We start from the raw sequence: 56,839 nt of genomic DNA, 5'->3' as shown, positions 1-56,839 counted from the left end.
GTTCGCGGCGAGGTCGACGGGCAGCGGGGCGCCGGTGAAGGCGCCGTCGTCCGAGGTGTAGCGGTAGGCGGTGCCGAACCGCTCACCGCCCACCGACTCCGAGAGCCCGCCGATGGACGCGTACCCGTGGTTCTGCACCAGCAGGATCTTGATCGCGATGCCCTCCTGCACGGCGGTCACGATCTCCGTCGGCATCATCAGATACGTACCGTCGCCGACCAGCGCCCACACGTTCCGCTCGGGCGCGGCGAGCTTCACGCCGAGCGCGGCCGGGATCTCGTAGCCCATGCAGGAGTAGCCGTACTCCAGGTGGTACTGGTCGTGCGACCGCGCCCGCCACAGCTTGTGCAGATCGCCGGGGAGCGAACCCGCCGCGTTGATGATGATGTCCGACTCGTCCACCAGGGCGTCCAGGGCGCCGACGACCTGCGGCTGGGTCGGCCGTACGTCGGCCTCCTCGGCCTCGAAGCAGGCGTCGACGCGCTGCTCCCAGCGCTCCTTGTCCTCCGTGTACTCGGCGACGTACGACTCCGCCGCCTCGTGCCCGTGCATCACCAGTGCCTCGGTCAGCTCGCCCAGGCCGCTGCGGGCGTCCGCGATCAGCGGGAGTCCGGCCAGCTTGTGGCCGTCGAAGGGCGCGATGTTGAGGTTGAGGAAGCGGACGTCCGGGTGCTCGAAGAGGGTGCCGGAGGCCGTGGTGAAGTCGGTGTACCGGGTGCCGACGCCGATCACCAGGTCGGCCGTGCGGGCCAGCTCGTCGGCGGTCGCGGTGCCGGTGTGGCCGATGCCGCCGACGTCCTGCGGGTGGTCGTACCGGAGCGAGCCCTTGCCGGCCTGGGTGGAGGCGACCGGGATGCGGGTGGCCGAGGCGAACTCGGCGAGGGCCGCCTCGGCGCGGCTGTGGTGGACCCCGCCGCCCGCGATGATCAGAGGCCTCTTCGAGGCGCGGATCGCCCGCACCGCCTCGGCCAGCTCGGTCGGGTCCGCGCCCGGACGTCGTACGGTCCACACACGCTCGGCGAAGAACTCCTCCGGCCAGTCGAAGGCCTCCGCCTGCACGTCCTGCGGCATCGCGAGCGTGACCGCGCCCGTCTCCACCGGGTCGGTCAGGACCCGCATCGCCTGGAGGGCCGACGGGATCAACGCCTCCGGCCGGGTGATGCGGTCGAAGTACTTCGAGACCGGGCGCAGGGTGTCGTTCACCGACACATCACCCGCGTACGGCAGCTCCAGCTGCTGCAGGACCGGGTCGGCGGGACGGGTGGCGAAGACGTCGCCGGGCAGGAGCAGCACCGGCAGATGGTTGATGGTGGCCAGGGCGGCGCCCGTGACCAGGTTGGTCGCACCCGGGCCGATCGACGTCGTCACCGCGTGCGTGGACAGGCGGTTCGACTGGCGGGCGTAGCCGACGGCCGCATGCACCATGGACTGCTCGTTGCGGCCCTGGTGGTACGGCATCACATCGGCGTACTCGATCAGCGCCTGGCCGATCCCCGCGACATTGCCGTGGCCGAAGATGCCCCAGGTGGCGCCGATCAGCCGCCGCCGCTCGCCGTCGCGTTCGGTGTACTGGGCGGCGAGGAAACGGACGAGTGCCTGGGCGACGGTCAGCCGGATCGTCATCGGTAGCCCCCTGTGGTTTCTACGTGGTCGGGGTGGAAGCAGATCCGCCACTCCCGGGTCTCGCCCGGACCCGCCATGACGTTCAGGTAGTACATGTCATGCCCGGGCTGGGCGACGGACGGGCCGTGCCATCCGTCGGGTACGAGGACGGCGTCGCCGGAGCGGACCTCCGCGAGGACGTCCGCGCCGCCCGCGCGCGAAGGGAACACGCGCTGGTAACCGAGACCGTTCGGGCCGTCGATCTCGAAGTAGTAGATCTCCTCCAGCTCGGACTCCTCGCCCGGCCGGTGCTCGTCGTGCTTGTGCGGCGGGTACGACGACCAGTTGCCGCCCGGCGTGATCACCTCCACGGCGATCAGCTTGTCGCACGCGAAGGAGTCGGCGGACGCGAAGTTGCGCACCCGGCGGGCGCAGCCGCCGCTGCCGCGCTCCTCGACGGGGACCTCCGGCGCGGGGCCGTAGCGGGCGGGGAGTCGTCGCTCGCACTTCGCTCCTGCCAGGGCGAAGCGGCCTCCCGCGCCGGAGGCGATCTGGACCCGGGTGTCCCGGGGTGCGTACGCGAAGTCGGAGACGTCCGCGAACACGCTGTCCCGTCCCAGGAGTTGGAACTCACTCAGCTCAGTTGATGCGGTCTCAATTTGTACGGTACATCCGCCTTGCAGCGGAAGCACGATCCACTCGCTGTCCCCAGTGGTGAACGTATGGCTGCCCCCGGGCGCCAATTCGACGACACGCAGGCTGCTGTGCGTCCAGCCGGCCGACTTGGGGCCGATGTCGACGGCGTACCGGGCGTTCGCGGTGGCACCCCGGGGCAGGTGCAGGTCGGTGCTGGTCATACGGCCCTCACAGCAGTCCTACGGCGGTGTCCACGGCGGCGGCCACGTCGCCGTCCGCCGGGTACAGCAGTGAGCGGCCGACCACCAGGCCGCGCACGGTGGGGAGTTGGAGCGCACTGCGCCACTTCTCGTACGCCTTCTCCTGCTCGTCCCCGACATCGCCGCCGAGGAGCACGGCCGGGAGGGTGGAGGTCTCCATCACGCGGGCCATGTCATCGGGATCGTCGGTGACGGGCACCTTCAGCCAGCTGTAGGCGGAGGATCCGCCGAGGCCGGAAGCGATGGCGATGGACTTGGTGACCGCGTCGGCGGACAGGTCGTTGCGGACCTTCCCGTCGGGCGTGCGGCGGCTGATGAACGGCTCGACGAAGACCGGCAGCCGGCGCGCGGCCATCTCGTCGATGGCGCGGGCGGTGGACTCCAGGGTGGTCAGGGAGCCGGGGTCGTCGTAGTCGATGCGCAGCAGCAGCTTGCCGGCGTCGAAGCCGAGGCGCTGGATGTCCTCGGGGCGGTGCCCGGTGAAGCGGTCGTCCAGCTCGAAGCTGGCTCCCTGCAGGCCGCCCCGGTTCATGGAGCCCATGACCACCTTGTGGTCGAGGGCACCGAGCAGCAACAGGTCGTCCAGGATGTCGGCGGTGGCGAGGACACCGTCGACGCCGGGGCGGCTCAGCGCCAGGCAGAGGCGTTCGAGCAGGTCGGCGCGGTTGGCCATGGCGAGCTTGCGGTCGCCGACGCCGAGCGCGCCGCGGGCCGGGTGGTCGGCGGCGACGATCATCAGCCGGCCGCTGTCGTTCAGCAGCGGGCGCCGGGCCCGGCGGACGGCGGCCTCGGCGATCGCCTCGGGGTGGTGGGTGCGGATGCGGACCAGTTCGGCCACGTCGACACGGGAACGCGGGGAGCCCGCGGCGCCCTCGCCCCGGAGAGTCACGGTGCCTTCGGGGGCGGTGCCCGCGGCGCCCTCATGGCGGGGAACCGCGGTGGCGTCGGTGCCCGCACCGCCCTCGGGGTGCGTGCCCGCGACCCGGCCGGCCCTCACAGCACCGCTCCGGCGTCGAGCGCGGCGGCCACCTCGTCCGGGGTGGGCATCGCGGAGGAGCACTCCAGGCGGGAGGCGACGATGGCGCCGGCCGCGTTGGCGTGCCGCATGATCGTCTCCAGGTCCCAGCCTTCGAGGAGGCCGTGGCAGAGGGAGCCGCCGAAGGCGTCTCCGGCGCCCAGGCCGTTGAGGACGTTGACGGGCAGCGGCGGGACCTCGGCCGAGTCGCCGTCGCGGCTGACGGCGAGCACGCCCTTCGGTCCCTGCTTGACGACGGCGATCTCGGCGCCGGCCTTGAGGAGCGCCCGGGCCGCCTCATGCGGGTCGCGCACGCCGGTGGCGACCTCCACCTCGTCCAGGTTTCCGACGGCGACGGTCGTGTGCTTCAGAGCCTCGGCGTAGAAGGGGCGGGCCTCGTCGGGGTGGGTCCAGAACATGGGCCGCCAGTCGAGGTCGAAGACCGTCGGGCCGGCCTTCGCCCGGTGGGCGAGCGCAGCGAGGGTGGCCGTACGACTGGGCTCCTCGCTCAGGCCGGTACCGGTGACCCAGAAGATGCGGGCCGCGCGGATGGCGTCGAGGTCCAGCTCATGGGCGTCGATCTCCAGGTCGGGCGCCTTGGGCTGCCGGTAGAAGTAGAGCGGGAAGTCGTCCGGCGGGAAGACCTCGCAGAAGGTGACCGGGGTCGGCAGCCCGGGGACCGGGGTGACCCAGCGGTCGTCGACGCCGAAGCCGCGCAGCGCCTCGTGCAGATAGGCACCGAACGGGTCGTCGCCCGTACGGGTGATCACGGCCGTGTGCCGGCCGAGCCGGGCCGCGGCGACCGCGACATTCGTTGCCGACCCGCCGAGGAACTTGCCGAAGGACGACACCTGGGCTAGCGGGACACCGGTCTGCAGCGGGTAGAGGTCCACTCCGATCCGCCCCATGGTGATCAGGTCGTAGGCCATCGGCTTCCCTTCGTCGTGGCTCTCCCCGGCTTTCTAGCCCCGCGCGCCGCGCCCTGTCAATGTTTTGTCCAGACATTCGGACCAGTACTCTCGCCGCCCTCCTCCTCACGGGTTTCTCGCACAGTTCCCCTCACTCCCGAGCACGCTGCGGTTACCGCTCGTAGCATGGTCGCGTGTGGGAAACCGTAACCGCGCGACCCCGTTCCGTGTTGCGGCCCGGAATCATCAGCTATCGCGGGATCCGGCTGAACCTCGGTCAGCCGCGGCGGCGGCTGGAAGTGCCCATCGGAGCCGTCACGCTGCTGCTCGGCTTTGAGCAGCCGGTACGCATCTCCCGGCCCGGACGGCCCGCGGTGAGCCTCGTCTCCGTGGTCAACGGGCTGAGCACCACGCCCGCCCTCGGTGAGCACGGCGGCCGGCTGTCCGGGATCGAGGTACTGCTGGAACCGTGGGCCGCGTTCGCCCTGCTCGGCACGGAGCAGTACGAACTCGCCAACCGATCGGCGGCCCCGGACGAGCTGGACACGCACCTCGGCCGGCTGGCGGGCACCCTCGCGGCGCTGCCCGGCTGGCCGGAGCGGTTCGCCCTGCTCGACCGGGTGCTGCTGGAGCGGCTGCGCTCGGGCGTGCCCGCGTCCGAGCGGGTCGTGCACGCCTGGTCACTGCTGCGGCGCAGTGCCGGTACGGTCCCGGTGCCCCGGCTGGCCCAGGAGGCGGGCTGGAGCGTACGGCACCTGGAGAACCGCTTCCGGGAACAGATCGGTCTGCCCCCGAAGGCGGCCGGCCGGGTGCTGCGGCTGCAAAGGGCGCGGCGGCTGCTGACCGAGGGGCACGGACAGGCGGAGACCGCGGCGATGTGCGGGTACTACGACCAGGCGCACTTCAGCGGCGACTTCAAGAACATGACGGGCTGCACCCCGGGGGAGTTCCTGGCGGCCCGGCGGCTGCCGGCTGCGGACACGGTGACCGACCGGCTGGCGGGCGAGGTGACCAGCCTGCTCCTCACCTCCGGCCGCGGTGCGCTTTTTTCCAAGACCCGCGCGGGCAGGTCCTGACACGCTGATCGTCCGGCTTCGGGATCCCGGAGAAAGCGGGGGCCTTCGGCGGCCGGGGGGATCCAGGAGACCCCCTCGGGGGAAGCGGCCGCCGGAGGATGCGGGGAAGCCGGCGGGCCGGGTCCGACGCAGCGGACCCGGCCCGTCATCGCGAAATCCGCACGACCCCGCCGTTGCCCCGGCGTACGCCTTTGCGGCGGCTGTGTCACAAACACCCGGCCTGTGTCACACATGTCTCATGTACGCCGGTTGTGCGTCACATCCTCTCGACAGGCACTGTCCTCCGGTCACTGTGTGTCGTTCACCGGACACAGGCTTGGTGATCGCCAGCGCAGTGCCCGGCTCCCCCGACGACCACCCCCGGTCGCCGCTGCGGCGCGCGCAGGGAGGTGCAACTCATGACCGACCAAAGGCTCTGGTCCTACAAGGAGATCGCGGCGCACATCGGAGTGCAGCCGGACACCGTACGGTCCTATCGCAAGCACGGGCTGCTGCCCCCGCCCGACCATGTGGAGGGCGGCAAGCCCTACTGGTACGCCGACACCGTCCGCGCCTGGGTCGCCTCCCGGCCCCGCAACCGCAGCCGCCGGCCGGACTGATCCGCACCGCAACCGGACTGATCCGCACGGTAATTCGACTGCGCCCCACTCGACGGGTGGGGCACAGTCACGCCATGAGCTTCTCCGTCAAACCCCGCCTGACCGGCCGGAAGACCGTCCTGCGGCCCTTCACCGAGTCCGATGCCGACATCATGTGGGAGATCATCGCCGACCCCGAGGTCGTCCGCTTCACCTACGAGCCGTCCACCGAACTCACCCTGGAACGGCTGCGGTCCTGGTACGGCTCCCGGGCCACCGCCCCCGACCGTCTCGACCTCGCCGTCACCGACCCCGGGACCGGCGAGGTCCTGGGCGAGGTCGTCCTGTACGACTACGACCCGGCCGCCCGGAGCTGCACCTTCCGCACACTCATCGGCCCCCGGGGCCGCGGCCGGGGCATCGGTACCGAGGCGACCCGGCTGATCGTCGGGCACGGCTTCGGGCAACTCGGCCTGCACCGCATCCAGCTGGAGGTGTACGGCCACAACGCGCGAGCCCGGCGGGTCTACGAGAAGGCCGGTTTCGTGGTCGAGGGCGTACGGCGGGAGGTCCGGCTTCAGGACGGCGCCTGGGCCGACGAGGTGATCATGTCGATCCTGGACCGGGAGTGGGCCGCTGTCGTCTCCACGGCTCGATGACCGTGACCCCGGCCCCCGGTGCCGTGCCCATCGCCGCGAGGGCCGCCGGTGTCGCGTCGAGCGTGATGGTGGACGTCACCAGGAGGTCGGGGCGCAGGACACCGGAGCGGACCAGGCCGAGCATGCCGGGGTAGGCGTGGGCGGCCATGCCGTGGCTGCCGAGGAGTTCCAGCTCCAGGGCGATGGCGCGGGCCAGCGGGACGGGAGTGGTGCCGTCGGCCGAGGGCAGCAGCCCCACCTGGACGTGCCGGCCGCGCCGGCGCAGACCGTTCACGGAGGCCGCGCAGGTGGCGGCCGAGCCGAGGGCGTCCAGGGAGAGATGGGCACCGCCGTCGGTGAGCTCGCGGACGGCGGCGGCCGGATCGGACACACCGCTTGCGTCCACGCACTCCGCGGCGCCGAACCGCCGCGCCAGGGCGAGAGCTTGCGGTGACACGTCGACGGCGACCACGCGTGCCCCCGACGCCGCCGCGATCATCACGGCCGACAGCCCGACTCCGCCGCAGCCGTACACCGCGACCCACTCCCCCGCCGCCACCCGGCCCTGCTGCACCACCGCACGGAATGCGGTGGCGAAGCGGCAGCCGAGGGCGGCGGCGGTGGAGTACGCCATGCCGTCCGGGATCGCCACCAGGTTGACGTCGGCGTGGTCGAGCGCGACGTACTCGGCGAAGGAACCCCAGTGGTGGAAGCCGGGCTGGGTCTGGCGTTCGCACACCTGCTGGTCGCCCGCGGCACAGGCCGGGCAGGTGCCGCAGGCGCAGACGAACGGCACGGTGACCCGGTCGCCGGGCCGCCATCCGCTCACCCCGGTGCCCACCGCCTCGACGACACCGGCGAGTTCGTGCCCGGGCACGTGCGGCAGCGTGATGTCGGGGTCGTGGCCCATCCAGCCGTGCCAGTCGCTTCGGCACAGGCCCGTCGCCTCGACCCGTACGACGACTCCGTGGTCGGCCGGCCGGGGGTCGGGCACCTCTCGCACCTCGGCGGGGGCGCCGTATCGTTCGAAGACGACGGCTCGCATGCGCGCTCCTTTCGGGAACCTCCACGAAGACCAGGGCCTTCGATGGTCACCCCTCGCTGACACCGAACCGTTCGTGGAAGCGCCGCAGCGGCGCCGGTGCCCACCAGGTGGCCCTTCCCGTGAGCCGCATGATCGCCGGGACCAGCAGGCTGCGTACCACCATCGCGTCCATCAGGACGGCCAGGGCGATGCCCAGGCCGAGCATCTTCGTGTTGGTCACCCGAGACGTGCCGATCGCGACCATCACCACCGCGAGGATGACCGCCGCCGCGGTGATGAGCCCGCCGGTGCGCTGCAGTCCGTGCCGTACCGCCGCGTCGTGGTCGCCCGTGCGGTCGTACTCCTCCTTGATGCGGGAGAGCAGGAACACGCCGTAGTCCATGGAGAGCCCGAAGGCCACACAGAACATCAGCACGGGCAGGGTGGTCTCGATGGAGCCGGAGCTGGTGAAGCCGAGCGCGCCGGACAGATGGCCGTCCTGGAAGACCCAGACCACGGCACCGAACATCGCGGTCAGGCTGAGCGCGTTGAGCACCACGGCCTGCACGGGTATCAGCACGCTTCCGGTGAGCAGGAAGACCAGCAGCAGGGTGACGACGGCGATGAACGCGGCCGCCCAGGGCAGGCGCTGGGCTATCGCGTGCTTGGTGTCGACGAGCACGGCGGCCGTACCGGTCACCTTGGCTGCGAAGGGGGTGTGCAGAGCACGCAGATCGCCGACCAGGCGCTGCGCCGCCTCGTCCACGGCCTCCCCCTTCGGCTGCACCGTGAAGTAGGCGGAGTCCCCCTTGACCAGCGGGCCGTCGACCCGGGCCACCTCGGGCAGGGCGGCCATCTGCTGCTTGTACGCGGCGTACTGGGACTCGGTGGCCCTGCCCTCGGCGAGGACCTCCAGACCGCCGCCGGGGCTGCCCGGGAAGCCTTCCCTGATGTGCTGCTGCACCGCGTGGGACTCGGCGGTGGAGGGCAGCTGGCGGTCGTCGGCGGTGCCGAACTTCACGCCCAGGAAGGGCAGTCCGAGGGTCACCAGCAGGACGGTGGTGCCGAGTGCGAAGAGCGGGGCGCGGCGCATCACCAGGCCGGCGGTCCGCGCCCAGGCCGTCCCTGCGGCGGGCTTCGGACCGCGGCGCCGGCGCAGCAGGCGGCGCAGATCCAGGGAGTTGACCCGGTGGCCGAGCAGGATCAGTGCGGCCGGGAGCAGAATCAGGGCGGCGGCAGCGGCGAGCAGGACCACGGCGATGCCGGCGTAGGCGAAGGACCGCAGGAAGTACTGCGGGAAGACCATCATGGCGGCCAGGGACACCGCCACCGTGAGGGCGGAGAAGAGCACCGTGCGCCCGGCCGTGCGCAGGGTCGCGCCGACCGCGGTCAACGGGTCGGCGCCCGTGGACAGTTCCTCGCGGTAGCGGCGGACGATGAACAGGGCGTAGTCGATGGCCAGGCCCAGGCCGAGGGCCGTGGTGAGGTTGAGCGCGAAGACGGAGACGTCGGTGAAGGCCGTCAGTCCGCGCAGGACCGCGTTGGTGCCGAGGATGGCGACGATGCCGATGCCGAGCGGCAGCAGGGCGGCGACGGCGCTGCCGAAGACCATCACGAGCAGGACGAGGGTGATCGGCAGGGCGATCAGCTCGGCACGGGTCAGGTCCTCCTTGATGATCGTCTGCATCTCGTGCCGGACGGCGACGATGCCGCCGAGCTTCACCTCGACCGGGCCGTGCGTGCCCCGGTAGTGGGGTGCGATGCGGTCGAGCGTCCTGCCCATCGCGGTCTCGTCGCCGGTGATGCGCGCGGCGATCAGCGCCTCGTGGCCGTCCTTGGCACGCAGTGCCGGTGACCTGCTCTGCCAGTAGGAGCCGACGCCGGTCACGCCCTTCTCCCGCGCCAGCCGGCCGGCCAGATCGCGGGCCTCGGCGGCGACCGCCGGATCGTCGACCGAGTCGCGGCCCGAGTCGAGAAGGAGCAGCAGATTGGGCTGGGAGTCGGGGAACTCGCGCTCCAGCGCCTTGGCCGCGTACGTCGACTCGGCGGCCGGATCCTCCCAGCCTCCGCTGCTCAGACGGTCCGCGACCCCGCTGCCGGCCAGCACGGCGAGCGCGGTGAGCAGCAGGGCCACCAGCAACGACAGGCGTGGCCGCGCGGTGACCAGCCGGGTGTAGCGGCCGGGGCGGGGCGGCGCCTCGTCCGGCGCCCTCTCCACGGTCCGCGGTGGTGTGTTGACTTCGGTCATCTTGCGGTGTCCCCTTCACCACGAACCGTGCGCGCACGGAGGGCGGCACGGAGGAGTCGTTGCCATAGACTGGCAAACACGAGACATCGCTCGCGTTTCTCAAGAATGCGAGCGACCACTCGCGTTTGTCAATGACCTTTGGAGAGCTGGGGATCACGCGTGTCCGACACCTCGGAGAAGGAGCAGCCACTGGAGGCGGGGCAGCCGCGGGAGAAGGAGCAGCCCCGCCGCCGGCAGGCCCGCGGGGAACGCCGCATCGCCCAGCTGCTCGAAGCGGCCGCCCGGGTCTTCTGCACCACCGGCTACACGGCCGCCAGCACCAACGCCATCGCCCGCGAGGCCGGCGTCTCGCCGGGCACGCTCTACCAGTTCTTCCCGAACAAGGAGGCGATCGCGATCGAGCTGGGCGACCGGCTCGTCCACGAGATGCGGGCGGCCTACGGCGAGGCGCTGGGCCCCGTCGACCCGGCCACCCCACTGGAACAGGCCATCGGGTCCGCCATCGACCGCTTCATCACCTTCAACACCGAGCACCCGGTGTTCTTCGCGCTGATGCACGGCCCCGACATCCCGGGCCGGATGGCCGAGCAGCACGACCAGCTGCACACGACCGTGCTCGGCCGGATCGAGGGCCTGCTCGCCTCGCTCATGCCCGGCGCCGCCCCGGCCGACGTCACCCGCACGGCGCATGTCTGCCTCGGCGTCTACAAGGCCGGCCTGGAGCTGGTCCTCGCCCATGAGGGCGCCGAGCAGGCGGCCTATGTCCAGGAGATCAAGGACGTCCTGATCCGCTATCTGGAACCACTGGTGGGTGACCGGCTCGGCCGCACATGACCCCGGATGCGGCGCCGCAGGGACGATCCCGGAGTGCCGTCCCGGAGGGGTGATCCCGGGAATCACCCGGACTGCGACTCCCGGCAGACCGGACTGCGACACCCGGAGCACCGGACTGCGACACCCGGCACATCTGCCTAGAGTGCGGATAAATCGCCCAGCAGCTGTCCGAGGGGGTCCCCGTGAGCCACTCCCCGCCTCCCGGCGCGCCCAAGGCCCGCATACCCGGCCCGCAGCAGCCGCCACCGCCGTACCCGCGCATTCCCGCCGGCCTGTGGCGGCGCTGTCTCGGCGGCGGGTTCGCGTTGTGGGCACTGGCCGCGTGGGTCACGTACGAGACACGGAACGGCACACTGCTGCCGACCCTGATCCTGCTCGGCGGCTTTCTCCTGCCGGTCGCCTTCGTGCTGTGGGCGTACGAGCGGCACGGCCGCGACCTGGGCGTCAGCGCGATCCTCGGCTGCTTCCTGGCCGGCGCGGCCCTCGGCGCGCCCGGGGCCTCGCTGACGGGGTCGTACCTGCTGCGCCCCTCCCTCGGGATGTTCCTCGGGGCCGGCCTGATCGAGGAGGCGGCCAAGCTCGCGGCACTGGTGTTCGTGCTGCGCCGGCAGCCGGGCATCCGCGGACTGCGCGCCGGGCTGGTGCTCGGCGCGGCCGTCGGCTTCGGCTTCGCGGCCCTGGAGAGCGTCGGGTACGCCTTCACCGCGGCCGTCTCCGCCGAAGGGATCGGACTGCGCGCGCTGCTGGAGACGGAGTTCCTGCGCGGGGTGCTCGCTCCCTTCGGGCACGGCCTGTGGACCGCGATCGCCGGGGGCGTGCTGCTGTCCCGGCGCCGCCTGACCGGACACTTCCGGTTCGCCACACCGATGGCCGGCACCGTCCTGGGCGTCTCCCTGCTGCACGCGCTGTGGGACTCCACGCAAGGCATCGCGATCTGGGTGGTCGCCCGGCTGACGGGCACCGGCATACAGGGACGGCTGTTCACCCAGGGGTACCTCGTCCGGCCGAGCCCCGGGCAGGAGCACCTCTTCACGCTGTTCTCGGTCGGCGGACTGCTCCTGGTGGCCCTGGCGGGCGTCGGGTGGGCGCGCTCGCTGGCTCGCCGGGACACTCCTTGGAGAAATACCCCCTAGGGGTATAGTGTGGAAAGCGTGGGGTCCCCTTCACGGACCCCACCGGCCCCACACGCCTCGACGAGGAGCAACCACATGACCGCCCACACCGACACCCCGGGATCCGTCACCGCCGTCTACAAGGTGACCGGCATGAGCTGCGGCCACTGCGAGGGCTCCGTCTCCGGTGAGATCTCCCAGATCCCAGGCGTCAGCTCGGTGAAGGCCGTCGCGTCGACCGGCGAGGTGACCGTCGTCTCCGACGCACCGCTGGACGACGAGGCCGTGCGCGCGGCCGTCGACGAGGCCGGCTTCGAGCTGGCAGGCAAGGCCTGAACACCCCTTTCCCCGACCAGGCCGTGCCGACCAGCTGATACTGGATCCGTACGGCCCGGTCCGATGTCTGGAGTCCGGACATGACCAGCACCACCGCAGAGACAGCCATAACCACGGGTACGACGTCCGAGGTCGAGCTGCTCATCGGCGGGATGACCTGCGCCTCCTGTGCCGCCCGGGTGGAGAGGAAGCTCAACCGGATGGAGGGCGTCAGCGCCACCGTCAACTTCGCCACCGAGAAGGCGAAGATCGCCTTCGGCGAGGGTGTCCGGGTGGCCGACCTGATCGCCACCGTGGAAAAGACGGGGTACACCGCCGAGGAGCCCGCGCCGCCGGAGCCCGAGCCCGAGGCGGCACCGGAAACCCCCGGCCAGGACCCCGAACTCGGCGCCCTGCGCCACCGCCTGCTCGTCTCCGCACTGCTCGCCGCGCCCGTGGTCCTGCTCGCGATGATCCCCGCGCTGCAGTTCGACAACTGGCAGTGGCTCTCCCTGACCCTCGCCGCGCCCGTCGTCGTCTGGGGCGGCGCACCCTTCCACCGGGCCGCCTGGACCAACGCCCGGCACGGCGCCGCCACCATGGACACCCTGGTCTCGGTCGGCACGCTGGCCGCGTTCGGCTGGTCGCTGTGGGCGCTGTTCTTCGGCGACGCGGGCATGCCCGGCATGCACGACGAGTTCCGCCTCACCCCCGGAGCGGTGGCGACCGATGTCGCAGCGCGGATGGACGGCGCCTCCACCATCTACCTGGAGGTCGCCGCCGGAGTCGTCGCGCTGATCCTGCTCGGCCGCTATCTGGAGGCCCGCTCCAAGCGGCGCGCCGGGGCGGCCCTGAAGGCACTGATGGAGCTGGGCGCCAAGGACGTGGCGGTGCTGCGGCAGGGCCGCGAGGTACGGATCCCCGTGTCGTCCCTGGCCGTGGGCGACCGGTTCGTCGTACGGCCCGGCGAGAAGATCGCCACCGACGGCACGGTGGTCGAGGGCGTCTCCGCCGTCGACGCGTCCATGCTGACCGGCGAGTCGGTGCCGGTGGACGTGGCACCCGGCGACCGGGTCACCGGCGCCACGGTCAACGCGGGCGGCCGGCTGGTCGTGGAGGCCACCCGGGTCGGCGCCGACACCCAGCTCGCCCGGATGGCGAAGCTGGTCGAGGACGCGCAGAACGGAAAGGCCGAGGTGCAGCGGCTCGCCGACCGGATCTCCGCCGTCTTCGTGCCCGTGGTCGTCCTCATCGCGCTCGGCACCTTCGGCGTCTGGCTGGGCGTCACCGGGGACACGGTCGCCGCGTTCACCGCAGCCGTCGCCGTACTGATCATCGCCTGCCCCTGCGCACTGGGGCTCGCCACGCCGACCGCGCTGATGGTCGGCACCGGCCGCGGCGCCCAGCTCGGCATCCTCATCAAGGGTCCCGAGGTCCTGGAGTCCACGCGCCGCGTGGACACGGTCGTCCTGGACAAGACCGGCACGGTCACCACCGGCCGGATGACCCTGCAGCAGGTGTACGCCGCGGACGGCGAGGACGAGAAGGAGCTGCTGCGGCTCGCGGGCGCCCTGGAGCACGCCTCCGAGCACCCGGTCGCCCGCGCGATCGCCGCGGGTGCCGAGGAGCGGGCCGGACGGCTCCCCGAGGCCGAACACTTCGAGAACGTCCCCGGGCGGGGCGTACGCGGGCGCGTGGACGGCCGCGAGGTGGCCGTGGGGCGCCTGTACGACGAGCTGCCGCAGGAGCTGGCCCGCGCGGCACGCGAGGTCGAGCAGGAGGGCTGTACGGCCGTCGTGGCCGGCTGGGACGGCCGGGCCCGCGGGGTGCTCGCCGTCGCGGACGCGGTCAAGGTGACCAGCGCCGAGGCGGTACGGGAACTGCGCGCACTGGGCCTGCGGCCGGTACTGCTCACCGGGGACAACCGTACGGTCGCCGAGGCGGTCGCGCGCACCGTCGGCATCGACCCGGGGGACGTGTTCGCCGAGGTGCTGCCCGAGGACAAGGTGGACGTCGTCCGGCGGCTGCAGCGCGAGGGGCGGGCCGTGGCCATGGTGGGCGACGGCGTCAACGACGCGGCCGCGCTCGCCACCGCCGACCTGGGCCTTGCCATGGGCACCGGCACGGACGCGGCGATCGAGGCCGGCGATCTGACGCTGGTGCGCGGGGACCTGCGGGTGGCCGCCGACGCCATCCGGCTGTCGCGGCGGACGCTGGCCACCATCAAGGGCAACCTGGTGTGGGCCTTCGGCTACAACGTGGCCGCGCTGCCGCTGGCCGCCGCCGGGCTGCTGAACCCGATGATCGCCGGCGCGGCGATGGCGTTCTCCTCGGTCTTCGTGGTGACCAACAGTCTGCGGCTGCGCCGGTTCCGTTGAAGTACGTCCGGGTTGCCGACGATTCACCGGCAGCCGAAGTAAGAGACCCCCTAGAGTCCGGCGCGAGCCTCACATAAGCTCTTCACAAGGCTCGCGCATCATCCTTACGCTTGAGCCTCGATCGCCGTATCGGGGCTCTTGCGCATCTAAAGGACATATGCAAGAGACGCAGATCACAGTGATGCGAACGTAACCATCGAAGGGGTTCGAAGGTCTAAGTTGGCGATGTCGGTTCGGCGTCTTGGGGGGCGTCAGTCGGCATCTGGGGATGTCTTGGGGGACTTCCTCAGAGATGCGTTGCCGGGGCACGCACACCGGGAAGCTTTGAGCGGCCGTCCCGGCGTGTGTTGTCCCGGCAGATCGCACCGCATCACTGGGGGCAGGACGAGTTTTGCTCATTCTGCTCACAGACAGCGATTCAGGCGCTGTCCTCTCCGAGCGCCCGGCCGGATCCCGTGGGGGGAATCCGCACCGGGACATGGGAAGGCGCCCTGATCGTCGGCCCGTGGGGGGACCGGCGGCAGGGCGCCTTCCGCTTCACCTGGTCAGCGGGCTCAGCCCGGTCAGCGAGGGTGACCGCACAAGCCCAAGGGGCGCGGGGAACTGCGCGACGAGCCACCACGGCCCCGCAGCCGCCCACGCACCCCCAGCGGCACCTCGTCGGGCGCACTCGGCCAAGGGCACGACTCCGGCGAGAGGCACCGACAGGCGCGGCGCCCCTCACCGGCAGGTGTCAGCGCTCCTCGACCGGCACGAAGTCGCGCAGCTCCACGCCCGTGTAGATCTGGCGCGGGCGGCCGATGCGGGAACCCGGCTCCTTGATCATCTCGGTCCACTGGGCGATCCAGCCCGGCAGGCGGCCGAGGGCGAACAGGACCGTGAACATCTCGGTCGGGAAGCCCATGGCCCGGTAGATCAGACCGGTGTAGAAGTCGACGTTCGGGTACAGCTTGCGCTCGACGAAGTAGTCGTCGGACAGCGCGTGCTCCTCCAGCTTCAGGGCGATGTCGAGGAGCTCGTCCTCCTTGCCCAGCGCGGAGAGCACATCGTGCGCGGCGGCCTTGATGATCTTGGCGCGGGGGTCGAAGTTCTTGTAGACCCGGTGGCCGAAGCCCATCAGACGGACGCCGTCCTCCTTGTTCTTCACCTTGCGGATGAAGGTGTCGACGTCGGAGCCGGAGTCGCGGATGCCCTCCAGCATCTCCAGCACGGACTGGTTGGCACCGCCGTGCAGCGGGCCCCACAGCGCGCTGATGCCGGCCGAGATCGACGCGAACATGTTGGCCTGCGAGGAACCCACCAGGCGGACCGTCGAGGTCGAACAGTTCTGCTCGTGGTCGGCGTGCAGGATCAGCAGCTTGTCCAGCGCCGCGACGACGACCGGGTCCAGCTCGAACTCCTGCGCCGGGACCGAGAAGGTCATCCGCAGGAAGTTCTCGACGTAACCGAGGTCGTTGCGCGGGTAGACGAACGGGTGGCCGATCGACTTCTTGTACGCGTACGCCGCGATCGTCGGAAGCTTCGCGAGCAGCCGGATCGTGGAGAGGTCGCGCTGCTTCTCGTCGAACGGGTTGTGGCTGTCCTGGTAGAAGGTGGACAGCGCCGAAACGACCGAGGACAGCATGGCCATCGGGTGGGCGTCGCGCGGGAAGCCCTTGTAGAAGTTCTTGACGTCCTCGTGCAGCAGCGTGTGCCGCGTGATGTCGTTCTTGAACGTCGTCAGCTCGTCGACGGTGGGCAGCTCGCCGTTGATCAGCAGGTACGCCACCTCCAGGAAGGTGGAGCGCTCGGCCAGCTGCTCGATCGGGTAGCCGCGGTAGCGGAGGATGCCCGCCTCGCCGTCGAGGTAGGTGACAGCGGATTTATAGGCGGCCGTGTTGCCGTACCCGCTGTCCAGAGTCACCAGACCGGTCTGGGCGCGGAGCTTCCCGATGTCGAAGCCCTTGTCGCCGACGGTGCTGTCGACCACCGGGTAGGTGTACTCGCCGTCGCCGTACCGCAGTACTACAGAGTTGTCGCTCACGTCTTCCCTCACCGACGTAGTGCCTCATCTTCGAGGTGCCCTGACTGTCTCTACCATCCCCCATTTGGCTCAGGAGAGTGCACTCGGGGTCGACCATTGGGCCTATTGGCGGCACTCAGTGCCGCCAACCTGCTCATCCTGCCCCCTCCGAACGGCATCTGGAAGTGCTCTGTGACCTTCACGACTCATTTGATCGATCATTTTTTGTGATGCCGTCCGCCGGCCCTACGAGCGGGTTACGCCAGCCTGAAGTCCAGGGCCGTGCAGCGCCGCCCGGCCGACACCGTGCGCACCGCCTGTCCGATCGCCTTGCGGGAACCGACGAGGACGACCAGCCGCTTGGCCCGGGTGACCGCCGTGTAGAGCAGATTCCGCTGGAGCATCATCCATGCTCCGGTCGTGACGGGAATCACCACTGCGGGATATTCACTCCCCTGCGAACGGTGGATGGTCACCGCGTACGCATGTGCCAGTTCGTCCAGTTCGTCGAATTCGTACGGAACCTCCTCGTCCTCGTCCGTCAGCACCGTCAGGCGCTGGTCGACCGGGTCGAGCGAGGTGACGACGCCGACGGTGCCGTTGAAGACACCGTTCTTCCCTTTCTCGTAATTGTTGCGAATCTGGGTCACCTTGTCGCCGACGCGGAACACCCGGCCCCCGAACCGCTTCTCCGGCACATCGGGCCGCCCGGGCGTAATGGCCTGCTGCAGCAGCCCGTTGAGCACGCCGGCCCCGGCCGGCCCCCGGTGCATCGGCGCGAGCACCTGCACATCCCGGCGCGGATCGAGCCCGAACCTGGCCGGAATCCGCCGTGCGGCCACGTCCACGGTGAGCCGCCCGGCCTCCTCGGTGTCGTCCTCGACGAAGAGGAAGAAGTCGTTCAGCCCGTCGGTGAGCGGATGCTGCCCGGCATTGATCCGGTGTGCGTTCGTGACGACGCCGGACTGCTGGGCCTGCCGGAAGACCCGGGTGAGCCGGACGGCGGGGAGGGGACTCGCGTCGGCGAGCAGATCCCGCAGGACTTCACCGGCGCCGACGCTGGGCAGCTGGTCCACATCCCCGACGAAGAGCAGATGAGCACCCGGGGGCACGGCCTTGACCAGCTTGTTGGCGAGCAGGAGGTCCAGCATGGAGGCCTCGTCCACCACGACGAGGTCGGCATCGAGCGGCCGGTCCCGGTCGTACGCCGCATCCCCTCCCGGCTTCAGCTCCAGCAGCCGGTGCACGGTCGAGGCCTCGGCTCCGGTCAGCTCGGCCAGCCGCTTGGCGGCACGCCCGGTCGGGGCGGCGAGCAGCACCTTGGCCCGCTTGGCCCGGGCCAGCTCCACGATCGAGCGAACCGTGAAGGACTTGCCGCAGCCCGGCCCGCCGGTGAGCACGGCGACCTTCTCACTGAGCGCGAGCTTGACGGCGGCTTCCTGCTCGGGGGCGAGATCGGCTCCGGTACGGCCCTTCAGCCAGCCCAGGGCCTTGTCCCAGTCCACGTCCCGGAAGGCGGGCATGCGGTCCTGGTCGGTCCGCAGCAGGCGCAGCAGCTGGGCGGAGAGGGACAGCTCGGCGCGGTGGAAAGGGACGAGGTAGACGGCGGTGACGGGCTCGTCGGCGGCACCGTCCGGGCCGGGCACCTTCTCCCGTACGACACCGGGATCGCCGCCGTCCTGCGGGGGTTCGGCCAGCTCGGCGAGGCACTCGATGACAAGCCCCGTGTCGACGGCGAGCAGCTTCACCGCATCCGAGATCAGCCGCTCCTCGGGAAGGAAACAGTGCCCCTGGTCGGCCGACTGGGACAAGGCGTACTGCAGCCCGGCCTTCACCCGCTCCGGGCTGTCGTGCGGGATGCCGACGGACTGGGCGATCTTGTCGGCGGTCAGGAAGCCGATGCCCCAGACGTCCGCGGCCAGGCGGTACGGCTGCTCCTTCACGACGTGGACGGACGCGTCGCCGTACTTCTTGTAGATCCGCACCGCGATGGACGTGGACACCTCGACGGTCTGGAGGAAGAGCATGACCTCCTTGATCGCCTTCTGCTCCTCCCAGGCGTCGGCGATCTTCTTGGTCCGCTTGGGCCCGAGGCCGGGCACTTCGATCAGCCGCTTGGGCTCCTCCTCGATGATCCGCAGCGTGTCCAGCCCGAAGTGCTGCGTGATCCGGTCGGCGAAGACCGGCCCGATGCCTTTGACCAGCCCGGACCCCAGGTAGCGCCGGATGCCCTGGACGGTGGCGGGCAGGACGGTCGTGTAGTTCTCCACATGGAACTGCTTTCCGTACTGAGGGTGCGACCCCCAGCGGCCCTCCATCCGCAGGGACTCCCCGACCTGGGCACCGAGCAGCGCGCCGACGACCGTGAGGAGATCGCCGCCGCCTCTTCCGGTGTCGACCCGGGCGACCGTGTAGCCGTTGTCCTCGTTGGCGTACGTGATCCTCTCCAGCACGCCTTCGACCACGGCAAACCGCCGCTCGCCGGTCTGGGTCCCCGCCTGCTGAGCCATGATCCGACAGTACCGGCGGGGTCTGACAAGGAGGGCCGAGCGCAAAGATGAGTGCAGCGACGACGGGCGGCCCCTGGAGCATCTCCGGCGGCGGTCCGCCCGACGTCATCTGTCCGGGGAGTCATGGGGAGTCAAGAGATGTACGACTACGACCTGCTGGTGGTGGGTTCGGCCAACGCCGACCTGGTGATCGGTGTCGAGCGGCGGCCGGCCGCCGGCGAGACGGTGCTCGGCGGCGACCTGACCGTCCACCCGGGCGGCAAGGGCGCCAACCAGGCGGTCGCCGCGGCCCGGCTCGGCGCGGGTACGGCCCTGCTGGCCCGGGTCGGTGATGATGCTTACGGCCGGCTGCTCCTCGACTCCCTGCGCGCGGCCGGCGTGGACACGGTCGGTGTACTGGTGGGCGGGGCGCCGACGGGCGTGGCGCTGATCACCGTGGATCCTTCCGGGGACAACAGCATCGTGGTGTCGCCGGGTGCCAACGCCCGGCTCGCCCCGGCGGACGTCCGGGCGGCGGTGAGCCTGTTCCTGGCCTCCCGGGTGGTGTCGGCACAGCTGGAGATCCCGCTGGAGACGGTCGTGGAGGTCGTACGGAACCTGTCCCCGGACAGCCGCTTCGTGCTGAACCCGTCCCCGCCCCGGCCGCTGCCCACGGAGGTGCTGGCGGCCTGCGATCCGCTGATCGTCAACGAGCACGAGGCGCGGGTGATCCTCGGCGAGGCGTGTGTGAGCGGGGACCCGGCGGACTGGGCGCGGCTGCTGCTGGCCAAGGGCCCGCGCTCGGTGGTGGTGACGCTGGGCGCGCAGGGGGCGCTGGTGTGCGACGGCTCCGGGGTGGCGCGGGTCGGGGCGGTGAAGGTGGACGCGGTGGACACCACGGGTGCCGGGGACGCGTTCACGGCCGCGCTGGCCTGGAGGCTGGGGTCGGGATCGGCTCTCGCCGAGGCGGCGGCCTACGCGGCCCGGGTGGGGGCGGCGGCCGTGACGAAGCGGGGCGCGCAGGAGTCGTATCCGACGGCGGAGGAGGTCGGCGCACTGTGAGACGGGGTGCGAAGGAGTTGTCGGCCTATTGCGTGTCCGGGCGGGGGGCGGGATCGTCCAGGACGATGCCCCAGGTGTCGCCCTCCGTGATCCGCACCGTGAGTTCCTGGGTGCGGCGCGGCCCGGAGAAGTGCAGGACCACCTCCTGGCGTACGGAACCCTCGTCGAGGAAGTCGGCGGTCACTTCGGCGCGGGCCGCCGTGCCGTAGGCCCTGACCCAGGCGCGGGCCGCCGGGCCCGCGTCGTCGCCCTCGGTGTTCAGTGCGGCCAGGCCGTCGGCGTCCCCGTCGGCGAGCCGCCAGACGACCTTCTGGACCGTCTCCAGGCTGCCTGTACTGGGATGGCCCGTCACCCGCAGCGGACGGTGGTTCGCGTAGTCCGTCTGGTAGTCCAGGCCGTCCTGTCCGCCGGAGCAGGCCGTCAGGGCGGCACCGAGGACGAGCGTGACCGCGGCGGCCCGCATCAGGTTCGGTTGCACGGCCGGCTCCTCGGCTCGGGGCGCGGGTGATCACGCGCTCGGTGTGGTTCCACTTGGACAGGACGATGTCGCCGGCCCCGGCGTTCCCCGGCCGAGCCGTGCGCCCCTGCTCTCCGCGACCGGTTTGACGTCCCGCAGGGATTCACCGAGCCTCCGGGCGAGACGGCGGAGCTCTTCCAAACCCGGTGCGCTGGGCCGCGGTCACAGGAAAGCCCGGTGGAAACGGTCCGCCGTCTCCGCCAGCACCTCCCGGCCGTCCCTGGCCCACAGCTCTTCGTTGAAGAGTTCGACCTCGATCGGGCCCGTGTAGCCGGCCGCCTCCACATGACCCCGCCACTCGCGCATGTCGATCGCGCCGTCGCCGATCTGGCCCCGGCCGGTCAGCACCCCCTCGGGCAGGGGTGTCGTCCAGTCGGCCAGCTGGAAGGCGTGGATACGGCCGCCCGCGCCCGCCCGGGCGATCTGCGCCGGCGCCTGGTCGTCCCACCAGATGTGGTACGTGTCCACCGCGACGCCCACCTGCTGGGCCGGGAAGCGTTCGGCGAGGTCGAGGGCCTGGGCCAGGGTGGAGACCACACAGCGGTCGGAGGCGTACATCGGGTGCAGCGCCTCCAGGGCGAGACGCACGCCGTGCTGCTCGGCGTAGGGGCCCAGTCGGGAGAGGGCGTCGGCGATCCGCTCGCGCGCCCCGCGCAGATCCCGGGAGCCCGCGGGCAGACCACCGGAGACCAGGAGGAGGGTGTCCGTGCCGAGGGCCGCCGCCTCCTCGATCGCGCGCCGGTTGTCCTCCAGGGCGCGGGACCGGTCCGCCGGGTCGATCGCCGTGAAGAAGCCGCCCCGGCACAGCGAGGTCACCGTCAGGCCCGCGTCCTGGACCAGCTCGGCGGTCTTCTCCAAGCCGTACTCGTGGACCGGTTCGCGCCACAGGCCCACCTGGCCGATGCCCAACCGGGCGCAGGCGGCGACCAGTTCCGGCAGCGACAGCTGCTTCACCGTCATCTGGTTGATGCTGAAACGCCCGAGACCGGTCATTGGTCCACCCCGTACAGGGACAGCAGGTTCTTCATCCGCTCCTCCGCGAGCCCGGGGTCCGGGAACAGGCCGAGGCCGTCGGCGAGTTCGTAGGCGCGGGCCAGGTGCGGCAGGGAGCGGGCCGACTGGAGGCCGCCGACCATGGTGAAGTGCGACTGGTGGCCCGCGAGCCAGGCCAGGAGGACCACGCCCGTCTTGTAGAAGCGGGTCGGGGTCTGGAAGAGGTGGCGGGACAGCTCCACCGTGGGGTCCAGCAGCCCCCGGAAGCCGGTCACATCCCCCGTGTCCAGGACCCGTACCGCCTCGGCCGCCAGCGGGCCCAGCGGGTCGAAGACGCCGAGCAGGGCGTGGCTGAAGCCCTGGTCGTCGCCCGCGATCAGCTCGGGGTAGTGGAAGTCGTCGCCGGTGTAGCAGCGGACCCCGCGGGGCAGACGGCGGCGGAGGCCGATCTCCCTCTGCGTGTCCAGCAACGACACCTTGATGCCGTCCACCTTGTCCGGATGAGCGGCGATGACCTCCAGGAACGTCTTCGTCGCCGCGTCCAGGTCGCCGGAGCCCCAGTAGCCCTCCAGCGCCGGGTCGAACATCGGTCCCAGCCAGTGCAGGATCACCGGCTCGGCCGCCTGGCGGAGCAGCCGGCCATAGATCTCCTGGTAGTCCTCGGGGCCGGAGGCGGCCGAGGCCAGCGCCCTGGAGGCCATCAGGATCGCCTGGGCGCCCGACTCCTCGACCACGGCCAGCTGTTCCTCGTAGGCCCCGCGGACCTCCGCCAGGGAACCGCCCGTGATCTGGTCGGTGCCGACCCCGCAGGCGATCCGGCCGCCCACGCTGTGAGCCTCCGCCGCCGACCGGCGGATCAGTTCGGCCGCGCCCGCCCAGTCCAGGCCCATGCCGCGCTGGGCGGTGTCCATCGCCTCGGCGACGCCGAGTCCGTGGGACCACAGGTGGCGGCGGAAGGCGAGGGTGGCGTCCCAGTCGACTGCGGCGGGCGAGTCGGGAGTCGTATCGGCGTACGGGTCGGCGACGACGTGGGCCGCCGAGAACACCGTACGGGAGGTGAAGGGGATGCCCGGTGTCACCGTCAGCGGTTCGGTGCGGGGCTCGTACGCCCGGAAACCCCCTTGGAGGTCCGGCAGCCGGATGGTCACAGGGCGATCTCCGGTACGTCGATACGGCGGCCCTCCGCCGAGGACCTCAGGGCCAGTTCGGCGAGTTGCACGCCGCGGGCGCCGGCCAGCAGGTCCCAGTGGTACGGCGCGTCGGCGCAGACGTGTTTGAGGAACAGCTCCCACTGGGCCTTGAAGCCGTTGCCGAAGTCCCCGTTGTCCGGTACCTCCTGCCACTGGTCGCGGAAGACCTCCGTGACGGGGAGGTCCGGGTTCCAGACCGGCTTGGGGGTCGCCGACCTGTGCTGCACCCGGCACTTCCTGAGTCCGGCCACCGCCGAGCCCTCGGTGCCGTCGACCTGGAACTCGACCAGTTCGTCGCGGTCGACCCGGACGGCCCAGGAGGAGTTGATCTGGGCCACGGCGCCGCCCTGCAACTCGAAGATGCCGTAGGCCGCGTCGTCCGCCGTCGCGTCGTAGGGCTTGCCGTCCTCGTCCCAGCGCTGCGGGATGTGGGTGGTGGCCAGGGCCTGGACGGAGGTCACCCGGCCGAACAGCTCGTGCAGGACGTATTCCCAGTGCGGGAACATGTCGACGACGATGCCACCGCCGTCCTCGGCGCGGTAGTTCCAGGAGGGGCGCTGGGCGGGCTGCCAGTCGCCCTCGAACACCCAGTAGCCGAACTCGCCGCGGACGGAGAGGATGCGGCCGAAGAAGCCGCCGTCGATCAGCCGCTTCAGCTTCAGCAGGCCCGGCAGGAAGATCTTGTCCTGGACGACACCGTGCTTGATGCCCTTCTCATGGGCGAGGCGGGCGAGTTCGAGGGCGTCCGCCAGTCCCGTCGCCGTCGGCTTCTCGGTGTAGATGTGCTTGCCCGCGGCGATCGCCTTCCTGATCGACTCCTCGCGGGCGGAGGTGACCTGGGCATCGAAGTAGATGTCGACGGCCGGGTCGGACAGGACGGCGTCGAGGTCGGTGGACACGTGCTCCAGGCCGTGCCGGCCGGCGATCTCGCGCAGGGCGTGCGCGCGGCGGCCGAGCAGGACCGGCTCCGGCCACAGCACGGTGCCGTCGCCGAGATCGAGGCCGCCCTGGTCGCGCAGGGCGAGGATCGACCGGACGAGGTGCTGGCGGTAGCCCATGCGCCCGGTCACGCCGTTCATGGCGATACGCACCGTCTTGCGTGTCACATCAGTTCCCTTCGCGCAGCACGGAGACCACCGCAGCAAGCGCTTTCTACATGGTGAGAAGCTAGCCCTTGGCCGGTGTCTGTACAAGTCCGTGTCCCCTTCGAGTTGTTCGAGGGGGCGAACAAAGAGGGTCCTTGGCTTTAAGGTCTGCTGGAAGTCCGCTCGGAACCAGGAGCAGGACCTGCCTGTCTACGAGGGCGTACGACACAATGCGCGACCGGAGGACGACGACATGACGGTGACCCTGGCGGATGTGGCGGCCCGCGCCCAGGTCTCCCCCGCGACGGTGTCGCGCGTACTGAACGGCAACTACCCGGTGGCCGCCTCCACGCGCGAACGGGTACTGCGGGCGGTGGACGAGCTGGACTACGTCCTCAACGGCCCGGCGAGCTCCCTCGCTGCGGCCACCTCCGATCTGGTCGGCATCCTCGTCAACGACATCGCCGACCCTTTCTTCGGCATCATGGCGAGCGCGATCCAGGCCGAGATCGGGGGCGTCGGGGGCGGCCGCGCGGGCGGTGAGCGGCTCGCGGTGGTCTGCAACACGGGCGGCTCACCGGAGCGTGAGCTGACGTATCTGACCCTGCTGCAGCGGCAGCGGGCGGCGGCCGTGGTGCTGACCGGCGGGGCCGTGGAGGACGCGCCGCACGCGGCGGCGGTCGCGGCGAAGCTGCGCAAGCTCACGGAGGCCGGGACCCGGGTGGTGCTGTGCGGGCGGCCGCCGGCGCCCGACACCGGCGCCGTCGCCCTCACCTTCGACAACCGGGGCGGTGCCCGCCGGCTCACCGAGCACCTCGTCGGCCTCGGCCACCGCCGCCTCGGCTACATCGCGGGCCCCGAGGAGCGTACGACCACCCGGCACCGCCTGGAGGGCCACCGGGCGGCGCTGGCCGCGGCGGGCATCGAGGAGGACCCGCGCTGGACGGTGCACGGGCGCTACGACCGCCAGTCCGGTTACGAGGCCACGGTGGAGCTGCTGCGCCGCGATCCGTCGCTGACGGCGGTCGTCGCCGCGAACGACTCCGTGGCGCTGGGAGCATGCGCGGCGTTGCGGGAGTCGGGGCTGAGGATTCCGGAGGACGTGTCGGTGGCCGGGTTCGACGACCTGCCGTTCAGCATCGACGCGGTGCCTTCCCTGACGACGGTGCGGTTGCCGCTGGCGGAGGCCGGGGCGCGGGCCGGGCGGGTCGCCATGGGGCGGGAGGAGCCGCCGCCCGGGGGTGTTGCGGCCGTGCAGGGGGAGTTGATGGTGCGGGGGTCTTCGGGTGTGCCCCGCGTCTGAGCTGCCGTGAGGCGTCCCGTTCACTGCCGACCGGGAAGTGTCCGGCCCAGCAGCGGCAGCGCGGCCTCGCCCCTGCGGCGGTCCCTGTACCAGCGCCTTCCGGTGTCGTAGGCCCGCCGGGCCCGGCGTACCGCGGCGATCTGGGTGGCGAGGTGGACCTGGTAGCGCCAGGGGTGCTGGCGGCCCTGGCGTACGGACATGGCGTAGGCGAAGGAGACCGGGTCACGGTCCAGGTAGTCGTCCAGCTGCTCGAACCAGGCCATGCTGGAGCGCGCTCCCGCCTGCACGGGGTGCAGTTCCGCACGGCGGTGCCGGTCGTACTCGCGCAGCGCCACCTGCGTATCGGGGTACCGCGCGAGGCTGTGGGCCAGCACGATCGCGTCGATCATCGCCAGCCGGGTCCCGGAGCCCAGCGTGAAGTGTGTGGTGTGCGCGGCGTCGCCGGCCAGGACGAGGTTGCCGTCGGCGTCGTCGTACCACGTCTTGTTGCTGATGTGCTGGAACCGCTGCCACTTCGCCGGTTCTCCGCGTGCGCTGCTGATCAGGGAGTGGCCGTCGAGGGCACGGTGGAAGATCTTCTCCAGCAGGGGCAGGGCGTCGTCCGGTTCGAGCGTGTCGAGGCCCAGACCCTGCCAGGTCTGCGGTGAGCACTCGACGATGCAGGTGCTGATGCCGCGGATCGACGGGTAGGCGTGGAACCAGATCCAGCCCGCGGGGGTCTCCTCGAAGTCGAACACGAAGCTGGCGAACTGCCGGTCCGTGCCGAGCCAGATGTAGGGGTTGCGGCCGGTCTCGATCCGGGTGCCGAAGTGGTCGGCACGGCTTTGCCGGATCCGGCTGCCCGCACCGTCGGCGGCCACGACCAGGTCGGCCTCCGGCAGGTCGGCGGGGTCCGTGAGGTTCTGTCCGTGCCGGACGTCGACGCCGAGCGCCCGCGCGCGCCGGGTCAGTACGTCCAGCAGGGCCGCGCGGCCCATGCTGTAGCCGTAGCCACCGAAGTACGCCGTGCCGTCGTGCCGGCTGCCGTGCAGGCGGATCTCCTGGTCCTGCCAGAGCACGGAACCGGCGCTCACGGCGCGGGCGCTCTCGGGGTCGTTGCGGTGCAGGATGTCCAGCAGGTCGTTCCAGTACACGACGCCCCAGCCGTAGGTGGCCTCCGGCGGGTCGCGCTCGATGACGATGATCTCGTGCCCGGCGTCCCTCAGCTTCGCGGAGATGGAGAAGTACAGCCCGGCCGGGCCTCCGCCCACGCAGACGATCCTCATCAGGTCCTCCCACCGCCGTCACGGCCAGGGGCCCGGAAGGCCCCCTCCGTCCCGCACCGCAGATGTCCGACAGGGATCCGGGCGCCCCATGGGTCGGGCACCCGGATCTCCTGTCGTGTCAGAGGGTGTCGATCGCGACGGGCGACTCAGTAGTCGTCGTCGTCATCGCCCCAGCCCCAGCCGCCGTGGTCGTCTCCTCCTCCCCAACCGCCGTCGCCGTGGTCGCCGTGGTCGCCCCAGCCGCCGCCGTGGTCGCCTCCGCCCCAGCCACCACCGTGGTCCGAGGCTGCGACGTGGTCGGGGGCGGCAGCAGTGGCCGCGCTGACGGCTCCGGCTCCGGCGGCGATGGCCAGGATCGGCGCCGAGCAGACCGCGATGGCCACTCTCTTGATGCGGGTGGTGTGCGCGCGCATGATGAGCCCCTCTCCGGAGGGTGTGATGGATTTCCGGCGGCCGTGACGGGCCGTCAGTCTGCGCTCCGTAGCCTGCGCGTAGCTCCGTGCGTGATCGCGCCGCCCGTGATGTGCTCCGGCGGCGGATCGTCACTCCCGATGCAGAACGGGCATATGTGACGTTTGTTCTTAAACTACGACGAGGTTGCGACGAAGTCAAAACGAGCGGGCCGGCGCGGAGAGGCAGCGGGAGCGAGGCCCAACTTCCCGTACGCGTATGCCGTTTCCCCGGCCGTGGACGCGGGCGGGCAGCGGGTTTACGCTCGGACGGGCGATATCTCTGACTGAGTCAAGCATCCGGGGGCCGATCATGACCGTGCAGGACGTCCGCGCCTTCAACCGCTTCTACACGGGCGTCATCGGCGCCCTCGACTACGGCCGCCATCTCTACGCCCCGTACACCCTCACCGAATCCCGCGTGCTGTACGAACTCGCCCAGGTCCCGCACCTGGACGCGGCCGACCTGCGCGCACTGCTCGGCCTGGACGCCGGGTATCTGAGCCGGATCCTGAACAAATTCGAGGACGCCGGGCTGATCGAGCGCGGACCCTCCGAGAACGATCCGCGCCGGCGGCGGGTGCGGCTCACCACGCGGGGTCACGAGGCCGCCGGGCTGCTGGACGAGCGGGCACGGGACACGGTCGGGGCCCTGCTCGACACCGTGGCCACGGCCGACCGGCCCCGCCTCGCGGAGGCCATGCGGACCATCCAGGACCTCCTCGGCGAGGGGCGCGCCCGGTCCGGCGAGGTGGTGCTGCGCGAGCCGCTTCCGGGGGACCTCGGCTGGATCGTACAGCGCAACGCCGCGCTGTACGCGGCCGAGTACGGCTGGAACGCCGACTACGAGGGGCTGGTCGCCCGGATCGTCGCCGACTTCGCCGGGGATCACGACCCGCATCTGGAGCGGGTGTGGATCGCCGAGCAGGGCGGGCGGCCGGTGGGCTGCGTGATGTGCGTACGGGACGACACGCCCGCCACCGCGCGGCTGCGGCTGCTGCTCGTCGAGCCCGAGGCCCGCGGGCACGGCATCGGGGACCGGCTGGTGCGGGCCGTGATCGACTTCGCGCGCGAGGTCGGCTACCGCGACCTGGTGCTGTGGACCAACGACGTGCTGAGCGGCGCCCGCCGCATCTACCAGCGCCACGGCTTCGTCCTCGCCGCCGAGAAACCGCACCGCTCGTTCGGCAAGGACCTGGTGGGTCAGGACTGGCGGCTGGAGCTGCGCGCGACGGGCGGATGACCGGCGCACCCCTCGTCCTCGGCACCGAGAACCCCAGCACTCCCTCGCTGAGAAGCTCACCGGCCGGAACCGGCGGCGAGCGACTGACGGCCGGGACTGGCGGCGGTACTGCGCGGATCGGGCGTGTGGCGAGTAGGGTCCGCCCCATGAAGCTGGCGTTCTCCACTCTCGGTGTCCCCGGCCTGCCCGTCCCGGAGGTCCTCGCGCTCGCGACCGCGCACGGCTATCACGGAGTCGAACTGCGCGCCCACCCGGAGGAGCCGGTGCACCCCGGCCTCTCCCCCGCCGAACGAGCCGAGACGGCCGCCCTGTTCAAGGCGGCCGGAGTCGAGGTGCTGGGCCTCGCCGGGTACGCACGTGTCGCCGCGCCCGGCGCGGACGCACCCGTACTGGCGGAGATCCGGGACCTCCTCCACCTCGCCCACGACCTGGGCGCGCCCTTCGTCCGGGTCTTCCCCGGCGCCGACCCCGAGCGTCCCGCCGAGGAGTCCGACGCGCTCGCCGCCCGGCGGCTCGGCACCGCCGCCGAGGACGCTGCCGCGCTGGGGGTGCGGATCCTGCTGGAGACGCATGACTCGCATCCCACCGGTGCCGACGCGATCCGCGTGCTGGGCCCGGTCGGCCATCGGCAGGTGGGTGCGCTGTGGGACGTGATGCACACCTGGCTGGGTGGCGAGCAGCCCTCCGACACCTATGCGGCGCTCGCTCCGCACCTCGGGTATGTGCAGGTCAAGGACATCGCGTCGGCCGACGACACGGCGCCGCTGCCGCTGGGCTCGGGGGTGCTGCCGCTCACCGAGTGCGTGGATGTGCTCTTGCGGCGCGGGTGGGACGGATGGCTGTGCTGGGAGTACGAGAAACGGTGGTACGAGGCTGCCGCCCCGCTCGCGGGGTTGCTGGATGCGGGTCGGGAGCACATGCTGCGCTTGCTGGACGAGGCGGCCTAGGCCGACGGGGCCCAGCCCGGCGCCCTCGCGGCGCAGCCGCATGTCGCACACAGCCCCGCGCCGCCACCGGCGCTGCCCCGCACCCCGGTTAATTCGCTGGCCGGAGCGCAGGCGCCCGGCTAGCCTCCCCCGGTGATTCGGGGCTCGCTCATCGACATACGGCCGCTGCGCACCTCGCCCGTCTTCCGGCGGCTGCTGATCGGGCGGACCGTGTCCACGCTGGGTGGGTTCATGACCGTGGTGACGGTCATGTACCAGGTGTGGGACGTGACCCGCAGCACGGCCTGGACCGGCGCGGTCGGGCTCGCGCAGGCGCTGCCGCTGGTGGTGTTCGGGCTCTTCGCGGGGGCCTGGGTGGACCGGGCGGACCGGCGGCGGATCTTTCTGACGGCGACCGTGGGCCAGGCGGCCTGTTCCCTGCTGCTGGCCGTGCAGGGTTTCACCGGGCATGTCCCGGTGGTGGCCGTCCTCGCGCTGGTCGCCGCGCGGTCGGCGTTCGGCGCGCTGGGTGCCCCGGCGGCCGGGGTCTTCGTGCCGCGGCTGCTGCCCCGGGACCAGGTGGCCGCCGGTCTGGCCCTCAACCAGATCACCGGCCAGGCGATGCTGCTCCTCGGTCCGGCGCTGGGCGGTGTGCTGCTGGGCTGGCTGGGTCTCGGCACCTGTTATCTGCTGGACGCCCTCAGCTTCGGCCTCGCCTTCTACGGCGCGTTCGGGCTGCCCGCGCTCCCTCCGCAGGGCGAGCCGTCGCGGGCGGGCGTGCACGGGGTGCTGGACGGGCTGCGGTTCCTGGCCGGGCACCGGGTGGTGCGCGGCGCGCTGATCACCGATCTCGCCGCGACCGTGCTGTCCTTCCCGGTCAGTCTGTTCCCGCTGGTCAACGCCGAACGGTTCGGCAACGACCCGCGCACCCTCGGTCTGTTCCTGTCGGCTGTGGCGGTGGGCGGGATCGCGGCGACGGCGCTGTCGGGGGCCGTGACCCGGCTCGGCCGGCCGGGCGCGGTCATGCTGGGCGCGGCGGCCGTGTGGGGCGCCGCCCTGGTCCTCTTCGGGCTGACGACGAACCCGTGGACCGGCCTCGCCCTGCTCGTCCTCGCGGGCGCCGGGGACACCCTCTCGGTCGTCTCCCGGTCCACGATCGTGCAGACCCGCACCCCGGACGCGCTGCTCGGCCGGGTCACGGCGGCCGAGCAGATCGTCGGCCAGGCGGGCCCCGACCTCGGCAATGTGCGCGGCGGCCTGGTCGCGGGCTGGACCTCCGGCGCGACCTCGCTGATCACCGGCGGTCTGCTGTGCCTGCTGGCGGTGGCGACGGTCGCCGCGACGACGCCCGAGCTGAGGGAGCAATCCGCGCCCTCCATGGAGCCGACAGCAGCTGACTGACCATCAGCGACGGCCCCGGAACACGCGTCTCCCGCCGTCTCGCGCAAATCCCCCTGGCGTGACACCAGTTGCTCCGATAGCTTCCGGCGCACATGTGTCTCACAACAGTCACCCAGGGGAGAGTGCGCATGCACAAGGTGCTCAGATGGCTGCTGGCGCTCGCGGTGTTCATAGGCACGCTGAGCAGCACAGCGGCCGGCGCGGCCACCGCCGCACAGTCCGGGCCCACCGACATCAAGGACCGGCTGCTGTCCATACCGGGCATGAGCCTGATCGAGGAGAAGCCGTACCCCGGCTACCGCTTCTTCGTCCTGAACTACACCCAGCCGATCGACCACCGGCACCCGGAACGCGGCACCTTCCAGCAGCGGATCACCGTGCTGCACAAGGACACCAGCCGCCCGACGGTCTTCTACACCAGCGGCTACAACGTCTCCACGGCCCCCTCGCGCCGCGAGCCCACCCAGATCGTGGACGGCAACCAGGTCTCCCTGGAGTACCGCTTCTTCACTCCGTCCCGCCCCGACCCCGCCGACTGGTCCAAGCTGGACATCTGGCAGGCGGCCAGCGACCAGCACCGGGTCTACCAGGCGCTGAAGCCGGTCTACGGCGGCAACTGGCTCGCCACCGGCGGCTCCAAGGGCGGCATGACGGCCACGTACTACGAGCGGTTCTACCCGCGTGACATGGACGGCGTGGTGGCCTATGTCGCCCCCAACGACGTCGTCAACGACGAGGACTCCGCCTACGACCGCTTCTTCGCGCACGTCGGCACCAAGGAGTGCCGGGACCGGCTGAACGCCGTCCAGCGGGAGGCGCTGGTGCGCCGCAAGCAGCTGGAGCAGCGGTACGCGCAGTACGCCGCCGGCAAGGGCTACACCTTCGACACCGTCGGCGGGCTGGACAAGGCGTACGAGGCGGTCGTCCTGGACTATGTGTGGGGCTTCTGGCAGTACAGCCTGCTGAAGGACTGCGACACCGTCCCGGCGAACGCGGCCACGGCGAGCGACGAGGAGATCTGGAACTCGGTCGACACCATCTCCGGTTTCTCCGCCTACACCGACCAGGGCCTCGCGCAGTACACGCCGTACTACTACCAGGCGGGGACCCAGCTCGGCGCTCCGACCATCCACTTCCCGCACATCGAGCGCACGTTGATCCGCTACGGCTACCAGCCGCCGCGCAACTACGTGCCCCGCTCCATCCCGATGCGCTTCCAGCCGTACGTGATGCGGGACGTGGACGCATGGGTCCGGCACCACGCCACGCACATGCTCTTCGTGTACGGCCAGAACGACCCCTGGGGTTCGGAGCGCTTCCGGCTCGGTTCGGGTGCGCGTGACGCGTACGTCTTCACGGCGCCCGGCATGAACCACGGCGCGAACGTGGCGGGCCTGGTGCCGGATCAGAAGGCTCTCGCCACGGAGCGCATCCTGGAGTGGGCCGGAGCCTCCTCCACCGCCGTGGCCCGGGCGAAGCCCCTGGCCGGCTTCGACGCCGGGCTGGACGTCCGGGATCCTGAGCGCGAGCCCGCGCTGAGGCCGTAGAGGACAGTCACACCCGCCCGGCGCAGCCCACCGGGTTCCGGCCGCCCAGCTGGACGTACAACGACGTCGACGCCGGGCAGTCCTCGCGGGCCGGCGCCGCCCTGGTGATCCGGTACTGGGGCCGGTGTCCGCCGGAGCCGTCGCAGGGCGTCTCGCGGACCTGGCCCTCGCCGGAGGTGTACACGCAGTCGCCGGGGATCGTGCGCGGGCCGCCCCCGCCGCCGGGGTCGCCGGGGTGCGGGGGCTCCAGGTTGCGCATGCAGGCGTAGCCCTGGGGGATGGCGCCGTCGCCGTCCTCGTCGCCGGCTGCGGCCTGGGCGCTGATGTGCAGCACGAAGTCGGTGGTCGTCGGGCACGAGGGGCCGTCGCTCGCCGCGCCGTCGTAGCGGGCGACGACCCTCGCCGCCGCCCGCTCGCTGGTGCAGGGCACCTCGGTGAAGCTGGTCGTGCCGAAGGAGCTGCACTCGCCGACCGCGAGGAACTCGGCGCCGTAGCCGCTGGTCGCGGCGGGGGTGGGGCGGGCGTCGCCGACGGGGGCGCCCGCCGGGGCCCGGCAGCCGGTCAGCAGGACGGCCAGCAGCAGGCACGCGAGTCCTGCGGCACCCTTCCCACGCATGGCAACCCCCCTGACACCCCGGTCCAGCGTGGCCCTTGGCAGTGCGGCCACGCCAGACATGCGGGCGGGTTTCCGCCCATTGGGGGTATTGCGCCCGGTGTGTGGCGTACGGCTAGTACGTCAGCCCGTGCCCGATCGGGTACAGCACCTGCGTGGGGTCGTCGGCCCGCTGCACCGGCACCGGCAGCCTGCCGCGCGGCGCCACGCGTCCGGCGATCACGCGTGCGGCGGCGCGCACCTCGACGTCCGTCCAGCCGTAGGACGCCAGGCAGGCCTTGACGGCGGGGAGTTGAGCCACGTCGTAGGGGTTGCGGACGGCGAGGGCGACCAGGGGGCTGCCGGTGTCCAGCAGGTGGTCCACCAGCGTCTGCTGGGCACTGCCTGCCGTCACGTTGTACGTCGCCACGATCACCGCGTCCGCGTCCTGCGCGGCCGTGACCGCCTTGGCGATGGTCGCGGCGGAGGGCGAGGTGCCGGTGGACAGGGCCGTGGCGGTGAAGCCCAGCTCGGTGAGGGCGGCCGCCAGCACGGCGGTGGGCGGGCCGGTGGTGCCGGAGGGGGAGGCCGGGTCCGCGCCGACGACGAGGAGGCGGGGCTCGGTCCGGGGGTCGAAGGGAAGCGTGTGGTCCTCGTTGACCAGCAGGGTGGTGGTCCGCTCGGCGATCCGGTCGGCGGCGGCCAGGTGCGCCTTGGTGCCCACTGTGCGCTCGATGCGGTTCCGGTCGGTGTACGGGTCGTCGAGGAGACCGAGCCCGGCTTTCAGACGCAGGATGCGCAGGATCGATTCGTCCAGCCGGGACTCGGTCAGCTCGCCCTCCTGGACGGCCTTCAGCACGGCGTTCCAGGCCACGTCGAGGTACGGCGGGTTGAGCAGCTGATCGACGCCGGCCTTCAGCGCGAGCACCGGCACCCGGTCGTCGCCGTACTTGGTGCGGACGCCCTCCATGCCGAGGGAGTCGGTGATCACGACGCCGTCGTAGCCGAGTTCGCCGCGCAGGATGCCGGTGAGGATCGGGTGGGAGAGGGTGGCCGGGTCGCCGGAGTCGTCCAGGGCCGGGAACTGGATGTGCGCGGTCATGATGGAGTCGATGCCGGCGGCGATCGCCTCCCGGAACGGTACGGCGTCCAGCTTCTCCCACAGGTCCCTGCTGTGGGTGATGACCGGGAAGCCGGTGTGGCTGTCGACGGCGGTGTCGCCGTGGCCCGGGAAGTGCTTGGCGGTGGCCGCGACCCGGGACTTCTGATAGCCCCTCACCTCGGCGGCCACCAGCGCGGCGACGGCGTCCGGGTCGGCACCGAACGACCGTACGCCGATGACCGGGTTGGCCGGGTTGACGTTGACGTCGGCGTCCGGGGAGTAGTCCTGGTTGATGCCCATCGCGCGCAGCTCGGCGCCGGAGATGCGGCCGAGGGTGTGCGCGTCTGCGCGGGAGCCTCCGGCGCCGATCGCCATCGCGCCGGGGAAGAGGGTGGCGGGCTTGCCGACCCGGCAGACCGCGCCGTGCTCCTGGTCGGTGGCGATGAGCACCGGCAGGCCGCGCGGCTGGTCCAGACTGGCCTGCTGGATGCCGGCGGACAGGTCCGCGATCTGGTGCGGGTCACGGGTGTTGTGGGCCCAGGTGAAGTAGATGATCCCGCCGACGCGGTACCTGGCGATCAGCTCGGCCGCGGTGCGGACGCCGATCTCCTTGAGGTTGGCGTCGATGTCGGCCTGGTCGGGGGCGGTCGCGGAGTGGCCGTAGACCCGCATCACGAAGAGCTGGCCGACCTTTTCCTGAAGCGTCATCCGGGAGATCAGGGCGCGCAGCCGGCGGTCCTCGCCGGCTGCGGCGGCGCGGGCGGTCGTCGGTACGGTCAGCGCGGCGGTGAGGCCCGCGGTGGCGGCGAGGACGGCGCGTCTGGACGGCCGTGCGGTGTTTCCCGTGCTTCCCGTGCTGGTGTCGCTTCCCGTGCTGGTGTCGGGCACGTGCGCTCCTTCCAGAGGAGAACCGCTGAAGGAAACTTCCGAGGAGTCACCAATATCCAGGAAGTTTCTTTCCGTCAAGGGAATGCACAGTAACCGCAGAAGGGGCCGCCACCGGCGCAGGGGAGGGGGGCGCGCCGGTGGCGGCGGGCTGTCGGCCGCGCCGCGGCAAAGAGGGTGGGTCGGCGTTCGCGGCCAGTCGCGAAGGGCCGACACCACGGCACGGGGACTCGTCCGGCAACCTGCGCGTTGGACGCAACCGACCCGCGCCGGGTTCCGTGCGGGCGCGCCGTCGCCCGGACGGACCGCCCTCGGTGGCGCCTGCCCCGCAGGACGGCGAGGCTGGGGCCGTCATGACCCAAGGCGGATCGGTCCGGGCGTCCGGCCCGCTGGAGGAGGCCGCATGCACGACCGGAAGCGGACGCCGATCTCCGAGCGGCTGCACCGCGCCCACGCCGCGGTGCTACGGCGCGGCTCCTCCGACCCGCCGAGGGCCGAACACCGCATCGCCCTCGTGATGAACGGCGGCGTCAGTCTCGCCGTGTGGATGGGCGGCGTCACCCATGAACTCGACCTGCTCCGGCGGGCGTCCAGGGGGGACCCCGCGAGCAGTGTCCCGCCGGAGGAACGCGAGGTCTTCCGGATCTGGCAGCAGGTGGCGGAGGACGCCGGGGCCGAGGTGAAGATCGACATCATCTCCGGCACGTCCGCGGGCGGCCTCAACGGCCTGCTGCTGGCCACGGCCATCGCCCGTGGATCCCGGCTCGTGAACCTCCGCGACCTGTGGCTGCAGGTCGCCTCGCTGGACAAGCTGTGCCGGACCGGGCGCCGGGCCCGCAGGAAGACCCTCCTCGACGGAAGCTGGTTCGAGAAGAAGGTGACGGAAGCCCTCGCCGACCTGCTTCCGGGACGGCAGCAGCTCTCGGAACGCGTCACGCTCTTCGTCACCGCCACCGCGCTGGACGGCCGTCACCGCACCTACGAGGACAGCGCCGGCAGTGCCTTCGGCGTGCGCGACCACCGCCGCATGTACCGGTTCCGCAATGAGCCCGAGACCTTCGGCTATGTGGAGCGGGGGACCGCGTGGGAGCTCGACGAGTCCGCCTTCGACGACTTCGCCGACACCCGCCTCCGGGCCCTGGCCAGGGCGGCACGCGCCACGGCCGGCTATCCGGTGGCCTTTCAGCCGGTCAGCGAACATCCCCTCCTCGACCACCGGGTCCACCCGGAGAAACGGCTCGACGTCCCCGCGAGCTGTGTGATGGACGGTGGTGTCCTCAACAACGCGCCCTTCACCCCGGTGCTCGACGAGATCACCGAACGCCGCGGCGGCCCGGCCGAGCGTGTCCTCATGTTCGTGGTCCCCTCCGGCGGAATGCCGGCCGACGAGGCGGTCAAGAACCAGCGGTGCCACGACATCGGCATCGTGACGGCTGCCTGGAGCGCACTCAACTACCCCCAGGAGGTCGACTTCCGTTCCGGGATCGACGACGTACAGCTCCGCCTGGAACTCAGCGGGCCCAGATCCCAGGACGAACTGCTGGAGCGGCTGCTCGACCCCGGCCGGGGCCACGAGGAGGAGCGCGCCATGCGGGAGGCGGCACAAGCGCTGTACGCCGAGTACCGCAGGGGCCGGGTCATGGCCGTACGGAGACGGCTGGCCCTCACCAATGCGCGGGTGACCGCGCTGAGAACCGCCGAGGGGCCCGACGAGCGCACCCTGCGCGAGATCCTCGCGCTGGACCTGCTGTGGCTGCCGCCCGCCGACGCGACGAGCCTGACCGAGCCCGGCCTCCAGGAGTGGCGCTGGGGTCTCACCCCCGCGGAACGCCTTCTGCAGGGCCTGCTGTTCCAGCTCCATCAGCTGCTCGACGCGGCACGCCAAGCCGCGGACCGGACGAGGGAGAGCAGGGCCGCCGCCGCGATCCGGCTCGTCAACGACAGCCTGTTGAAGGTCATCGCCGTCAACGAGGCCGTACGCGAGAAGACGCGCTGGGACGAGTGCCCGCCGGGGCCCTGGGAGGAGGCGCAGCGGCTCGACAAGGTGTTCGCGGATCTCTCGGTCCCGGCACAGGCCGGGAAGCAGGTGCGTGAGGCCGCGGCCTGCTTCCTGGAGACGGCGCACGCCGACGGCCGTTACGAGCGATGGGAGCGACCGGAGGACGTGGTGGCCGCCATGCTGGTGGTGGAGGTCCTCACCCAGGCCTTCGCCCCTCCCGCGCGGGCCATGGAGAAACTCTCCCCCGACTTCCGGTTCCTGCGGCTCGGCCCGGACGACATGGGCCCCCTGTTCAACGAGGACTGGTCGGTGGGCCTGGGCGGCAAGAAGCTGTACGGGCTGCGCTGCTACCACTTCGCCGCGTTCATGAGCAGGAAGTGGCGCCATTACGACTTCACCTGGGGCCGGCTCGACGCCGCCCATCACCTGCTCGGTCTGCTCAGGGGACAGCAGGACGGCGAGGAGACCGAACGGCGGCTCCACGAGGCGATCCTGCGGGCGGAGACCCCGCCCGGGAAGGGCGACCCCGTCGCGTACATGAGGGCCCGCCTGAAGGAACTCGTGAACATGACCGACGACGAGATCCTGGTGCACGGGCTGCCCGCCAGGACGGTGCGGAACCTGCTGCACCCGCTGGGCCGTTGGCGGCTCCTGGGCGATGTGCTGGTCCGGGGATACCTGTGGCGCGCGCGACGGCGGGGCCGCCGCCGGTGAGACCGGCGCGTGCGGTGCCCGTCCTGCGCACCCGGGGCGCCGGCCACGACGACCCCGGGTGCGTCCGCACGTCAGCTCAGCACAGGATCCATCCCGAGTCGACCGACCCGCGCGTTCCCACCGAGCCCTTGACCCATACGCAGCGACGGCCGGCGTGGACCGTCACCGGGCCCGCGAGCAGCCGGTAGCGCCCCTTGTCGACGACCGGGCGGCCGCCACGGACCTGGACGCTGACGGACATCGTCTGGGTGGTGCCGGGGTGCCGGGCGACGGTGACCGCACAGACGTAGCCGTCGCGCTTGTAGACGTGTGTCACCCCGCTGCTGAACTGCCGGGTCCACACCTCGCGCCCGGCGCAGCCGCCGGCCGTGCCCGCCGCCGCGGCGGTACCGGATGTCACAAAACCGAGCACGCCGGTCGCGGCCAGCACTGCCGCGCCGAGCGCCAGGCGTCGGCGTATCCCACCACTGTCCACTGTCATCCTCCCCGTATGTGGTCGTGCACCCCCGAATGCCGTACTGATGTACGGACGCACGACGTATGTCGGATGGTTGCACGACCGTCAGCACCACGCGTCGACAGGGTCCTCGCAAGGCCTCAGCGGGACGCGGTGACCGGCTCCTCCGGTTCGGGGCGGCCGACGAAGGTGCGCCACAGTGCGGCGTACCGGCCGTCACGGGCGAGGAGTTCGTCGTGGGTGCCGTCCTCCGCGACCCGGCCGTGGTCCATCACCACGACCCGGTCCGCGCGGGCCGCCGTGGTCAGGCGGTGGGCGACCACCAGCGTGGTACGGCGGCCCGCCAGGCGGTCGGTGGCCTGGTTGACCTGGGCCTCGGTGGCCAGGTCCAGGGCGGCCGTGGCCTCGTCCAGCAGCAGGATGTCGGGGTCGACCAGCTCGGCCCGGGCGAGCGCGATCAGCTGGCGCTGGCCGGCCGAGAGGTTGCGGCCGCGCTCGGCGACCTCGTGCAGATAGCCGCCGTCCAGCGTGGCGATCATGTCGTGCGCGCCCACCGCCCGTGCCGCCGCCTCCACCTCGGCGTCGGTGGCGTCGGGACGGCCGTAGGCGATGGCGTCCCGGATCGTGCCCGGGAAGAGGTAGGCCTCCTGCGGGACGACCCCCAGGCGGTGCCGGTACGAGGTCAGGTCCAGGGCGCGCAGATCCGTGCCGTCGACCGTGATCCGCCCCGCGGTGGGGTCGTAGAAGCGCGCGACCAGCTTGACGAGGGTCGACTTGCCGGCGCCGGTCTCGCCGACGAAGGCCACGGTCTGCCCGGCGGGGATCGTCAGGTCGATGCCGGTCAGCGCCGCGTCGGTCTCATCGGCGACCCCGTAGGCGAAGTGCACGTCCTCGAAGGCGATGTCACCCCGCAGGGACAGCACCTCCACGGGTTCGTCCGCCGGTTTGGTGGACGTCGGCTCGCGCAGCAGCTCCTGGATGCGGCCCAGGGACACCGTGGCCTGCTGGTAGCCGTCGAAGACCTGGGAGAGCTGCTGGACCGGGGCGAAGAACAGGTCGATGTAGAGCAGGTACGCGACCAGGGCGCCGGTCGTCAGCGTGGCCGCCTCGATCCGGTGCGCGCCCGCGATCAGCACGCTCGCCGCCGCCACCGACGACAGCAGCTGTACGAACGGGAAGTAGACGGATATCAGCCACTGGCCGCGGATGCGGGCGCGCCGGTAGCTGTCGCTGCGCTCGGTGAACCGCCGCCCGCCGTCCCGCTCGCGCCGGAACGCCTGCACGATCCGCAGCCCGGCGACCGACTCCTGAAGGTCGGCGTTGACCGACGACACCCGTTCCCTGGCGAGTTCGTACGCCTTCACGCTCGCCCGGCGGAAGAAGAAGGTCGCGACGATCAGCGGGGGCAGCGTCGCGAAGACCACGAGGGCGAGCTGGAGGTCGAGCACGAGCAGGGCGGCCATGATGCCGAAGAAGGTGACGACCGAGACGAACGCCGTGACCAGGCCGGTCTGCAGGAAGGTCGACAGGGCGTCCACGTCCGTCGTCATCCGGGTCATGATCCGGCCGGTCAGTTCGCGCTCGTAGTAGTCGAGCCCGAGCCGCTGGAGCTGCGCGAAGATCTTCAGCCGCAGCGCGTACAGCACCCGCTCACCGGTACGGCCGGTCATCCGGGTCTCGCCGATCTGCGCGGCCCACTGCACCAGCACGGTCAGCAGGCCGAGCAGCGAGGCCGCCCAGACCGCGCCGAGGGCCATCTTCGACACACCCGAGTCGATGCCGTGCCGGATCAGCACCGGCAGCAGCAGGCCCGCGCCCGCGTCCACGGCGACCAGCAGCAGGCTGAGCAGCAGCGGCGTGCCGAAGCCGTGCAGCAGGCGGCGCAGGCCGTAGGAGTCCTCGCGGCCCACCGCCCGGGCCTCGTCGACGTCCGGGGTGTCGGTGGCCGGCGGCAGCGCCTCGACCTGCGCCAGCAGTTCCGGGGTGGCCGGTGTGCCGGTCAGCGCCTGGTCCTTGGGCTCCCGGTCGCCGGTCCACAGCCTCGGGGTCACGCCCCGCTCGGCGTCGAACTCGGCGTCCAGCTCCTCGCGGACGGAGGTGTCCTCGCGCGGCAGGGCGGGCTCGGCGTGGCCCGGCGAGACTCCGCCCAGCTCGTCCGGGTCGGTGAGCAGCCGCCGGTACAGCGCGGACCGCTGCTGGAGTTCCTCGTGGGTGCCGAGGTCGGCGAGCCGGCCGCCGTCGAGCACGGCGATGCGGTCGGCGAGGTTCAGGGTGGAGCGGCGGTGCGCGATGAGCAGGGTCGTACGGCCCTGCATCACCCGCTTGAGCGCCTCGTGGATCTCGTGCTCGACGCGGGCGTCCACGGCCGAGGTGGCGTCGTCCAGGACCAGCAGGCGCGGGTCGGTGAGCAGGGCGCGGGCGAGCGCGATGCGCTGGCGCTGGCCGCCGGAGAGGGTCAGGCCCTGCTCGCCGACCTTGGTGTCGTACCCCTCGGGAAGTTCGGCGATGAAACGATCCGCCTGGGCGGCGCGGGCGGCGGCCTCGATCTCCCCCTGGGTGGCGTCCGGGCGGCCGTACGCGATGTTGTTGCGCACGGTGTCGGAGAAGAGGAAGGAGTCCTCGGGGACGAGCCCGATCGCGGCCCGCAGCGAGTCCAGGGTCAGCTCGCGGACGTCGTGGCCGCCGATCAGGACGGCGCCGTGGGTGACGTCGTAGAAGCGCGGGAGCAGCAGGGAGAGGGTGGACTTGCCGGAGCCCGAGGAGCCGACGACGGCCAGGGTCTCGCCCGGCCGGATCTCGAAGCTCAGCCCGTCCAGGACCTGGTGCCCGCCGTCGTACCCGAAGGACACGTCGTCGAACTCGACGGTCGCCGGCGCGTCGGCGGGCAGCGTCTTCGTGCCGTCCCGCATCGTCGGCTCGGTGTCGATCAGCTCCAGGACGCGCTCGGTGCCGGCCCGGGCCTGCTGGCCGACGGTCAGGACCACCGCGAGCATGCGCACCGGGCCGACCAGCTGGGCGAGATAGCTGGAGAAGGCGACGAACGTGCCGAGCGTGATGTGCCCGCGCACGGCCAGCCAGCCGCCGAGGGCCAGCATGGCGACCTGGCCGAGGGCGGGGACGGCCTGCAGGGCGGGGGTGTACGTGCTGTTCAGCCGGATCGTGCGCAGCCGCCCGGCGAAGAGCCGGCGGCCGACCTCCCTGAGCTTCCCGGTCTCCTGGTCCTCCTGCCCGAAGCCCTTCACCACCCGTACGCCGCTGACGGCGCCGTCGACCACGCCCGCGACGGCGGCGGCCTGGGCCTGGGCGTACCAGGTGGCGGGGTGGAGCTTGCTGCGGCTGCGCTTGGCGATCGCGTACAGGGCCGGTGCCACGGCGAGGGCGACCAGGGTCAGCGGCAGCGACAGCCAGGCCATGATCACCAGGGATATCAGGAAGAGCAGGACGTTCCCGATGGTCATCGGGAGCATGAAGAGCAGTCCCTGGATCAGCTGCAGGTCGCTGGTGGCCCGGCCGACCACCTGCCCCGTGGACAGCTCGTCCTGGCGGCGGCCGTCGAGACGGGTGATCGTGCCGTACATCTCGGTCCGCAGGTCGTGCTGGACGCCGAGGGCGAGGCGGCCGCCGTAGTAGCGGCGGACGTAGGTGAGGACGTAGACGAGCAGGGCGGCGGCCATGAGGGCGGCGGCCCAGGGGCCCATCGAGCGGGTGTGGTCGCCGATGACGTCGTCGATGATCACCTTGGTGATCAGGGGGACCACGGCCATGACGGCCATACCGGCGAGGGACGAGCCGAGGGCGAGGACGACGTCCTTCGGATACCGCCAGGCGTATGCCGCCAGGCGTCGTGCCCATCCCCGTTGCGCTGCCACGCCGGTGCCTTCCTGTCGACCTGCTCTACCGGAAGGCACCAACGCACAGGTGAGCGGATTTCATCCCTCCGCAACAAAACAAGGGCGAAGTCAGACACGTACCCGCAAGTAATAGAACCTGGTCGTCTGGGCCGGGTTCTGGTTGTCGTCGCTCACCAGGAGGACCTTCAGACGGCCCCTGTGATCACGGCCGGTGATCGTCATGCCCTCGATGTTGTCCAGCAGCGGGTTCGGCTGGGGCTGCTTCGCCGTGCCGCCCAGGCTCGGGCAGTCGGCGATGTCCGTCAGCAGGGTCTTCTCGACCAGTCGGACGGAGGCCTGGCCGGTCAGATTCTCTGTACCGCTGGTGTCGGTCGCATGGCGGAGGTCGGCCAGGTAGAGGCGGACGGTGTTGCCGACGCCGGCGGTGAAGCCGCGCTCCAGGACGAGGAGGCGGCCGTCGGGGGTGGCCTGGACCTCGGGGACGCCGAGGCCGGGGTCGGTGCGGTAGGCGTACTGGGCGGCGAGACGGAAGTGGTCCTTGTGCCGCCGCCAGGTCTGGAAACGCACGATCCCCGTGGAGTCGCCCGAGATCGCGTCCTCCATGGAGGCCAGCAGGGTGCGGCCGCCGGGCAGCAGGGTCAGGCCCTCGAAGGTCTGGTTGGAGGTGGCACGGCCGGCCGGGGCGACGAGGAGGGAGGAGGGGACCGGGAGGCGGTCGAGGATCTTTCCGCCGGCGGAGTACCGGCGGACGGACGGCTCGGTCTCGGAGGTGATCAGCCGGGTGCCGTCCCTGTCGACGGCCAGGCCCTCGGAGTCGAGGTCGGCGCCCTTCTCGTCGGCGAGGCGGACGGCCGCCTTCGGCCGCAGGGTCGTCGGATCCAGGCTGAACAGGGACGAACGGTCCTCCAGCGCCGCGATCGATCCGTCCCGGTCCACCGCGAGGGCGGAGAAGTTGCCGACGAAGGTGCCGTCGTACGTCGTCTTGTCGAGCGCGTCGGAGAAGCGGCCGAGGGAGACGGCCGGCGAGCAGGCGTGGCCCGCGGCGGAGTCGGCGCCTGCGGGCCCGGCGGCGGTCAGGGAGGTGGCCGCCGCCAGGCCGGCGGCGAGGGTGGCGAGTACGGTTCTCAGGCGCATGCCGGTCACCGTAGGGCGGACGGGTGTCCGGCGGGAGTCCGCCTCGTGAACCACCGCGGCGGCGTCAGCCCTGCGGCGGCACCGCGACGAACGCCTCGCTGGGCTTGCTGGTCGGGGTGTAGACGGCCGTGCCGGACGTGGTCGGCACGATGTCCCGGTGGATGGCCTTGGCGACGTTCTGAATGGTGGTGACGCCGTAGTCCATGGTGCTGTTGTCCTGCGTCAGCACCGAGATCGTGTAGTCGTGGCCGGCGCCGTTGAAGGTGCCGAGGCTGTGCACCCGCCAGCCGTGCGTCGCGCGCTGCAGCCAGCCGTTCTTGACGTGCACGGAGACCGTGGACGGCGCGCCGGCCGGGGTGCCCCAGCGCTGGTCCGAGACGACCTGGCTCATCAGTTTCAGGATGTAGGCGCGGGCGTTGTCGCTCAGCACGCTGTTCCTGGCGGTGACGAGCCCCAGCAGCTTCTGCTCGTCGGTGACGTTCTCCTGGGTCAGGCCCCAGTAGCCGTCCGCGCCCGGCACGGTCCTGGTCATCCCGGCGGCGGCCAGGAAGCCCTTGATCTTCGTCACGCCCAGCTGCTTCCACAGCGCGGTCGTCGCGTCGTTGTCCGACCGGGTGATCATGGCCTTGGCGAGCGTGGTCTCACGGTCCGTCAGGTACCGGTTGTGCTTCTTCGCGTCCCACAGCAGCGTGGCGAGCACGGTGACCTTGACGGTGCTGGCCGAGTCGTAGGAGCTGGTGGCGCGCAGGGTGCAGGTGGTGCTGGTGCTGCGGTCGTACAGGCCGATGGCGACCGTGCCCTTGCGGTTCGCGAGGGCGGCCGTGATGTCCTTCTGCAGCTTGGCGGCGAGGCCCGCCTTGGCGGACGTACAGCTGACGGTGGGCGTGGTCGCGGCGGCCGGGGTGGCGGCGGCCACGGTGGGTATGAGCACGCCGGCGCCGAGGGCTGCCGCCAGCACTCCGGCGCGTCGGGTCATGCGGTGGGTCATGGAAGGGTCCCCCTGGGGAATGTCGTGTGGGCGCAACGCCGGCGCCTGTTGGCTTGACTCATCAGGCCGGCCGGAAGTTGTACGCATGTTCCCAGGGCGGGAGTTCCACGTGACCGGCGGGTGGCGCTGGTTCGTTCCTGCCGGGACAGGGGGAGGTCAACACCGGTACAGGGCAGGCTGTTCGCGGCGCATTCCGGCCTCACCGGAGGGCGGCGGCGAGGGGCACGTGGCGCGGGATGTACGCCAGCCCGTGGGCTCCCGGTTCGCCGCGCTTGGTGATGTCGAGCCGGGTCAGGGTGCGCAGAGTGTCCAGGTCGATGACATGGACGGTGGAGGAGACGACGCAGGCCACATAGGCGAGTCGGCCGTCGGGGGAGGACCGGACGGTCAACGGCATCGCTCCGACCTCCAGTTCACCGAGGCGTTCGAGGGTGGCGGCCGAGAACACGGTGAGGCGGCCCGGCACCTGGCGGCCGAGGGCGGAGACGGACTCGGGGCCGGAGCCGGGGACGGGCCGGGTGCGCACCTCGCCGGTGAGCAGCTTGCCCGTCGAGGTCAGGTGCACCGGCATGACCACGTGCTCCGTCGGAAGGGTGGCGGTCACGGACAGCGTGCCGGTGTCGATCACCCGGATGCCGGGCGTCCGTCCCTCGGCGGCACCGGCGTACGGGGCGGCGACGAAGACGTGCGCGCCGTCGGCGGAGACGGCGATCCCCTCGCTGCCCGGCACCGCCACCTTCCCCGTGAGCGCGCCGCGTTCCAGATCGACCACCGACACGAACGGCGCCTCCTTGTTGGCGGCGTAGCCCGTCCGCCCCGTCGGATCGATGGCGAACCAGTGCGGTCCCGGCGCACCGGTGTCGATCCTGCCCAGGGGCCGACGGGTGGCGGTGTCGATCACCACGACGCCGCCGGGCCGGTCCGCCGCTCCCTCCACGCTGACGTAGAGACGGCCGCGTGCCGCATCCAGGGCCAGGCCGTGCGGGCCGTGTTCGGGGGCCAGGTCGACGACCTCCACGATCCGGCGGGTGTCGGGGTCGATGACGGTCAGCTCCGTGCTGCGGCCGGTGTTGGCGTGGTAGTAGCCCGAGCGGTAGGTGCTGCTGCACCACAGCAGCCGCTGCACCGGGTCGAAGCACAACTCATGGGGCTCGGCGGGGACTTCGACCGTACCGAGGTGCCGGTCGCAGGCGACGTCGTGGAAAGAGACCGCCGGTCCGCTCTGGCTGACCACGGCCAGCACATCGCCTTCTCGGCCGGCACGGGGTGACTGCTGATGCACAGGTGACTCCTCGCCACTGGGCTGATCCGGATTGCGTGGACCCCTCCACCCTCCGCACCGGGGAATTCCGCAGCAATGCAAAGATCGGCAAGCGATCATTGCCCCAGACGTAAGAACGCAGCTCAGGAGCGTCCATGGATCTCAACCTGCTGCGCGCGCTGGACGCCTTGCTCCAGGAGAACAGCGTGACCCGCGCCGCCGAGCGGCTCGGCACCTCACCCGCGGCGGTCAGCCGTACGCTGGCCCGGCTCCGCCGTGCCGTCGGTGATCCGCTGCTGGTCCGCGCGGGCCGGCAGATGGTGCCGACGCCGCGGGCACTGGAACTCCGCGAGGAGGTGGCCGCGCTGCTGCGCGGCTGCGACGACGTCCTTCGGCCGGGGGCCGGTTTCGCACCGGTGCATCTCCGGCGCACGTTCACGGTGCAGGCCACCGACCTGCTGCTGACGGGGCTGGCCGGGACCCTGACCGACCGGGTCCACGCGGAGGCCCCGCACGTGGACGTGGTCTTCCTGCCGGAGGCGGTGGAGGACGGTCCCGGGCTGCGGCAGGGGCTGGTCGACGTCGAACTGGGCGTCCTCGACCACCTGGATCCCGAGATCCACACCCGGCAGCTCCGGCGTGCGAACCCGGTCGGTGTCGCCCGCAGCGGTCATCCCCTCTTCAACGGGCGGATCGACGCCCGCCGTTTCGCCGCGGCCGGCCACATCGGCGTGTCCCGGCTGGGCAAGCGCACCGGGCCGATCGACCGGGCGCTCGCGGACCTCGGACTGCGGCGCCGGACCGCGGTGGTCGTGCCCGGTTACACGGCCGCGCTGATGCTGGCCCGGGACACCGACCTCGTCGCGCTCACCCTGCCCGACTGGCTCCCCGGCACCATCGCCGCGCTGGGCCTGCGCACCTTCCCGATCCCCCTCGACCTGGCGCCCCTGGAGCTCGGGATGGCCTGGCACCCCCGCAACGCGGCCGACCCGGGCCACCGCTGGTTCCGCGACCATCTGGCGGCCGCGGTCCTGGCACCGGCCGGGAACCCCTGACACACGCCCAACGTCCGCGGATCCGCCGCTACTCCCGCGGGCCGAAGCAGTGCCGCCGGCCCTCGCGTACCAGGCAGGCGCGTACGTGGTCCAGGTCCGACCGGGAGGCGGCGACCATCGGGGTGGACAGGGAGTCCCTGGCGTCGTACCCGTCCTTGACCTCGGTGCGCCACGGCGCGTGATGCGGTACGAGGATCTCCGCCCGGTCCCCCACCTTGCCGAGGTCGATCCGCGCCCACACCGCACCGCAGGCGGTACTGTGCCGGATCTTGACCACGGTCGGCCCGGGGAAGCTCCGCCGGCCCAGGGTCACCGGCACGGGGGCGGCTCCGCAGCCGTACGTCTCGGGGTCCTTGCCCGTGCAGCCGTCGCCGTGGCAGCCCTGTACCGGTACGGGGGCGGAGGGGGACGGGGACGCGCTCGCACCGGACTCGCTGAAGGCGCCGGTGGCCGCCAGGGTCACGGCGACCGCGGCGATGGCGAGTCCACCGCCCGCAAGCACGGCGAGCAGGCCACCGGCCCGGCGCCGGGACGAGCGGCCGGCGTCCTCGGACGGGGGCGGCTCGGCCACGGCGGCCGACGGCTCACCCGCGCATGGGCACCCACCTGACGCATGCCCACCGGACGCATCCCCACCCGCTGCACGCCCACCCGCCGTACGCCCGCCTGCCGTACGCCCACCCGCCGCACGCCCGCTGGCCACCGTGTCCGCCAGCTCCCACAGCGCGAGTATCCGCCCGGGATCCTCGTCCGCGAGTTCGCACAGTGCCGCGACGGCCTGCCGGGGCGGAACGGTCCCGCCGCGGAGATAGCGGTCCCAGGACGACTTGCTGTACGGCGTCTTCGCGGCCAGTGCGGCCAGGCTCAGCCCGGTCCGGGCCCGTAGCCCGCGCAGCGCCTCCGCCAGCCGCTCGCACTCCACCGCCCGCTCACCGGGCGTCATTTGCGCAGCACTCCCCAGGTGTCCTCGCCGACGACCCCGTCCACACGGAGGTGGGCCCGCTCCTGCAACCGCTCCACCGCGCGCTCGGTGCGGGAGCCGAACGCGCCGTCGGCGGTCCCCGGCGAGAGGCCGTGGTGGCGCAGCAGGCACTGTGCCTCGACGACGGCCCACTCGGCGGATCCCTTGCCGATCAGGCCGACGCGGGTCGTGCTGTACCCCGCGTAGAGCAGCCCGTCCGCGGCGCGGTGCACCCTGCAGGGGTAGTCCTTGCCGGCCCGGAACGCGAACGCCCCCTTCGTTCCCTCGCCAGGAGATCCCGGGGCCGGCTCCGTGGCGTCCGCCGAGACCGGCCGGCCGTCGGTCCGGTCCCGTTCGCCGTCCCACGGTGCGGCCACCAGCAGGGCGATCACCGCGGTCACGAGCACGGCCGACGCCAGTACGACGGCGAACAGCCGCCACCTCGGTCCGCGTCCCGCGGTTTCCTGCTCGCCAGGCCCGGAGTCAGGCCCGGAGCCCGGCCCGGAGTCCCTCCCCGCCTGCGTCTCCGCGTCCGTCTCCACGTCCGTCTCCGCCGCCCGGCCGGGATTCCCCGGTCCGCCCCGCCCCGCCGCCACCGCCACCTCGTGCAGGGCCAGCAGCCGGGCCGGGTCGATGTCGCAGGCGCGGGCCAGTGCCGCCACCGCCTCCTGCGGCGGTAACGAACGGCCGTTGAGGTAGCGGTCCCAGGAGGCACGGCTGTAACCCGTGCGGGCGGCCAGGGCCTGCAGCCCCAGACCGCTGTGGTCCTTGATGCGGCGCATCTGTACGGCGAGTTGTCGCACTCGCGGGTCGAGCGAGTCCGGCAACTGCTTCCAACGAGACATGCTCCACCCCATGTCTGTTGCAACTCCCCGGACCAGGATGCCCGACAAGCACCGCTGGTTCCCCTGACCGGCCTTTCGAGCACACGGTTTCGGCCACCCCACCGGCGTCCGGGTGTCCCGCCGGTGCCTCAGGGCGCGGGGGGTTCTCGCAGGTCGGAGGGTGGGACATCCCGCGTCGGCGGCAGCTGACCGGCGGGCCTGGCCCCGTCCTGGACCCGGCCTGCACTGTCGGTGGTGCACGGCGGGCGGTGCGGTCCATCCCGCACCGCCCAGCACTCGGCGGCCCGCCTCCACGGGGGTGGGGCGGGCCGCCTCAGGCAACCGAACCCAAGGAGCACCCATGCGATTCCGCATCGCGACCGCAGCCGTCCTGACCGCGTGCGCCATGACCGGGAGCGGTCTGGCCCTGTCCGCGCAGACCGCCTCGGCGTCCACCGCGGCCCGCCCGCACTGTCCGTATCCGTACGTGTGCTTCTACAACGGCAACACGATGACGGGAAAGTTCAAGGACACCGGCTACTGGCAGACGCTCGGCGCGAGCCGCAGGGCGAAGGGCGCGGTCAACACCCGGCACGACGACGTGGCCTACGTGAAGTTCTCCGACTACCGAACGATCTGCATGAAGCCGGGCCAGGGCTGGTCCTTCGGCGCGGCGCACCCGACGCAGGTGTACATCAGCACGTCGAGCACGTGCCACTGACGTACCCTCGGCTCCGGTGGGCCGTGCTCACGCCGTGAGGTGTGTCGGCGCGAACATCCGCAGGACCGCGGGGAGTACGACCACCGAAGGGCCGGGCGCGGACAGTGCCTTCGCCAGGTCCTCCTCCAGGGTCTCCGGGGTCGTCAGGACCCCGGGGACGCCGAAGGACTCCGCCAGGGCGACGTAGTCCGGGCGGGCCAGTTCCGTCGCCGTCGCCTGGCCGAAGGCGTCCGTCATGTACTCGCGCAGGATGCCGTAGCCGCCGTCGTCGACGATGAGCCAGGTGACCGGCAGGTCGTACTGCTTCGCCGTCGCCAGCTCGGCGATCGAGTACAGGGCACCGCCGTCGCCCGACACCGCCAGCACCGGGCGGGTCGGGTCGGCCGCCGCCGCGCCCAGCGCCGCCGGGAAGCCGTAGCCGAGGCCGCCGGCGCCCTGGGCGGAGTGCATGGTGTTCGCACCGCGGGGGTCGAAGGCCGACCACGCCCAGTACGCCAGGATCGTCATGTCCCAGAAGGACGGGGCACCGGCGGGCAGCGCTCGGCGGACGGCCCCCAACACCTCCTGTTCCAGGGCAAGTTCCTGGGCGGCGATACGGGAAGCCACCTTCTCCAGCAGCTCCCGCACCCGCCTCGGCGCCGACTCGTCCGTGCGCTCCTCCACCGTCTCCAGCAGCGCCTGCAGCGCCAGTCGGGCGTCCGCGTGGATGCCGAGGGCCGGGTGGTTGGACTCCAGCTTGCCGAGGTCGGCCTCGATCTGGACGACCCGGCCGCGGGGCTTGAAGGTGTGGTAGTTGGAGGAGAGTTCACCCAGGCCCGAGCCGACCACCAGCAGGACGTCCGCGTCCTCCAGGAAGTCCGTCGTATGCCGGTCCTCCAGCCAGGACTGCATCGAAAGAGGGTGCTCCCAGGGAAACGCGCCCTTGCCGCCGAAGGTCGTGACCACGGGGGCGTCGAGCCGCTCGGCCAGCTGCAGCAGCTTTCCCGAGGCGTCGGACCGTACGACCCCGCCGCCCGCGATGATCGCCGGGCGGGCCGCACGGGACAGCAGGTCGGCTGCCACCGCCGTCAGTTCGGGGCGGGGGACCAGCTCCTCCGGCGTGGCGTCCGGCGCCGTCACCACCGGCAGCGCGGTCGGAGCCAGCAGCACGTCCTGCGGGATCTCCACCCACACCGGGCCGTGCGGTGCCGTCAGCGCCGACTTCCACGCCGCCGCGACGGCGGAGGGGATCTGGGACTGGGTGCGGACCGTGTGGACGGACTTGACCACGCCGCGGAAGGAGGCGGCCTGGTCCGGGAGTTCGTGGAGGTAGCCGTGCCGGCCGCCGCCCAGGCCGGCCGTCGGGATCTGGCTGCTGATCGCCAGTACGGGGGCGGAGGCGGCGGCGGCCTCCTGGAGCGCCGCGAGGGACGTCAACGCGCCCGGACCCGTCGACAGCAGCAGCGGTGCCGCCTCTCCCGTGATCCTGCCGTACGCGTCCGCCGCGAAGCCCGCGTTGTTCTCGACCCGCAGACCGACATACCGCAGGAAGGAGCGGCGCAGGGCGTCGAACATGCCGAGGGCGTGCTGGCCGGGCAGGCCGAAGACGGTCGTCGCGCCCAGCCCGGCCAGGGTCTCCACGACCAGGTCTCCGCCGTTGCGGCCGGGGGGAGGATTCAGCGCGGCCTCCTGCTGTGCCTCGGTCGGGCGGAGTACCAGGTCGTGGTCGTGAGTCACTTCGCTTCCGAGTCCTTCCGGGCCGCCGCGATCTGGCGGCTCATGATGGTGGTCAGTTCGTAGGCCGTGTGGGAGGCCGCCACCGAGGTGATCTCCGCGTGGTCGTACGCGGGCGCGACCTCGACGACGTCCGCCGAGACCAGGTTGCAGGACGCCAGCCCGCGCAGGATCTCCAGCAGCTCGCGGGAGGTCATGCCGCCGGCCTCGGGGGTGCCGGTGCCGGGGGCGTGGGCCGGGTCGAGGCAGTCGATGTCGATGGAGATGTACAGCGGGCGGTCGCCGATGCGCTGGCGCAGCTGGTCGGCCACCTCGTCGGCGCCCCGGCGGTAGATGTCGGCGGACGTGACGATGCCGAAGCCCATCTTCTCGTCGTCCGTGAGGTCCTGCTTGCCGTACAGGGGACCGCGGGTGCCGACGTGGGAGAGGGCGGAGGTGTCGAGGATGCCCTCCTCCACCGCGCGGCGGAACGGGGTGCCGTGGGTGTACTCGGCGCCGAAGTAGGTGTCCCAGGTGTCCAGGTGGGCGTCGAAGTGCAGCAGGGCGACCGGGCCGTGCTTCTTGGCGACCGAGCGCAGCAGGGGCAGCGCGATGGTGTGGTCGCCGCCCAGGGTCATCAGACGGGCGCCCGTGCCGAGCAGCTCGTCCGCCGCACCCTCGATCGTCTCGACGGCCTCGTTGATGTTGAACGGGTTCACGGCGATGTCACCGCCGTCGGCGACCTGCGCCAGGGCGAAGGGAGAGGCGTCCTGCGCCGGGTTGTACGGGCGCAGCAGCCGGGACGCCTCGCGGATGGCGTTGCCGCCGAAGCGGGCGCCCGGCCGGTACGAGACGCCGGAGTCGAACGGCACGCCCACGACGGCGACGTCGGCGGTGCCGACCTCGTCGAGGCGGGGCAGCCGGGCGAAGGTCGCGGGTCCGGCGTACCGCGGGATGCGGGAGGAGTCGACAGGGCCGCGGGGCGTCTCGTTGCTGCTCATGGTGAATTGCCTTCTTTCTTGCGCTTCATCGCGCATGTACTGCTTTCCCTACGACTCTACTGGTGAGCCGGGACCGGTTCGGACACGAGTTCGGGATCGCCTCCGGCGAGGCGCTCGCGCCAGACGGCGAGGACGGTCTCGTCGGTGGGCCTCGTCGCCAGGGAGACGACGAGGTAGGCGGCGAGGGAGGCGAGCAGGCCGTAGTAGACGGGCTCGTTGGCGAGGATGCCGTAGCCCGCCATCAGGCCGATGACCGCGAGGCCGCCGACGATCACCGAGGCCAGCGCGCCCTGCACCGTGCCGCGCTTCCACAGCAGGCCGCCGAGGATGGGCACGAGCAGGCCGCCGACGAGCAGGTTGTACGCCACGGTCAGCGCCTCGACCACGTTGTTCAGCGCGATCGCCGTACCGATCACCACGACACCCATGACCAGGATGAACGCCCGGTTGCCGGTGACCTCGTCGTGGTCCTCGCCACCGCCGCGCACGGCACCGCGCAGCCGCGACCAGATGTCGTTGTTGGCGACCGTGGCGCAGGCGATCAGGGCGCCGGAGGAGGTGGACATCACGGCGGCCAGGGCGGCGGCCAGGACCAGGCCGCGCACGCCGACGGGGAGTTCGTCCTTGACGATGGTGGCGAAGGCGTCGTCGGGGCTGCCGAGCTTGGGGTAGAGCACCTTGGCGGCGGTGCCGATCACCGCGCCGGCGAGGGCGTAGGCCAGACAGTAGGTTCCGGCCACCGTGCCGCCCCACTTGGCGGTCCTGTCACTGCGGGCGGTGAACACGCGCTGCCAGATGTCCTGGCCGATCAACATGCCGAACGTATAGATCAGGACGTAGGTGAAGATCGTCTCGCCGCCGATGCCCAGCGGGTCGAAGTACGAGGTCGGCAGCTTGGCCTTCATCTCCGAGAAGCCGCCCGCCTTGACCACGGCGATGGGCAGGAGCAGGAGCAGCACGCCGACGGTCTTCACCACGAACTGGACCATGTCGGTCAGCGTGATGGACCACATGCCGCCGAGAGTGGAGTAGGCGACGACGATCGAGCCGCCGAGGATGATCGCGACCGTGCGGTTCAGGTCGAGGAGGACGTCGAAGATCGTCGCGTAGGCGATGGTGGAGGTGACGGCGAGCATGAGGGTGTACGCCCACATGACCACGCCGGAGATGACGCCCGCCCGGCCGCCGTAGCGCAGGTCCAGCATCTCGGAGACGGTGTAGACCTTCAGGCGGGCGATGCGGGCGGAGAAGAAGACGGAGAGTGCGAGGAGTCCGAGGCCGATGGTGAAGACCATCCAGGCGCCGGACAGTCCGTACTGGTACCCGAGCCCCACGCCGCCGATGGTGGAGGCGCCGCCGAGGACGATCGCCGCCATGGTGCCGGAGTACATGGCCGGGCCCAGGCGGCGGCCCGCCACCAGGAAATCGCTCTTGGACCTGGCGCGGCGCATGCCCCACCAGCCCATGGCCAGCATGCCGGCGAGATAGACGACGATCACTGTGTAGTCGACGGCCATGGGAGGGCCTCCTTCGCGCACTGTCCGGTGGCGTGTCGTGCAGATGCAATGGGGACGGACGGCAGCGGCTCGCGGGGACATCCGCCCGTACCCGCGGCTGCCGTGCTGACTTGACCCTAGGTGGCCGGAAAGCGACTGCGAAGTGTACGTTTCATCCAGATGAACGGGGCGGGATGGAGGAAACGCACACCATGCCCGAGACGATCACCCCAGCTGTCCCACCGACCCCACCGGTACCGCTGTCGGCGCTGCTCGCCCGCGAGGATCTCGGTCTGCGGCAGATCGCAGGCCCGTCCGATCCCTCCCTCGTGATCCACTGGGCGCACACCTCGGAGATGGCCGACCCGTACCCGTATCTGCTGGGCGGCGAGCTGCTGCTCACGGCGGGCGTGCACGTCCCGGAGGCGGCGGGTTCGGATGGGGGCGCCCCCGGTCGAGCGAATTCGAGACTGGGGGACTACTTCGACGAGTACGTCTCGCGGATCGTGGCGGCGGGCGGGGCCGCCCTCGGGTTCGGGCTGGCGCCGGTGCACGACACGGTGCCGCGCGCGTTGGTCGCCGCCTGCGAGCGCTACGGGCTGCCGTTGCTGGAGGTCCCGCCCCAGACCACCTTCTCCGGGGTGGCCCGCGCGGTGTGGCAGCTGATGGCCCAGGCCCGGCTCGCCGAGCTGCGCCGCGTCACGGAGGCCCAGCAGAGCCTCGCCTCGGCCGCCGCCCGCCCGGACCCCGTGCGGTCCGTGCTGCGCCGCCTGGCCCGGCATGTCTCCGGCCACGCGGTGCTCTACGGCCCCGACGGCACGGCCCTGGCCGCCGCGGGCCGCGAGCCGGGCGACGAGGTACGCAGCGCACTGGCCGGCCTGGCGACAGTGGTACGCGCCACCGGCGACCCGGCACCCGAGGCGGACCGCGCGCCCGAAGCGGGCCCGCACGCGACGGGCGGCGGCACGGCAGGCACGACGAGAGCGGGCACGGAAGGCGGCGTCTTGCCGGCACCGGACCACTCCGCGACGCCGCCCGCTTCCGGCCGCCCCACCGCGGCCCCTCCGGCCCCCGCTCCCCCGCCCCCCGCTCCCTCCCGTCCACTCCCCGCTTCCGCCACCGACACCGTCGGCTCCACGCACCTCGCCGTCTACGCCCTCGGCGCCGGTGAGGGGTTCGTCCTCGGGATGGCCGGTGCCCGGCGGGAGCCCGGGGACCACACCATCGCCTCCGTCGCAGCGGTGCTGCTGTCACTGCTGACGGGGGAGCATCACAGCGGTGCGGGGGCGGCGCGGTCCTCGGCGCTGGTGCGGCTGCTGCTCGGTGCCTCGCCGGAGGCGGTCGCGCCGCTGCTGGGGGAGGGCGGCTGGGTCGTCGTGCACGCCCGGCCCGAGGGGCAGCGCCCGGACGCCGTCGCCGCCTCCGCGCTCGGCGCCGCCCTGGGATCGCCGCTGGTCGACCTCGCCCATGACGTCGTACGGGTGCTGGTGCCGGGCGGGCGGCTACCGGAGCCGCAGGCCGGGTGGACGCTCGGGGTGAGCGCCGCGGTGGCGCCACGGGAGTGGGCGGCCGCCGACGGTCAGGCGGCCCGTGCCCTCGCCCGGGCCCGCGCCACCCGCGCCCCGCTGGTCCGGCACGGCGCCCGGCCGGGGTGGGACGCCCTGGTGCCGCGGGCGGACGCCGAGGCGCATGCCCGGGCCGTGCTCGCGCCGCTCGCCGGGCGGCCCGAGCTGGCCGAGACTCTGCGCAACTGGCTGGCCCTGCACGGCAGCTGGGACCGTACGGCGGTGGCGCTGGACGTGCACCGCAACACCGTGCGGCAGCGGATCGCCCGCTGCGCCGTGCTGTTGGACGCCGACCTGGACGACCCGGATGTGCGCATGGAGTTGTGGTTCGCGCTGCGGCACGGCTGAACCGGCGAGTGAGCCGCGTCCCAGCGGGCGACATGCCGAGGACGCCCGCAGTGCGCTGCCCCACAATGGAAGACATGCCGATATCCGGGACACCCAGCCGCGCCCAGCTCGTCGACCACCTGGTGAGGACCCGTATCGCGGGGGACGTCGCCACGCCCCGCGAGAACAACCTCTCCCACTACCGTCAGCTCGCCAACGGTGTCCGGGGCTTCTGGCTCGGGCTGGAGCTGGGCGACCGCTGGACGGACGAGCAGGACGTGCTCGCGGTGATGGCCGAGCGGGTGGGGGTCAGCGACGATCCCGAGTACCGGTACGGACAGGACACGATCGATCCCGAGTTGACCGTGGACGCGCTGGAGCGGATGGCGGCCCGGCTGCGCAAGGCGGCCGAGGGACAGCAGCGGGTGCTGTTCGCGACCGGTCACCCGGGCGGCCTGCTGGATGTGCACCGGGCGACGGCCGCCGCGCTGCGCGCCGCCGGCTGCGAGATCGTGGTCATCCCGGACGGGCTGCAGACGGACGAGGGGTACGTCATGCAGTTCGCGGACGTGGCCGTGCTGGAGCACGGGGCGACGCTGTGGCACACCCACTCGGGTGAGCCGATGCGGGCCATCCTGACGGGACTTGAGCGCGAGGGCCGCCCCTTGCCGGACCTGGTGGTCGCCGACCACGGCTGGGCCGGGTACGCCGGACAGCACGGCCTGGACGCGGTCGGGTACGCCGACTGCAACGACCCGGCCCTGTTCCTCGCCGAGTCCGAGGGCACCCTGCAGGTCGTCGTACCGCTCGACGACCATGTGGTCAGCCCGCGTTACTACGACCCCCTGACGGCGTATCTGCTGGCCGAGGCGGGACTGGCGTAAGGCGGTACGCGCCGGGCTCAGCGCGGGACGCGGACCACGCCCTCCTGGATGACCGTGATGGCGAGCCGGCCGTCCTGCGTGTAGATACGGGCCTGGCCGAGACCGCGGCCACCGTGCGCCGACGGCGACTCCTGGTCGTACAGCAGCCATTCGTCGGCGCGGAAGGGCCGGTGGAACCACATCGCGTGGTCCAGGGAGGCGCCCACGACATCCCCGACGGCCCAGCCGCCGCGGCCGTGCGCGAGCAGCACGGAGTCGAGGAGGGTCATGTCGGAGACGTAGGTGGCGAGGACGACGTGCAGCAACGGGTCGTCGTCGAGCTTGCCGTTGGTGCGGAACCACACCTGGCTGTGCGGCTCGCGGGGAGCGCCGAACTGCCCGTACGGCGGCTCGTCCACGTACCTGAGGTCGATCGCCTCGCGGGCCTCCAGGAACCTCTCCACGACCTCGGGTGCCAGGTGGTCGTAACCGCGCAGCCGCTCCTGCGAGGTGGGCAAGGTCGCCGGGTCGGGCGAGGCGGGCATGGGCGCCTGGTGCTCAAGTCCCTCCTCGTGCGCCTGGAAGGACGCCGAGAGGTGGAAGATCGGCTTGCCGTGCTGGACGGCGACCACGCGGCGGGTGGTGAAGGACCGGCCGTCGCGGATGCGGTCGACGGTGTAGACGATCGGTGCGCCGGGGTCCCCCGGGCGCAGGAAGTAGGCGTGCAGCGAGTGGGCGGGGCGGTCCGCGGGGACCGTCCGCCCCGCGGCGACCAGCGCCTGTGCCGCGACCTGCCCGCCGAAGACGCGGGGGACGACGGCGGAGCGGGACTGGCCGCGGAAGATGTTCTCCTCGATCTGCTCCAGGTCGAGCAGATCGAGGAGATCCTGGAGTGCCTGACTCATGGGTTTCAGTTGTACCGGCCGGTGATTGCGCCCGGTCACACGGCCCTTACAGGCCCATGTCCTTGGCGATGATCGTCTTCATGATCTCGCTGGTGCCGCCGTAGATGCGGTTGACGCGGTTGTCCGCGTACAGGCGGGCGATCGGGTACTCGTTCATGTAGCCGTAGCCGCCGTGCAGCTGCAGGCAGCGGTCGATGACGCGGTGGGCGACCTCGGTGCAGAACAGCTTGGCGCTGGCGGCCTCGGCGGGGGTCAGCTCACCGGCGTCCAGGGCCTCCGTGGCGCGGTCGGCGACGGCCTCGGCGGCGTCCACCTCGGCCTGGCAGGCGGCCAGCTCGAACTTGGTGTTC

46 protein-coding genes (2 of these 46 only partly in view) are annotated in these 56,839 nt (G+C 71.9%); 18 read left to right on the top strand and 28 right to left on the bottom strand.

The window, feature by feature from the left end:
* From iolD to iolC, 4 genes are all read right to left on the bottom strand, one after another.
* A protein-coding gene (iolD, locus tag ACZ41I_RS00480) for a 3D-(3,5/4)-trihydroxycyclohexane-1,2-dione acylhydrolase (decyclizing) (protein ID WP_363214017.1) crosses the window boundary here: on the bottom strand, nt 1-1,623 show its 5' portion. 255 nt of this gene lie to the left of the window's left edge; 1,623 of the gene's 1,878 nt are visible here — the first part of the coding sequence; the start codon lies at nt 1,621-1,623; its stop codon lies off the left edge, out of view.
* The gene (gene iolB / locus ACZ41I_RS00475) at nt 1,620-2,459 is read right to left on the bottom strand and encodes a 5-deoxy-glucuronate isomerase (RefSeq protein ID WP_468512827.1); all 840 of its coding nucleotides are present in this window, start codon (nt 2,457-2,459) and stop codon (nt 1,620-1,622) included. The genes iolD and iolB overlap by 4 nt, the downstream gene beginning before the upstream one ends.
* 7 nt (nt 2,460-2,466) lie before the next feature.
* Complete coding sequence (locus ACZ41I_RS00470) at nt 2,467-3,336, bottom strand: Cgl0159 family (beta/alpha)8-fold protein (RefSeq protein ID WP_468513066.1); 870 nt, start codon at nt 3,334-3,336, stop codon at nt 2,467-2,469.
* A 155-nt stretch (nt 3,337-3,491) separates the two neighbouring features.
* Nucleotides 3,492-4,442 (bottom strand): 5-dehydro-2-deoxygluconokinase, encoded by a 951-nt coding sequence (iolC, locus tag ACZ41I_RS00465; RefSeq protein WP_363214015.1) that lies wholly within the window; start codon nt 4,440-4,442, stop codon nt 3,492-3,494.
* 173 nt (nt 4,443-4,615) lie between these two features.
* On the opposite strand from iolC, the gene ACZ41I_RS00460 reads away from it, so the two are divergent.
* The 3 genes from ACZ41I_RS00460 (at nt 4,616) to ACZ41I_RS00450 (ending at nt 6,734) form a co-directional block, all read left to right on the top strand.
* Nucleotides 4,616-5,497 carry a helix-turn-helix domain-containing protein gene (locus ACZ41I_RS00460; RefSeq protein WP_399768858.1) on the top strand — a complete coding sequence of 294 codons (882 nt, stop codon included), beginning with the start codon at nt 4,616-4,618 and terminating at the stop codon, nt 5,495-5,497.
* Nucleotides 5,498-5,895: 398 nt separating this feature from the next.
* Nucleotides 5,896-6,096: a helix-turn-helix transcriptional regulator gene (locus ACZ41I_RS00455; RefSeq protein ID WP_399768856.1), complete on the top strand. Its 201-nt coding sequence runs from the start codon at nt 5,896-5,898 to the stop codon at nt 6,094-6,096.
* Nucleotides 6,097-6,170: 74 nt separating this feature from the next.
* Nucleotides 6,171-6,734 carry a GNAT family N-acetyltransferase gene (locus ACZ41I_RS00450; RefSeq protein WP_399768854.1) on the top strand — a complete coding sequence of 188 codons (564 nt, stop codon included), beginning with the start codon at nt 6,171-6,173 and terminating at the stop codon, nt 6,732-6,734.
* Here the strand turns inward: ACZ41I_RS00450 and ACZ41I_RS00445 are convergent.
* Nucleotides 6,682-7,758: a zinc-dependent alcohol dehydrogenase family protein gene (locus ACZ41I_RS00445; RefSeq protein WP_363214011.1), complete on the bottom strand. Its 1,077-nt coding sequence runs from the start codon at nt 7,756-7,758 to the stop codon at nt 6,682-6,684. The two genes, ACZ41I_RS00450 and ACZ41I_RS00445, sit on opposite strands and share 53 nt — an antisense overlap.
* Before the next feature lie 46 nt (nt 7,759-7,804).
* Nucleotides 7,805-9,985: an MMPL family transporter gene (locus ACZ41I_RS00440; RefSeq protein WP_468512826.1), complete on the bottom strand. Its 2,181-nt coding sequence runs from the start codon at nt 9,983-9,985 to the stop codon at nt 7,805-7,807.
* 159 nt (nt 9,986-10,144) lie between these two features.
* Here ACZ41I_RS00440 and ACZ41I_RS00435 point away from each other — a divergent pair, with 159 nt between their 5' ends.
* The 4 genes from ACZ41I_RS00435 to ACZ41I_RS00420 all read left to right on the top strand — a co-directional run bounded on the left by ACZ41I_RS00435 (nt 10,145) and on the right by ACZ41I_RS00420 (nt 14,624).
* Nucleotides 10,145-10,819: a TetR/AcrR family transcriptional regulator gene (locus ACZ41I_RS00435; protein ID WP_399768848.1), complete on the top strand. Its 675-nt coding sequence runs from the start codon at nt 10,145-10,147 to the stop codon at nt 10,817-10,819.
* Nucleotides 10,820-11,001: 182 nt separating this feature from the next.
* A complete protein-coding gene (locus ACZ41I_RS00430; RefSeq protein WP_468319695.1) occupies nt 11,002-11,952 on the top strand; it encodes a PrsW family intramembrane metalloprotease in 951 nt (316 codons plus the stop codon).
* Nucleotides 11,953-12,027: 75 nt separating this feature from the next.
* Entirely contained in the window at nt 12,028-12,267 is a 240-nt protein-coding gene (locus ACZ41I_RS00425; RefSeq protein ID WP_360086554.1) for a heavy-metal-associated domain-containing protein, read from the top strand.
* Nucleotides 12,268-12,347: 80 nt separating this feature from the next.
* On the top strand, nt 12,348-14,624 hold the full coding sequence (locus ACZ41I_RS00420) for a heavy metal translocating P-type ATPase (protein WP_468512825.1): 2,277 nt from the start codon (nt 12,348-12,350) through the stop codon (nt 14,622-14,624).
* A gap of 733 nt (nt 14,625-15,357) precedes the next feature.
* Here ACZ41I_RS00420 and ACZ41I_RS00415 read toward each other — a convergent pair.
* Entirely contained in the window at nt 15,358-16,647 is a 1,290-nt protein-coding gene (locus tag ACZ41I_RS00415) for a citrate synthase (RefSeq protein ID WP_351245679.1), read from the bottom strand.
* A 236-nt stretch (nt 16,648-16,883) separates the two neighbouring features.
* Nucleotides 16,884-19,136, bottom strand: coding sequence for an SF1B family DNA helicase RecD2 (gene recD2, locus ACZ41I_RS00410; RefSeq protein WP_363214005.1), 2,253 nt, complete (start codon nt 19,134-19,136; stop codon nt 16,884-16,886).
* Between the two features lie 138 nt (nt 19,137-19,274).
* On the opposite strand from recD2, the gene ACZ41I_RS00405 reads away from it, so the two are divergent.
* Entirely contained in the window at nt 19,275-20,177 is a 903-nt protein-coding gene (locus ACZ41I_RS00405; protein ID WP_468513065.1) for a ribokinase, read from the top strand.
* 25 nt (nt 20,178-20,202) lie between these two features.
* Here ACZ41I_RS00405 and ACZ41I_RS00400 read toward each other — a convergent pair whose 3' ends face one another.
* The 4 genes from ACZ41I_RS00400 to ACZ41I_RS00385 all read right to left on the bottom strand — a co-directional run bounded on the left by ACZ41I_RS00400 (nt 20,203) and on the right by ACZ41I_RS00385 (nt 23,983).
* Nucleotides 20,203-20,655 carry a hypothetical protein gene (locus ACZ41I_RS00400; RefSeq protein WP_468512824.1) on the bottom strand — a complete coding sequence of 151 codons (453 nt, stop codon included), beginning with the start codon at nt 20,653-20,655 and terminating at the stop codon, nt 20,203-20,205.
* 201 nt (nt 20,656-20,856) lie between these two features.
* Nucleotides 20,857-21,687 (bottom strand): sugar phosphate isomerase/epimerase family protein, encoded by an 831-nt coding sequence (locus ACZ41I_RS00395; RefSeq protein ID WP_468512823.1) that lies wholly within the window; start codon nt 21,685-21,687, stop codon nt 20,857-20,859.
* Complete coding sequence (locus ACZ41I_RS00390; RefSeq protein WP_468512822.1) at nt 21,684-22,835, bottom strand: dihydrodipicolinate synthase family protein; 1,152 nt, start codon at nt 22,833-22,835, stop codon at nt 21,684-21,686. Before ACZ41I_RS00390 ends, ACZ41I_RS00395 begins: the two co-directional genes overlap by 4 nt.
* A complete protein-coding gene (locus ACZ41I_RS00385) occupies nt 22,832-23,983 on the bottom strand; it encodes a Gfo/Idh/MocA family protein (RefSeq protein WP_399768833.1) in 1,152 nt (383 codons plus the stop codon). The genes ACZ41I_RS00390 and ACZ41I_RS00385 overlap by 4 nt, the downstream gene beginning before the upstream one ends.
* 232 nt (nt 23,984-24,215) lie before the next feature.
* Between ACZ41I_RS00385 and ACZ41I_RS00380 the strand changes: the two genes are divergently transcribed.
* Nucleotides 24,216-25,265: a LacI family DNA-binding transcriptional regulator gene (locus ACZ41I_RS00380; RefSeq protein ID WP_363213999.1), complete on the top strand. Its 1,050-nt coding sequence runs from the start codon at nt 24,216-24,218 to the stop codon at nt 25,263-25,265.
* A 20-nt stretch (nt 25,266-25,285) separates the two neighbouring features.
* Here ACZ41I_RS00380 and ACZ41I_RS00375 read toward each other — a convergent pair whose 3' ends face one another.
* Both ACZ41I_RS00375 and ACZ41I_RS00370 read right to left on the bottom strand, forming a co-directional pair.
* Nucleotides 25,286-26,530: an FAD-dependent monooxygenase gene (locus ACZ41I_RS00375; RefSeq protein WP_399768831.1), complete on the bottom strand. Its 1,245-nt coding sequence runs from the start codon at nt 26,528-26,530 to the stop codon at nt 25,286-25,288.
* Between the two features lie 146 nt (nt 26,531-26,676).
* On the bottom strand, nt 26,677-26,943 hold the full coding sequence (locus tag ACZ41I_RS00370; RefSeq protein WP_363213997.1) for a hypothetical protein: 267 nt from the start codon (nt 26,941-26,943) through the stop codon (nt 26,677-26,679).
* Between the two features lie 349 nt (nt 26,944-27,292).
* Here ACZ41I_RS00370 and ACZ41I_RS00365 point away from each other — a divergent pair, with 349 nt between their 5' ends.
* The 4 genes from ACZ41I_RS00365 (at nt 27,293) to ACZ41I_RS00350 (ending at nt 32,096) form a co-directional block, all read left to right on the top strand.
* Complete coding sequence (locus ACZ41I_RS00365) at nt 27,293-28,222, top strand: GNAT family N-acetyltransferase (protein ID WP_468512821.1); 930 nt, start codon at nt 27,293-27,295, stop codon at nt 28,220-28,222.
* A gap of 146 nt (nt 28,223-28,368) precedes the next feature.
* Entirely contained in the window at nt 28,369-29,169 is an 801-nt protein-coding gene (locus tag ACZ41I_RS00360; RefSeq protein WP_468512820.1) for a sugar phosphate isomerase/epimerase family protein, read from the top strand.
* A 132-nt stretch (nt 29,170-29,301) separates the two neighbouring features.
* A complete protein-coding gene (locus tag ACZ41I_RS00355) occupies nt 29,302-30,549 on the top strand; it encodes an MFS transporter (protein WP_468512819.1) in 1,248 nt (415 codons plus the stop codon).
* A 128-nt stretch (nt 30,550-30,677) separates the two neighbouring features.
* The gene (locus ACZ41I_RS00350; RefSeq protein WP_399768821.1) at nt 30,678-32,096 is read left to right on the top strand and encodes a S28 family serine protease; all 1,419 of its coding nucleotides are present in this window, start codon (nt 30,678-30,680) and stop codon (nt 32,094-32,096) included.
* Between the two features lie 7 nt (nt 32,097-32,103).
* Here ACZ41I_RS00350 and ACZ41I_RS00345 read toward each other — a convergent pair whose 3' ends face one another.
* Complete coding sequence (locus ACZ41I_RS00345) at nt 32,104-32,712, bottom strand: hypothetical protein (protein WP_399768819.1); 609 nt, start codon at nt 32,710-32,712, stop codon at nt 32,104-32,106.
* Nucleotides 32,713-32,824: 112 nt separating this feature from the next.
* Entirely contained in the window at nt 32,825-34,678 is a 1,854-nt protein-coding gene (locus ACZ41I_RS00340) for a glycoside hydrolase family 3 protein (protein ID WP_399768817.1), read from the bottom strand.
* A 400-nt stretch (nt 34,679-35,078) separates the two neighbouring features.
* Here ACZ41I_RS00340 and ACZ41I_RS00335 point away from each other — a divergent pair, with 400 nt between their 5' ends.
* A complete protein-coding gene (locus ACZ41I_RS00335) occupies nt 35,079-37,388 on the top strand; it encodes a DUF3376 domain-containing protein (RefSeq protein ID WP_468512818.1) in 2,310 nt (769 codons plus the stop codon).
* Nucleotides 37,389-37,464: 76 nt separating this feature from the next.
* On the opposite strand, the gene ACZ41I_RS00330 is transcribed toward ACZ41I_RS00335, so the two are convergent.
* The 5 genes from ACZ41I_RS00330 to ACZ41I_RS00310 all read right to left on the bottom strand — a co-directional run bounded on the left by ACZ41I_RS00330 (nt 37,465) and on the right by ACZ41I_RS00310 (nt 45,100).
* Complete coding sequence (locus ACZ41I_RS00330; protein ID WP_399768812.1) at nt 37,465-37,869, bottom strand: hypothetical protein; 405 nt, start codon at nt 37,867-37,869, stop codon at nt 37,465-37,467.
* A 116-nt stretch (nt 37,870-37,985) separates the two neighbouring features.
* Nucleotides 37,986-41,714, bottom strand: coding sequence for an ABC transporter ATP-binding protein (locus ACZ41I_RS00325; protein WP_468512817.1), 3,729 nt, complete (start codon nt 41,712-41,714; stop codon nt 37,986-37,988).
* 90 nt (nt 41,715-41,804) lie between these two features.
* The gene (locus ACZ41I_RS00320) at nt 41,805-42,830 is read right to left on the bottom strand and encodes an esterase-like activity of phytase family protein (RefSeq protein ID WP_468512816.1); all 1,026 of its coding nucleotides are present in this window, start codon (nt 42,828-42,830) and stop codon (nt 41,805-41,807) included.
* Between the two features lie 64 nt (nt 42,831-42,894).
* Nucleotides 42,895-43,818: a serine hydrolase gene (locus ACZ41I_RS00315; protein WP_468512815.1), complete on the bottom strand. Its 924-nt coding sequence runs from the start codon at nt 43,816-43,818 to the stop codon at nt 42,895-42,897.
* A 199-nt stretch (nt 43,819-44,017) separates the two neighbouring features.
* On the bottom strand, nt 44,018-45,100 hold the full coding sequence (locus ACZ41I_RS00310; protein ID WP_468512814.1) for a YncE family protein: 1,083 nt from the start codon (nt 45,098-45,100) through the stop codon (nt 44,018-44,020).
* Nucleotides 45,101-45,234: 134 nt separating this feature from the next.
* Between ACZ41I_RS00310 and ACZ41I_RS00305 the strand changes: the two genes are divergently transcribed.
* Nucleotides 45,235-46,134, top strand: coding sequence for a LysR family transcriptional regulator (locus ACZ41I_RS00305; RefSeq protein WP_468512813.1), 900 nt, complete (start codon nt 45,235-45,237; stop codon nt 46,132-46,134).
* A 28-nt stretch (nt 46,135-46,162) separates the two neighbouring features.
* Here ACZ41I_RS00305 and ACZ41I_RS00300 read toward each other — a convergent pair whose 3' ends face one another.
* Both ACZ41I_RS00300 and ACZ41I_RS00295 read right to left on the bottom strand, forming a co-directional pair.
* Entirely contained in the window at nt 46,163-47,077 is a 915-nt protein-coding gene (locus tag ACZ41I_RS00300) for a helix-turn-helix domain-containing protein (protein ID WP_468319717.1), read from the bottom strand.
* Entirely contained in the window at nt 47,074-47,940 is an 867-nt protein-coding gene (locus ACZ41I_RS00295) for a peptidoglycan-binding protein (RefSeq protein ID WP_468512812.1), read from the bottom strand. The genes ACZ41I_RS00300 and ACZ41I_RS00295 overlap by 4 nt, the downstream gene beginning before the upstream one ends.
* 340 nt (nt 47,941-48,280) lie before the next feature.
* Here ACZ41I_RS00295 and ACZ41I_RS00290 point away from each other — a divergent pair, with 340 nt between their 5' ends.
* Nucleotides 48,281-48,640 (top strand): hypothetical protein, encoded by a 360-nt coding sequence (locus tag ACZ41I_RS00290; protein WP_363213983.1) that lies wholly within the window; start codon nt 48,281-48,283, stop codon nt 48,638-48,640.
* Nucleotides 48,641-48,667: 27 nt separating this feature from the next.
* On the opposite strand, the gene ACZ41I_RS00285 is transcribed toward ACZ41I_RS00290, so the two are convergent.
* From ACZ41I_RS00285 to ACZ41I_RS00275, 3 genes are read right to left on the bottom strand one after another with little or no spacing between them, the layout of a single operon-like run.
* A complete protein-coding gene (locus ACZ41I_RS00285; RefSeq protein ID WP_468512811.1) occupies nt 48,668-50,356 on the bottom strand; it encodes a thiamine pyrophosphate-binding protein in 1,689 nt (562 codons plus the stop codon).
* Nucleotides 50,353-51,333, bottom strand: a complete 981-nt coding sequence (gene speB, locus ACZ41I_RS00280; RefSeq protein ID WP_363213981.1) for an agmatinase — start codon at nt 51,331-51,333, stop codon at nt 50,353-50,355. Before speB ends, ACZ41I_RS00285 begins: the two co-directional genes overlap by 4 nt.
* Before the next feature lie 56 nt (nt 51,334-51,389).
* Nucleotides 51,390-52,850 (bottom strand): sodium:solute symporter family protein, encoded by a 1,461-nt coding sequence (locus ACZ41I_RS00275; RefSeq protein ID WP_468512810.1) that lies wholly within the window; start codon nt 52,848-52,850, stop codon nt 51,390-51,392.
* Between the two features lie 191 nt (nt 52,851-53,041).
* On the opposite strand from ACZ41I_RS00275, the gene ACZ41I_RS00270 reads away from it, so the two are divergent.
* Both ACZ41I_RS00270 and ACZ41I_RS00265 read left to right on the top strand, forming a co-directional pair.
* Nucleotides 53,042-54,742, top strand: a complete 1,701-nt coding sequence (locus ACZ41I_RS00270) for a PucR family transcriptional regulator ligand-binding domain-containing protein (RefSeq protein ID WP_468512809.1) — start codon at nt 53,042-53,044, stop codon at nt 54,740-54,742.
* Between the two features lie 74 nt (nt 54,743-54,816).
* Nucleotides 54,817-55,605 carry a phosphatase gene (locus tag ACZ41I_RS00265; protein WP_399768789.1) on the top strand — a complete coding sequence of 263 codons (789 nt, stop codon included), beginning with the start codon at nt 54,817-54,819 and terminating at the stop codon, nt 55,603-55,605.
* 17 nt (nt 55,606-55,622) lie between these two features.
* On the opposite strand, the gene tesB is transcribed toward ACZ41I_RS00265, so the two are convergent.
* Both tesB and ACZ41I_RS00255 read right to left on the bottom strand, forming a co-directional pair.
* Nucleotides 55,623-56,489, bottom strand: a complete 867-nt coding sequence (gene tesB, locus ACZ41I_RS00260) for an acyl-CoA thioesterase II (RefSeq protein ID WP_399768787.1) — start codon at nt 56,487-56,489, stop codon at nt 55,623-55,625.
* Between the two features lie 46 nt (nt 56,490-56,535).
* Nucleotides 56,536-56,839, bottom strand: the 3' end of a protein-coding gene (locus tag ACZ41I_RS00255) for an acyl-CoA dehydrogenase family protein (RefSeq protein WP_363214049.1). 854 nt of this gene lie beyond the right edge of the window; the window shows 304 of its 1,158 coding nt (coding positions 855-1,158); the start codon falls outside the window, past its right edge; it ends in the stop codon at nt 56,536-56,538.

The organism is Streptomyces sp. NPDC030799 (genome assembly GCF_055572255.1).
The sequence above is the reverse complement of the archived record's forward strand: the minus strand, read 5'-3'. Positions and strand labels throughout refer to the sequence as shown.

Excerpts from the sequence above, each read along its gene's own strand:
- iolB (WP_468512827.1), bottom strand. The coding sequence starts at position 2,459 with ATGACCAGCACCGACCTGCACCTGCCCCGGGGTGCCACCGCGAACGCC.
- iolC (WP_363214015.1), bottom strand. The coding sequence starts at position 4,442 with ATGGCCTACGACCTGATCACCATGGGGCGGATCGGAGTGGACCTCTAC.
- ACZ41I_RS00455 (WP_399768856.1), top strand. The coding sequence starts at position 5,896 with ATGACCGACCAAAGGCTCTGGTCCTACAAGGAGATCGCGGCGCACATC.
- ACZ41I_RS00450 (WP_399768854.1), top strand. The coding sequence starts at position 6,171 with ATGAGCTTCTCCGTCAAACCCCGCCTGACCGGCCGGAAGACCGTCCTG.
- ACZ41I_RS00445 (WP_363214011.1), bottom strand. The coding sequence starts at position 7,758 with ATGCGAGCCGTCGTCTTCGAACGATACGGCGCCCCCGCCGAGGTGCGA.
- ACZ41I_RS00440 (WP_468512826.1), bottom strand. The coding sequence starts at position 9,985 with ATGACCGAAGTCAACACACCACCGCGGACCGTGGAGAGGGCGCCGGAC.
- ACZ41I_RS00425 (WP_360086554.1), top strand. The coding sequence starts at position 12,028 with ATGACCGCCCACACCGACACCCCGGGATCCGTCACCGCCGTCTACAAG.
- ACZ41I_RS00420 (WP_468512825.1), top strand. The coding sequence starts at position 12,348 with ATGACCAGCACCACCGCAGAGACAGCCATAACCACGGGTACGACGTCC.
- recD2 (WP_363214005.1), bottom strand. The coding sequence starts at position 19,136 with ATGGCTCAGCAGGCGGGGACCCAGACCGGCGAGCGGCGGTTTGCCGTG.
- ACZ41I_RS00405 (WP_468513065.1), top strand. The coding sequence starts at position 19,275 with ATGTACGACTACGACCTGCTGGTGGTGGGTTCGGCCAACGCCGACCTG.
- ACZ41I_RS00395 (WP_468512823.1), bottom strand. The coding sequence starts at position 21,687 with ATGACCGGTCTCGGGCGTTTCAGCATCAACCAGATGACGGTGAAGCAG.
- ACZ41I_RS00380 (WP_363213999.1), top strand. The coding sequence starts at position 24,216 with ATGACGGTGACCCTGGCGGATGTGGCGGCCCGCGCCCAGGTCTCCCCC.
- ACZ41I_RS00375 (WP_399768831.1), bottom strand. The coding sequence starts at position 26,530 with ATGAGGATCGTCTGCGTGGGCGGAGGCCCGGCCGGGCTGTACTTCTCC.
- ACZ41I_RS00370 (WP_363213997.1), bottom strand. The coding sequence starts at position 26,943 with ATGCGCGCGCACACCACCCGCATCAAGAGAGTGGCCATCGCGGTCTGC.
- ACZ41I_RS00365 (WP_468512821.1), top strand. The coding sequence starts at position 27,293 with ATGACCGTGCAGGACGTCCGCGCCTTCAACCGCTTCTACACGGGCGTC.
- ACZ41I_RS00360 (WP_468512820.1), top strand. The coding sequence starts at position 28,369 with ATGAAGCTGGCGTTCTCCACTCTCGGTGTCCCCGGCCTGCCCGTCCCG.
- ACZ41I_RS00350 (WP_399768821.1), top strand. The coding sequence starts at position 30,678 with ATGCACAAGGTGCTCAGATGGCTGCTGGCGCTCGCGGTGTTCATAGGC.
- ACZ41I_RS00345 (WP_399768819.1), bottom strand. The coding sequence starts at position 32,712 with ATGCGTGGGAAGGGTGCCGCAGGACTCGCGTGCCTGCTGCTGGCCGTC.
- ACZ41I_RS00335 (WP_468512818.1), top strand. The coding sequence starts at position 35,079 with ATGCACGACCGGAAGCGGACGCCGATCTCCGAGCGGCTGCACCGCGCC.
- ACZ41I_RS00330 (WP_399768812.1), bottom strand. The coding sequence starts at position 37,869 with ATGACAGTGGACAGTGGTGGGATACGCCGACGCCTGGCGCTCGGCGCG.
- ACZ41I_RS00320 (WP_468512816.1), bottom strand. The coding sequence starts at position 42,830 with ATGCGCCTGAGAACCGTACTCGCCACCCTCGCCGCCGGCCTGGCGGCG.
- ACZ41I_RS00315 (WP_468512815.1), bottom strand. The coding sequence starts at position 43,818 with ATGACCCACCGCATGACCCGACGCGCCGGAGTGCTGGCGGCAGCCCTC.
- ACZ41I_RS00305 (WP_468512813.1), top strand. The coding sequence starts at position 45,235 with ATGGATCTCAACCTGCTGCGCGCGCTGGACGCCTTGCTCCAGGAGAAC.
- ACZ41I_RS00300 (WP_468319717.1), bottom strand. The coding sequence starts at position 47,077 with ATGACGCCCGGTGAGCGGGCGGTGGAGTGCGAGCGGCTGGCGGAGGCG.
- ACZ41I_RS00295 (WP_468512812.1), bottom strand. The coding sequence starts at position 47,940 with ATGTCTCGTTGGAAGCAGTTGCCGGACTCGCTCGACCCGCGAGTGCGA.
- ACZ41I_RS00290 (WP_363213983.1), top strand. The coding sequence starts at position 48,281 with ATGCGATTCCGCATCGCGACCGCAGCCGTCCTGACCGCGTGCGCCATG.
- speB (WP_363213981.1), bottom strand. The coding sequence starts at position 51,333 with ATGAGCAGCAACGAGACGCCCCGCGGCCCTGTCGACTCCTCCCGCATC.
- ACZ41I_RS00275 (WP_468512810.1), bottom strand. The coding sequence starts at position 52,850 with ATGGCCGTCGACTACACAGTGATCGTCGTCTATCTCGCCGGCATGCTG.
- ACZ41I_RS00270 (WP_468512809.1), top strand. The coding sequence starts at position 53,042 with ATGCCCGAGACGATCACCCCAGCTGTCCCACCGACCCCACCGGTACCG.
- ACZ41I_RS00265 (WP_399768789.1), top strand. The coding sequence starts at position 54,817 with ATGCCGATATCCGGGACACCCAGCCGCGCCCAGCTCGTCGACCACCTG.
- tesB (WP_399768787.1), bottom strand. The coding sequence starts at position 56,489 with ATGAGTCAGGCACTCCAGGATCTCCTCGATCTGCTCGACCTGGAGCAG.